58 protein-coding genes and 1 riboswitch (2 of these 59 cut by a window edge) are annotated in these 55328 nt (G+C 71.1%); of the genes, 20 read left to right on the plus strand and 38 right to left on the minus strand.

Annotated features, from left to right (window positions below):
- From ACPXB1_RS22105 to ppdK, 4 genes are all read right to left on the minus strand, one after another.
- Positions 1 to 1237 carry the 5' portion of a tachylectin-related carbohydrate-binding protein gene (locus tag ACPXB1_RS22105; protein WP_355596073.1) on the minus strand. The gene continues 101 nt to the left of window position 1, outside the view, so the window shows 1237 of its 1338 coding nt (coding positions 1-1237); the start codon lies at positions 1235 to 1237; the stop codon falls past the left edge of the window.
- Between the two features lie 167 nt (positions 1238 to 1404).
- Positions 1405 to 2628, minus strand: a complete 1224-nt coding sequence (locus ACPXB1_RS22110) for a deoxyguanosinetriphosphate triphosphohydrolase (RefSeq protein WP_355596071.1) — start codon at positions 2626 to 2628, stop codon at positions 1405 to 1407.
- Between the two features lie 7 nt (positions 2629 to 2635).
- Entirely contained in the window at positions 2636 to 2989 is a 354-nt protein-coding gene (locus ACPXB1_RS22115; RefSeq protein ID WP_355596069.1) for a VOC family protein, read from the minus strand.
- Positions 2990 to 3137: 148 nt separating this feature from the next.
- The gene (gene ppdK, locus ACPXB1_RS22120; protein WP_355596067.1) at positions 3138 to 5846 is read right to left on the minus strand and encodes a pyruvate, phosphate dikinase; all 2709 of its coding nucleotides are present in this window, start codon (positions 5844 to 5846) and stop codon (positions 3138 to 3140) included.
- A gap of 313 nt (positions 5847 to 6159) precedes the next feature.
- Here ppdK and ACPXB1_RS22125 point away from each other — a divergent pair, with 313 nt between their 5' ends.
- Entirely contained in the window at positions 6160 to 7917 is a 1758-nt protein-coding gene (locus ACPXB1_RS22125; protein WP_425735736.1) for a beta-N-acetylhexosaminidase, read from the plus strand.
- 826 nt (positions 7918 to 8743) lie between these two features.
- The gene (locus tag ACPXB1_RS22130; protein WP_425735737.1) at positions 8744 to 9394 is read left to right on the plus strand and encodes a C39 family peptidase; all 651 of its coding nucleotides are present in this window, start codon (positions 8744 to 8746) and stop codon (positions 9392 to 9394) included.
- 223 nt (positions 9395 to 9617) lie between these two features.
- On the opposite strand, the gene dusB is transcribed toward ACPXB1_RS22130, so the two are convergent.
- Positions 9618 to 10781, minus strand: coding sequence for a tRNA dihydrouridine synthase DusB (gene dusB / locus ACPXB1_RS22135; RefSeq protein ID WP_355632319.1), 1164 nt, complete (start codon positions 10779 to 10781; stop codon positions 9618 to 9620).
- Between the two features lie 187 nt (positions 10782 to 10968).
- On the opposite strand from dusB, the gene ACPXB1_RS22140 reads away from it, so the two are divergent.
- Positions 10969 to 11943 (plus strand): type IV toxin-antitoxin system AbiEi family antitoxin domain-containing protein, encoded by a 975-nt coding sequence (locus ACPXB1_RS22140; protein ID WP_425735738.1) that lies wholly within the window; start codon positions 10969 to 10971, stop codon positions 11941 to 11943.
- Between the two features lie 97 nt (positions 11944 to 12040).
- Here ACPXB1_RS22140 and ACPXB1_RS22145 read toward each other — a convergent pair whose 3' ends face one another.
- The 3 genes from ACPXB1_RS22145 to ACPXB1_RS22155 form a co-directional block, all read right to left on the minus strand.
- On the minus strand, positions 12041 to 13420 hold the full coding sequence (locus ACPXB1_RS22145; protein ID WP_053658681.1) for a glycine--tRNA ligase: 1380 nt from the start codon (positions 13418 to 13420) through the stop codon (positions 12041 to 12043).
- A gap of 115 nt (positions 13421 to 13535) precedes the next feature.
- Positions 13536 to 14015 carry a hypothetical protein gene (locus tag ACPXB1_RS22150; RefSeq protein WP_355596063.1) on the minus strand — a complete coding sequence of 160 codons (480 nt, stop codon included), beginning with the start codon at positions 14013 to 14015 and terminating at the stop codon, positions 13536 to 13538.
- A 24-nt stretch (positions 14016 to 14039) separates the two neighbouring features.
- Positions 14040 to 14381: an antibiotic biosynthesis monooxygenase family protein gene (locus tag ACPXB1_RS22155; protein ID WP_355596061.1), complete on the minus strand. Its 342-nt coding sequence runs from the start codon at positions 14379 to 14381 to the stop codon at positions 14040 to 14042.
- Between the two features lie 27 nt (positions 14382 to 14408).
- On the opposite strand from ACPXB1_RS22155, the gene ACPXB1_RS22160 reads away from it, so the two are divergent.
- The 7 genes from ACPXB1_RS22160 (at position 14409) to ACPXB1_RS22190 (ending at position 18695) form a co-directional block, all read left to right on the plus strand.
- Positions 14409 to 14666, plus strand: coding sequence for a hypothetical protein (locus tag ACPXB1_RS22160; protein WP_355596059.1), 258 nt, complete (start codon positions 14409 to 14411; stop codon positions 14664 to 14666).
- 53 nt (positions 14667 to 14719) lie between these two features.
- Complete coding sequence (locus ACPXB1_RS22165) at positions 14720 to 15673, plus strand: metal ABC transporter substrate-binding protein (protein ID WP_425735739.1); 954 nt, start codon at positions 14720 to 14722, stop codon at positions 15671 to 15673.
- Positions 15670 to 16431, plus strand: a complete 762-nt coding sequence (locus ACPXB1_RS22170; protein WP_355596055.1) for a metal ABC transporter ATP-binding protein — start codon at positions 15670 to 15672, stop codon at positions 16429 to 16431. Before ACPXB1_RS22165 ends, ACPXB1_RS22170 begins: the two co-directional genes overlap by 4 nt.
- A 2-nt stretch (positions 16432 to 16433) precedes the next feature.
- Positions 16434 to 17300: a metal ABC transporter permease gene (locus ACPXB1_RS22175; RefSeq protein WP_355596054.1), complete on the plus strand. Its 867-nt coding sequence runs from the start codon at positions 16434 to 16436 to the stop codon at positions 17298 to 17300.
- Between the two features lie 18 nt (positions 17301 to 17318).
- A complete protein-coding gene (locus ACPXB1_RS22180) occupies positions 17319 to 17618 on the plus strand; it encodes an ArsR/SmtB family transcription factor (protein ID WP_355596053.1) in 300 nt (99 codons plus the stop codon).
- Positions 17615 to 18013, plus strand: a complete 399-nt coding sequence (locus ACPXB1_RS22185) for a Fur family transcriptional regulator (RefSeq protein WP_355596052.1) — start codon at positions 17615 to 17617, stop codon at positions 18011 to 18013. The genes ACPXB1_RS22180 and ACPXB1_RS22185 overlap by 4 nt, the downstream gene beginning before the upstream one ends.
- 73 nt (positions 18014 to 18086) lie before the next feature.
- Positions 18087 to 18695: a hypothetical protein gene (locus ACPXB1_RS22190; protein ID WP_355596051.1), complete on the plus strand. Its 609-nt coding sequence runs from the start codon at positions 18087 to 18089 to the stop codon at positions 18693 to 18695.
- A gap of 17 nt (positions 18696 to 18712) precedes the next feature.
- Here the strand turns inward: ACPXB1_RS22190 and ACPXB1_RS22195 are convergent, their stop codons facing one another.
- The 5 genes from ACPXB1_RS22195 to ACPXB1_RS22215 form a co-directional block, all read right to left on the minus strand.
- On the minus strand, positions 18713 to 20725 hold the full coding sequence (locus ACPXB1_RS22195) for an acyl-CoA dehydrogenase family protein (RefSeq protein ID WP_425735740.1): 2013 nt from the start codon (positions 20723 to 20725) through the stop codon (positions 18713 to 18715).
- 108 nt (positions 20726 to 20833) lie between these two features.
- The gene (locus ACPXB1_RS22200) at positions 20834 to 21337 is read right to left on the minus strand and encodes a DUF6328 family protein (RefSeq protein ID WP_355596049.1); all 504 of its coding nucleotides are present in this window, start codon (positions 21335 to 21337) and stop codon (positions 20834 to 20836) included.
- A 157-nt stretch (positions 21338 to 21494) separates the two neighbouring features.
- Entirely contained in the window at positions 21495 to 22244 is a 750-nt protein-coding gene (locus tag ACPXB1_RS22205) for a sugar isomerase domain-containing protein (protein ID WP_425735741.1), read from the minus strand.
- Positions 22241 to 23047 (minus strand): aminoglycoside N(3)-acetyltransferase, encoded by an 807-nt coding sequence (locus ACPXB1_RS22210; RefSeq protein WP_355632313.1) that lies wholly within the window; start codon positions 23045 to 23047, stop codon positions 22241 to 22243. The genes ACPXB1_RS22205 and ACPXB1_RS22210 overlap by 4 nt, the downstream gene beginning before the upstream one ends.
- Positions 23048 to 23072: 25 nt before the next feature.
- Positions 23073 to 23903: an alpha/beta fold hydrolase gene (locus tag ACPXB1_RS22215; RefSeq protein WP_355632310.1), complete on the minus strand. Its 831-nt coding sequence runs from the start codon at positions 23901 to 23903 to the stop codon at positions 23073 to 23075.
- Positions 23904 to 24000: 97 nt separating this feature from the next.
- A riboswitch (TPP riboswitch) is annotated at positions 24001 to 24105 on the plus strand.
- 75 nt (positions 24106 to 24180) lie between these two features.
- Here ACPXB1_RS22215 and ACPXB1_RS22220 point away from each other — a divergent pair.
- The 3 genes from ACPXB1_RS22220 (at position 24181) to ACPXB1_RS22230 (ending at position 27308) form a co-directional block, all read left to right on the plus strand.
- Positions 24181 to 24768, plus strand: coding sequence for an ECF transporter S component (locus tag ACPXB1_RS22220; RefSeq protein ID WP_355596041.1), 588 nt, complete (start codon positions 24181 to 24183; stop codon positions 24766 to 24768).
- Between the two features lie 178 nt (positions 24769 to 24946).
- Positions 24947 to 26362, plus strand: coding sequence for an ABC transporter ATP-binding protein (locus ACPXB1_RS22225; RefSeq protein ID WP_355596039.1), 1416 nt, complete (start codon positions 24947 to 24949; stop codon positions 26360 to 26362).
- A 145-nt stretch (positions 26363 to 26507) separates the two neighbouring features.
- Positions 26508 to 27308 carry an energy-coupling factor transporter transmembrane component T family protein gene (locus ACPXB1_RS22230; protein ID WP_355632308.1) on the plus strand — a complete coding sequence of 267 codons (801 nt, stop codon included), beginning with the start codon at positions 26508 to 26510 and terminating at the stop codon, positions 27306 to 27308.
- Positions 27309 to 27538: 230 nt separating this feature from the next.
- Here ACPXB1_RS22230 and ACPXB1_RS22235 read toward each other — a convergent pair whose 3' ends face one another.
- Positions 27539 to 27931: a hypothetical protein gene (locus ACPXB1_RS22235; RefSeq protein ID WP_355633178.1), complete on the minus strand. Its 393-nt coding sequence runs from the start codon at positions 27929 to 27931 to the stop codon at positions 27539 to 27541.
- Positions 27932 to 28410: 479 nt separating this feature from the next.
- Here ACPXB1_RS22235 and gndA point away from each other — a divergent pair, with 479 nt between their 5' ends.
- On the plus strand, positions 28411 to 29853 hold the full coding sequence (gndA, locus tag ACPXB1_RS22240) for an NADP-dependent phosphogluconate dehydrogenase (RefSeq protein ID WP_355596034.1): 1443 nt from the start codon (positions 28411 to 28413) through the stop codon (positions 29851 to 29853).
- A gap of 101 nt (positions 29854 to 29954) precedes the next feature.
- On the opposite strand, the gene ACPXB1_RS22245 is transcribed toward gndA, so the two are convergent.
- The 5 genes from ACPXB1_RS22245 to recO all read right to left on the minus strand — a co-directional run bounded on the left by ACPXB1_RS22245 (position 29955) and on the right by recO (position 33193).
- Positions 29955 to 30716: a pirin family protein gene (locus ACPXB1_RS22245; RefSeq protein WP_355633175.1), complete on the minus strand. Its 762-nt coding sequence runs from the start codon at positions 30714 to 30716 to the stop codon at positions 29955 to 29957.
- Complete coding sequence (locus ACPXB1_RS22250) at positions 30713 to 30940, minus strand: thioredoxin reductase (protein WP_355596030.1); 228 nt, start codon at positions 30938 to 30940, stop codon at positions 30713 to 30715. The genes ACPXB1_RS22245 and ACPXB1_RS22250 overlap by 4 nt, the downstream gene beginning before the upstream one ends.
- Positions 30941 to 31254: 314 nt before the next feature.
- Positions 31255 to 31440 carry a hypothetical protein gene (locus tag ACPXB1_RS22255; protein WP_355596028.1) on the minus strand — a complete coding sequence of 62 codons (186 nt, stop codon included), beginning with the start codon at positions 31438 to 31440 and terminating at the stop codon, positions 31255 to 31257.
- Between the two features lie 65 nt (positions 31441 to 31505).
- The gene (locus ACPXB1_RS22260) at positions 31506 to 32318 is read right to left on the minus strand and encodes an isoprenyl transferase (protein ID WP_355596026.1); all 813 of its coding nucleotides are present in this window, start codon (positions 32316 to 32318) and stop codon (positions 31506 to 31508) included.
- Positions 32315 to 33193 (minus strand): DNA repair protein RecO, encoded by an 879-nt coding sequence (recO, locus tag ACPXB1_RS22265; RefSeq protein ID WP_355596024.1) that lies wholly within the window; start codon positions 33191 to 33193, stop codon positions 32315 to 32317. Before recO ends, ACPXB1_RS22260 begins: the two co-directional genes overlap by 4 nt.
- A gap of 102 nt (positions 33194 to 33295) precedes the next feature.
- Here recO and ACPXB1_RS22270 point away from each other — a divergent pair, with 102 nt between their 5' ends.
- Positions 33296 to 34102 (plus strand): DUF4097 family beta strand repeat-containing protein, encoded by an 807-nt coding sequence (locus ACPXB1_RS22270; RefSeq protein ID WP_355596022.1) that lies wholly within the window; start codon positions 33296 to 33298, stop codon positions 34100 to 34102.
- Here the strand turns inward: ACPXB1_RS22270 and ACPXB1_RS22275 are convergent.
- The 8 genes from ACPXB1_RS22275 to ACPXB1_RS22310 all read right to left on the minus strand — a co-directional run bounded on the left by ACPXB1_RS22275 (position 34089) and on the right by ACPXB1_RS22310 (position 41543).
- Positions 34089 to 35258, minus strand: coding sequence for an acyltransferase family protein (locus tag ACPXB1_RS22275; RefSeq protein WP_355596020.1), 1170 nt, complete (start codon positions 35256 to 35258; stop codon positions 34089 to 34091). The genes ACPXB1_RS22270 and ACPXB1_RS22275 overlap by 14 nt on opposite strands.
- A gap of 185 nt (positions 35259 to 35443) precedes the next feature.
- Complete coding sequence (era, locus tag ACPXB1_RS22280; protein ID WP_355596180.1) at positions 35444 to 36340, minus strand: GTPase Era; 897 nt, start codon at positions 36338 to 36340, stop codon at positions 35444 to 35446.
- A gap of 5 nt (positions 36341 to 36345) precedes the next feature.
- Positions 36346 to 36732, minus strand: coding sequence for a cytidine deaminase (locus ACPXB1_RS22285; RefSeq protein WP_355596018.1), 387 nt, complete (start codon positions 36730 to 36732; stop codon positions 36346 to 36348).
- On the minus strand, positions 36725 to 38146 hold the full coding sequence (locus tag ACPXB1_RS22290) for a hemolysin family protein (protein WP_355596178.1): 1422 nt from the start codon (positions 38144 to 38146) through the stop codon (positions 36725 to 36727). The genes ACPXB1_RS22285 and ACPXB1_RS22290 overlap by 8 nt, the downstream gene beginning before the upstream one ends.
- Positions 38122 to 38595, minus strand: coding sequence for an rRNA maturation RNase YbeY (gene ybeY, locus ACPXB1_RS22295; protein WP_355596016.1), 474 nt, complete (start codon positions 38593 to 38595; stop codon positions 38122 to 38124). The genes ACPXB1_RS22290 and ybeY overlap by 25 nt, the downstream gene beginning before the upstream one ends.
- A 15-nt stretch (positions 38596 to 38610) precedes the next feature.
- Complete coding sequence (locus ACPXB1_RS22300; protein ID WP_355596014.1) at positions 38611 to 39669, minus strand: PhoH family protein; 1059 nt, start codon at positions 39667 to 39669, stop codon at positions 38611 to 38613.
- A gap of 132 nt (positions 39670 to 39801) precedes the next feature.
- Positions 39802 to 41187, minus strand: coding sequence for a serine hydrolase domain-containing protein (locus ACPXB1_RS22305; RefSeq protein ID WP_355596012.1), 1386 nt, complete (start codon positions 41185 to 41187; stop codon positions 39802 to 39804).
- A complete protein-coding gene (locus ACPXB1_RS22310) occupies positions 41184 to 41543 on the minus strand; it encodes a histidine triad nucleotide-binding protein (protein ID WP_355596010.1) in 360 nt (119 codons plus the stop codon). The genes ACPXB1_RS22305 and ACPXB1_RS22310 overlap by 4 nt, the downstream gene beginning before the upstream one ends.
- A 62-nt stretch (positions 41544 to 41605) precedes the next feature.
- Here ACPXB1_RS22310 and ACPXB1_RS22315 point away from each other — a divergent pair, with 62 nt between their 5' ends.
- Positions 41606 to 42367: an SDR family NAD(P)-dependent oxidoreductase gene (locus tag ACPXB1_RS22315; protein ID WP_355596008.1), complete on the plus strand. Its 762-nt coding sequence runs from the start codon at positions 41606 to 41608 to the stop codon at positions 42365 to 42367.
- Between the two features lie 196 nt (positions 42368 to 42563).
- Here the strand turns inward: ACPXB1_RS22315 and ACPXB1_RS22320 are convergent, their stop codons facing one another.
- The 3 genes from ACPXB1_RS22320 to hrcA form a co-directional block, all read right to left on the minus strand.
- On the minus strand, positions 42564 to 43298 hold the full coding sequence (locus ACPXB1_RS22320; protein ID WP_355596006.1) for a 16S rRNA (uracil(1498)-N(3))-methyltransferase: 735 nt from the start codon (positions 43296 to 43298) through the stop codon (positions 42564 to 42566).
- 1 nt (position 43299) lies between these two features.
- A complete protein-coding gene (dnaJ, locus tag ACPXB1_RS22325; protein WP_197281542.1) occupies positions 43300 to 44445 on the minus strand; it encodes a molecular chaperone DnaJ in 1146 nt (381 codons plus the stop codon).
- A gap of 73 nt (positions 44446 to 44518) precedes the next feature.
- Positions 44519 to 45541 (minus strand): heat-inducible transcriptional repressor HrcA, encoded by a 1023-nt coding sequence (hrcA, locus tag ACPXB1_RS22330; RefSeq protein ID WP_355596004.1) that lies wholly within the window; start codon positions 45539 to 45541, stop codon positions 44519 to 44521.
- A 213-nt stretch (positions 45542 to 45754) separates the two neighbouring features.
- Between hrcA and ACPXB1_RS22335 the strand changes: the two genes are divergently transcribed.
- A complete protein-coding gene (locus ACPXB1_RS22335) occupies positions 45755 to 46429 on the plus strand; it encodes a DUF4870 domain-containing protein (RefSeq protein WP_355596002.1) in 675 nt (224 codons plus the stop codon).
- Between the two features lie 63 nt (positions 46430 to 46492).
- On the opposite strand, the gene hemW is transcribed toward ACPXB1_RS22335, so the two are convergent.
- Positions 46493 to 47716 carry a radical SAM family heme chaperone HemW gene (hemW, locus tag ACPXB1_RS22340; protein WP_355596176.1) on the minus strand — a complete coding sequence of 408 codons (1224 nt, stop codon included), beginning with the start codon at positions 47714 to 47716 and terminating at the stop codon, positions 46493 to 46495.
- A gap of 19 nt (positions 47717 to 47735) precedes the next feature.
- Between hemW and ACPXB1_RS22345 the strand changes: the two genes are divergently transcribed.
- The 3 genes from ACPXB1_RS22345 (at position 47736) to ACPXB1_RS22355 (ending at position 50631) form a co-directional block, all read left to right on the plus strand.
- Entirely contained in the window at positions 47736 to 48521 is a 786-nt protein-coding gene (locus ACPXB1_RS22345) for an enoyl-CoA hydratase family protein (RefSeq protein ID WP_355596000.1), read from the plus strand.
- A 131-nt stretch (positions 48522 to 48652) separates the two neighbouring features.
- Entirely contained in the window at positions 48653 to 49507 is an 855-nt protein-coding gene (locus tag ACPXB1_RS22350; RefSeq protein ID WP_355595998.1) for a hypothetical protein, read from the plus strand.
- A gap of 221 nt (positions 49508 to 49728) precedes the next feature.
- Complete coding sequence (locus tag ACPXB1_RS22355) at positions 49729 to 50631, plus strand: phytanoyl-CoA dioxygenase family protein (protein ID WP_053656093.1); 903 nt, start codon at positions 49729 to 49731, stop codon at positions 50629 to 50631.
- 140 nt (positions 50632 to 50771) lie between these two features.
- On the opposite strand, the gene ACPXB1_RS22360 is transcribed toward ACPXB1_RS22355, so the two are convergent.
- From ACPXB1_RS22360 to ACPXB1_RS22390, 7 genes are all read right to left on the minus strand, one after another.
- The gene (locus ACPXB1_RS22360) at positions 50772 to 51569 is read right to left on the minus strand and encodes an ABC transporter permease (RefSeq protein ID WP_425735742.1); all 798 of its coding nucleotides are present in this window, start codon (positions 51567 to 51569) and stop codon (positions 50772 to 50774) included.
- Positions 51569 to 52489 (minus strand): ABC transporter ATP-binding protein, encoded by a 921-nt coding sequence (locus tag ACPXB1_RS22365; RefSeq protein ID WP_355595994.1) that lies wholly within the window; start codon positions 52487 to 52489, stop codon positions 51569 to 51571. The genes ACPXB1_RS22360 and ACPXB1_RS22365 overlap by 1 nt, the downstream gene beginning before the upstream one ends.
- A complete protein-coding gene (locus ACPXB1_RS22370; protein WP_167943050.1) occupies positions 52486 to 52857 on the minus strand; it encodes a hypothetical protein in 372 nt (123 codons plus the stop codon). The genes ACPXB1_RS22365 and ACPXB1_RS22370 overlap by 4 nt, the downstream gene beginning before the upstream one ends.
- The gene (locus tag ACPXB1_RS22375) at positions 52857 to 53480 is read right to left on the minus strand and encodes a helix-turn-helix domain-containing protein (RefSeq protein ID WP_355596174.1); all 624 of its coding nucleotides are present in this window, start codon (positions 53478 to 53480) and stop codon (positions 52857 to 52859) included. Before ACPXB1_RS22375 ends, ACPXB1_RS22370 begins: the two co-directional genes overlap by 1 nt.
- Positions 53481 to 53573: 93 nt before the next feature.
- Positions 53574 to 54215, minus strand: coding sequence for an MOSC domain-containing protein (locus tag ACPXB1_RS22380; protein WP_355595992.1), 642 nt, complete (start codon positions 54213 to 54215; stop codon positions 53574 to 53576).
- Between the two features lie 47 nt (positions 54216 to 54262).
- Positions 54263 to 55093, minus strand: a complete 831-nt coding sequence (locus ACPXB1_RS22385; RefSeq protein ID WP_355595990.1) for a carbohydrate ABC transporter permease — start codon at positions 55091 to 55093, stop codon at positions 54263 to 54265.
- A protein-coding gene (locus tag ACPXB1_RS22390) for a carbohydrate ABC transporter permease (RefSeq protein ID WP_355595988.1) crosses the window boundary here: on the minus strand, positions 55090 to 55328 show its 3' end. The gene runs 748 nt beyond the window's last position; only the last 239 of its 987 coding nucleotides appear in the window; its start codon lies beyond the right edge, outside the window; it ends in the stop codon at positions 55090 to 55092. Before ACPXB1_RS22390 ends, ACPXB1_RS22385 begins: the two co-directional genes overlap by 4 nt.

Raw genomic sequence — 55328 nt, forward strand, 5'->3', positions numbered from 1 at the left:
CCTGGTCCTGGTAGCGGTGCAACGCGCCGTTGCTGGTACGCCCGTAGTAGATGCCGGCGCCGGGCGACAGCAGATGGGTGATGCCCTGCCAGGTGCTGTCCTTCAGCTCACCGGAGACCCAGGAGTTCGGACCGTTGATCTTGTAGGAGAGCAGCCGGCCGTCGGCGGTCGTGCCCAGGATCCAGTCCTTGCCGGTGGTGGTGAGCGTCTTGAGGGTGAACCCGCTGTCGATGGTCGTGCCGTTGACGATGTTGTTGCCGGTCGGCTTGGACGACGTCACGTCGTAGCGCAGCAACTGCCCCAGCGAGTTGATGCCGTACAGGTTGCCGTGACCGTCGTAGCTGAGCAGGGTGTGCGTCCACCCGCCGACCTTGATCTTCGACGGGGTCTCGAATGCCACACCCGTGTTGTTGGTGATGATGTTCACCCGGTACAGGTCACCGGAGGTCGACGTGACCAGGATCGTGTTGAAGTTCAGCGTGGCCAACGCCTTGGGCGTGAACCCCAGTGTCGCCTCCGACAGCACCGTCTTGGTGAGACGACCGGTGGCCGTGTCGATCGCCGAGTACGTCAACCGGCCGTCCGCAAGCGTCCCGTACACCGACGCGGTGGGCGGGGTCCACAGTGCGTCCACGATGATCTGCGCGTCGGACGCCTGCCCCTGGTAGCGGTCGGGGTACGCCGAGACCTGCACCCGCTGGCACACCTCGCCGATCGGCCTGCTCGCCCAGGAGTTGTTCGGGTAGAGGCTGATCATCTTGTTGAGGAAAGCGTTCGTCGCCCAGGTCGGGTCCAGTCGCTGCGCCCGGGAACCCCACGCGGCACGCTGCTGGAACAGACCAAGGCTGTCGTGGTCCACCTCCTCGGCCACGTTCTGGATCGTCGACTCGACGATCGTGGTGGTGACGGCGATGACCGCCGCCCGCTCGGGCAGCCCCCGCGCCTGCACCGCCTGCACCACCTTGCGGGCGCAGGACACCCGGTAGGCGGTCATGTAGCCGTCAAGCGTGCCGCCGAGCCGACTGTTGAGGGTTGTGGCAAGGGCGGCGTCGGCGCTGCTCGGTCCACTCGCGGAGCAGGGCGCCGTGTCGTACGCCGCCGTGATCGACGCGGCCGGGAACGCCTCGGCGTCGGCCGGTGTGGACGGGGCCGCCGCGGCGGGTTGCGCGGCGACGGACAGGACGGTGATCGCCAGGGCCAACGCGGCACCGACTCCGCCCAGTGTGAAACGTTTCATGCAGATCCCCAGATCGCTTGGGTGTTTGCGGTCGGGGAGGAGCATGCGGTCCGGCGTTGTACCGGCTCTGTTGTCGAACTGTCCGCACCGGTCCCGCAGCCGGCCCGTGGTGGCCGGAGCAGGGGTCAGCTCGCGACGAGCCGGGTGTGCCAGGCCACCGCCGCAGGTCAGCTCGCGACGAGCCGGGTGTGCCAGGCCACCGCCGCCGGGTCGGTGAGCGAGGCGACCTGGTCGATCACCACGCGCAGCCGGGCGGCGTCGTCGGGGGCGGCCCGCCACAGTGGGGCGAAGACCGGGTCGAGCCCGTCCGGCGCCCGCCGTACCAGTGCGGCCACCAGCTCCGCGAGCATCGTGCGCTGCCGCTCGTAGCGGCCCCGGGATCCGGTACGGCGCATCACGTAGCGCAGGGCGATGCCCTTGAGCAGCGCGCACTGTGCCCGTACCCGCCTCGGCACCACCAGGTCGGCGGCGTAGCGACGGTGCGGACCGCTGCCGAACCGCTCCTCGGTGGCGGTCACCGCCGCAGACACGAACCGGCCGGTCAGGCCGCTGGTGGTGGTCTTCAACGCGACCTGGGCACGGTGGCTGCCGTCGTACCCGGCCAGCGGGGCCAGCAGCGGGTCGGCAAGCAACTCGACAAGCACCTCGGCCAGGTCGGCCGAGGACTCCCCGGAGTAGGTGGTCGCCACGTCGGCGCAGAGCGCGGCCCGCTCGTCGGCGTCGGCGAGCAGCGGACGCAACGTGACGTACCCGCCGTGGATGCCGTCCTCCACGTCGTGCACCGAGTACGCGACGTCGTCGGCCCAGTCCATCACCTGCGCCTCAAGGCAGCGCCGGTCGCCTGGCGCGCCAGCACGGATCCAGTCGAAGACCGCCGTGTCGTCGGCGTACACACCGAACTTGCGCTGCCCGGGGCGGCGCGGCCAGGGGTACTTTCCGATCGCGTCCAGTGACGCGCGGGTCAGGTTCAGCCCGGCGGACGAGCCGTCCGGGGCGAGCACCTTCGCCTCGAGTCGGGTCAGCACCCGCAGGGTCTGCGCGTTGCCCTCGAAGCCTCCGCAGGGCGTGGCGAGCAGGTCCAGCGCGGCCTCGCCGTTGTGCCCGAACGGAGGGTGCCCGAGGTCGTGGGCCAGCCCGGCGACGTCCACCACGTCCGGATCGCAGCCCAGCCGGGCACCCATCTCCCGGGCGATCTGGGCCACCTCGAGGGAGTGCGTCAGTCGGGTACGCAGGAAGTCGTCAGTGCCGGCGGTGTGCACCTGGGTCTTGGTGGCCAGTCGACGGAACGCCGCCGAGTGCAGCACCCTTGCCCGGTCACGCTCGTACGGGGAACGGCGGTGCCCGGTGTCCTTGGGTGGCTCCTGCACCAGTCGGGACTGCGGGTCTGACAACCCCGGCTCACTCCTTGCGCTGACGGAGGACGCAGAACTCGTTGCCCTCCGGGTCGGCGAGGACCGTCCACTCGACGTCAACCTGACCGATGTCGACGTGCCGGGCGCCCATGTCGACAAGCCGTTCGACCTCGGCCTCCTGGTCGGCGGGGCGCAGGTCGAGGTGCAGTCGGTTCTTGCGCTCCTTGCCGTCGGTCGCCGGCACGAAGACCAGGCCGGGGAGACGGTCGGCGCCCTGCCGGATCTCCACCTCGTCCGGCTTCTCGCTGACGACCTGATAGCCGAGCGCCTCGGCCCACCAGCGGGCCAGCCGAGCCGGATCGTGGGCGTCGATGGTCAGGCTTTCCCAGACGCTGGTCATTCAGTCACCTTTCCCCGTCGACGGCGAACGCAATCAGCCGCATGTGAGGGAGCCAGATTACGCCTGCCGATGCGCCTCGGCGCGACCGCGATGGGGAGACATCCGGGGCGCAGGCGGCGGCTCGCCCCGAGCCGCCGCCTGCTCCTCGTCAACGGCTGTCGGAGCCGTCGGTCTCCACAACCGCCCGGCCGGCTTCCAGGCGCGCCACCGGCACCCGGAACGGTGAGCAGGACACGTAGTCCAGGCCGACGGAGTGGAAGAAGTGCACCGAGTCGGGGTCGCCGCCGTGTTCACCGCAGACGCCGAGCTTCAGCCCGGGTCGGGCGGCGCGGCCCTCTTCGGCGGCGATCCGCACCAGCCGGCCGACGCCATCGCGGTCGATGGACTCGAACGGTGAGATGCCGAAGATGCCCAACTCCAGGTAGCGCCAGAAGAACGCGCCCTCGACGTCGTCGCGGGAGAAGCCCCAGGCCATCTGGGTCAGGTCGTTGGTGCCGAACGAGAAGAACTCGGCGGCCTCGGCGATCTGGCCGGCGGTCAGCGCCGCCCGGGGCACCTCGATCATGGTGCCGATCAGCACCTCGACACCGCTGTCCCCGACCACCTCAGCGATGATCTTCTCGGCTTCGGCGCGGACCGTCTCCAGCTCCTGCACGGCCCCGACCAGCGGCACCATGATCTCCGGCTTGGCCACCCGGCCCTCCCGGGCGCAGCTGACTGCCGCCTCGGCGATGGCCCGCACCTGCATGGCGAACAGGCCGGGGATGACCAGGCCGAGGCGTACGCCCCGCAGCCCGAGCATCGGGTTCTCCTCGTGCATCCGCCGCACCGCGGCGAGCAGCGCCTCCTCCTTGGCGACGTCCTCACCGCGCTCCTGAGCGACAGCGACGTTGACGGCGAGCTGCTCCAGCGGAGGCAGGAACTCGTGCAGCGGCGGGTCGATCAGCCGGACGGTCACCGGCAGGCCGTCCATCTCGCGGAAGATCTCCTCGAAGTCGGCCTGCTGCAACGGCAGCAGCGCGGCAAGCGCCTCCTCACGCTCGCCCTCGGCGCGGGCCAGGATCAGCCGCTCGACCAGCTCCCGCCGGTCGCCGAGGAACATGTGCTCGGTGCGGCACAGCCCGATGCCCTCCGCGCCGAAGCGCCGGGCACGGGCGGCGTCCGCGCCGGTGTCGGCGTTCGTGCGGACCGCGAGCCGCCGCTTGCCGTCGGCGTGCGTCATGATCCGGTGTACGGCCCGGACCAGCGCGTTGTCGATGTGCTCGGGGTCGAGGCTGCCCTCGAAGTACTGCACCACCTCCGACGGCATTACCGGGACCTCACCCAGGTACACCTTGCCGGTGGTGCCGTCGATGGACACGACGTCGCCCTCGCTGACGGTCTGCCCGGCCACTGTGAACCGCTTCGCCGGCACGTTGACGTCGATCTCGTCGGCACCGGAGACGCAGGTCTTGCCCATCCCCCGGGCCACCACTGCGGCGTGGCTGGTCTTGCCGCCGCGCGAGGTGAGGATGCCCTTCGCGGCGATCATGCCGTTCAGGTCGTCCGGGTTGGTCTCCCGGCGTACCAGGATCACCGACTCGCCCTCGGCGGCCATCTCGACGGCGCGGGCGGAGGTGAAGACGACCTTGCCGGACGCCGCACCAGGCGACGCGCCGATGCCCTTCGCGACCGCCTCGAACTCGTGGTCGAGCTGGAAGCGGGGGAACATGAGCTGCGCGAGCTGCGCGCCGTTGACGCGGTGCAGCGCCTCGTCCAGGTCGATGAGGCCCTCGTCGACGAGTTGCCCGGCGATGACGAACGCGGCGGCGGCGGTGCGCTTGCCGACCCGGGTCTGCAACATCCACAGCTTGCCGCGCTCGATTGTGAACTCGATGTCGCAGAGGTCCTTGTAGTGCTCCTCCAGCCGCGCCATGATCCCGAGCAGCTCGTCGTAGGAGGCCTTGTCGAGCTGCTCCAGATCCTGAAGCGGCACTGTGTTGCGGATGCCTGCGACGACGTCCTCGCCCTGGGCGTTCGCCAGGTAGTCGCCGTAGATGCCCTGGGCGCCGCTGCCCGGGTCGCGGGTGAACGCCACGCCGGTGCCGGAGTCGGGGCCGAGGTTGCCGAAGACCATCGTCACCACGTTCACAGCGGTGCCGAGGTCGGCGGGGATGCGCTCCTGACGGCGGTAGAGCACCGCGCGCTCGGCGTTCCACGACTCGAAGACCGCCCGGATGGCGAGGTCGAGCTGTTCGCGCGGCTGCTGCGGGAACTCCCGCCCGGTGTGCTTCAGGAAGATCTTCTTGTACGCGTCAACCAGCCCGCGCAGGTCGTCGGCGTCCAGGTCCAGGTCGTTGTGGGTGCCCTTGACTGCCTTGGCGTCGTCGAGCGCCTGCTCGAACTCCTCGCCCGGCACCTCGCAGACGGTCTTGCCGAACATCTGGATGAGGCGTCGGTAGGAGTCCCAGGCGAACCTGTCGTTACCTCCCGCCTGGGCGGACAGGCCGACGACGCTCTCGTCGTTGAGGCCGACGTTCAGGACGGTCTCCATCATGCCGGGCATGGAGAACTTGGCGCCCGATCGGACCGACACCAGCAGCGGGTCCTGCGGGTCGCCGAGGCGCTTGCCCATGGCGCGCTCCAGCGACTCCAGGTGCTGCTCGATCTGACCGGCGAGGCCGTCCGGCTCCCGGCCGGTGGCGAGGTACGCCTGGCATGCCTCGGTCGTGATGGTGAAGCCGGGCGGCACGGGCAACCCGAGGTTCGTCATCTCGGCGAGGTTGGCGCCCTTACCACCGAGCAGGTCCTTGAGGTCCTTGTTGCCCTCGGAGAAGTCGTAGACGTATTTGTGATCGACGGTCTCTTGCGCTGCCACCAGAGCCTCCCACGCGCGCCGGAATGGACACTTAACGAAGGTTCAGTTTGCTGATACCCCGGGACGGACCTCCGGTAATCCGGGGTCGACGCCGATCGGTGCGCGAAGGTTAAGCGAACATCGAGCGGCCTGGGCCCGTTCGGTGACAATCGGCACAGCTATCACGACTTACCGCGTTCGTACGGGTTTTTGGGAACGCTTCCATGCGCACGATCACGCATTCCGGCCTGTCGCCGTACCCTTGACGACAACGCCAGCCAGTGAACCTCACTTTTGCCATAACCGACGCGAATACACCCCCGGAGCCGCCGCCGTGTCGACCAACCTCTCCCCCGGCCCCGCCAACTCCCCCGAGGCGGCCGGGCACGCCGGTCCGGTGCCGCTGCCGTCACACGAACCGGCAGCCGCCGCGCTGGCCCGGTCGCACGAACCGGCAGCCGCCGCGCTGGCCCGGTCGCACGAACCGGCAGCCGCCGCGCTGGCCCGGTCGGCCGAGCGGGCCGCAACCGACCTGCTCGCCGCGCCCGCCCCGATCGGGCTCGCCGACGTCGTGCCCGCTCCGCGACACGTGCAGCCGGACCCGACCCAGGCTTGGCAGCTTCCACCCGACGCGGTCATCGTGGCCAGCGCCGAACCCTCCGCGCTGGCCGCCGCCGCGTACCTCGCCGAGCAGCTGCGACCGGCCACCGGCTACCCGCTGCCGGTCACCGACGCCAGCACGCCGGAGGCCGTCGACGGGATCGCGCTGGTGCTGGACGAGAGCGCCGACCTCGGCGCGGAGGGCTACCGGCTCGACATCACCACCGCAGGTGTACGCCTCCGCGCGGTCACCGCCGCCGGCCTCTTCTACGGCGTGCAGACCCTGCGCCAACTGCTCCCACCGGCGATCGAGAACACAGCCCCGGCGACCGAGAGCTGGATCCTGCCCGGCGGGACCATCACCGACACACCTCGCTTCCCGTACCGCGGCGCGATGCTCGACGTGGCGCGGCACTTCTTCGCCGTCGGAGACGTCCTGCGGGTGATCGACCATCTGGCCCGCTACAAGCTCAACCACCTGCACCTGCACCTCACCGACGACCAAGGCTGGCGGATCGCCGTCGACTCCTGGCCGAAGTTGACAACCGTGAGCGGCGGGACCGAGGTCGGTGACGGCCCCGGCGGGCACTACACGAAGGCCGACTACGCGCGGATCGTCGCGTATGCCGCCGACCGTCACATCACCGTCGTTCCGGAGATCGACCTGCCGGGCCACACCAACGCGGCGCTCGTCGCGTACCCGGAACTGGCACCGGGCAAGGTCGCGCCTCCGCCGTACACCGGCACCGACGTCGGCTTCAGCTACGTCGACCCGGCCGACCAGCGGACGTACGACTTCGTCGCCGACGTGTTGGGCGAACTGGCCGCGATCACCCCCGGCCCGTTGCTGCACATCGGCGGCGACGAGGCGTTCAAGGTCAAGGGCGAGGTCTACACCGGTTTCGTCGAACGGGTCCAGCGCATCGTCGCCAGCCTCGGCAAGACCGTCGTCGGCTGGCACCAACTCGCACCGGCAGCCCACCTCGACGGGCGGGTCCTGCAGTGGTGGGGCACCAACGGCGACGACCCCACCACCGCCGACGCGGTCAGCCGGGGCGCACGACTCATCCTCTCCCCCGGCAACCACGCCTACCTGGACATGAAGTACGCGCCGGACACACCGATCGGGAACGACTGGGCAGGTCTGATCGACGTACGCAAGGCCTACGACTGGGATCCCGGCGCACACCTCACGGGCGTACCCGAGGAGGCCGTGCTCGGCGTTGAGGCGCCGCTCTGGACCGAATGGGTCACCTCACTGGCCGACATCGAACTGCTGCTGCTTCCCAGGCTCCCGGCCATCGCCGAACTGGGCTGGTCACCTCGCGAGACGCACGACTGGGCCGGGTTCCGGCGGCGCCTGGCCGGGCAGGGGCCGCGCTGGGCTACCGCCGGCATCACCTTCCACGCCGCACCGGAGATCCCCTGGCCGGCCGTCCCCGCCATCCCCCGTCAACACAGTGCAATCCAACCTGACCCGGCAGTCCCCTGACGGGTGGGGTATCCGGTTTTACCGTGTCCGCCGCAACCTCGGGCGGACTGCCCGGTTCAACCGTTCCCGCCGCTACCGATGAACGGGTCGTCCAGGTGCCGGGCTGACGTAGACGGTGCCCCGCTCGCACTTCGGCAAGCTGTCCGGTTTCGCCCTGGGCCGACGCACACTCGGCGGGCGCTCCGACAAACGCCCAGAGCGGGCATTTCGGGCGCGAAGGATGGTTGATCGACCCGAGTTCCTTGATACCGGGGTGTCCAGGTCGCGGGGATACCCCGGTTTCCGTGAAGCCGAGTCGATCACGCCTGTCTGGGCCGGCTGCCAGGGCGGCGGTGGGGTTTATGTCCGGTATCAGCCTCTGGTGTGACGTGGCCGGGGGCACTCTGGTGGCGGAATGATGGGCCGGGCCGGCTGGTTGTACAGGGGGTAACCGCAACGACCAGCGCCCCTGCGGGCTCGACGGTCGCGGAAGCCGGGAACATCCGCCCGGGGGCCCCGGTTACATCCCCCGAACCACCCGAGCAGCCTGCGGGCATCGGGCAGATCCCGCCAGCGCGGTGGAATGATCCGCCGGCCGGCACGGCTACATCCCCCTGGACCACCCGGTGCAGCGCCTCCCGAGGCCGTCGGACAAGGTCCCCGGAGCGCGGCGGAATGACTCGCCGCCCCGGACGGTTACATCCCCCCCGGACCCACCCCGTGCAGGCCCCCCAGGGTCGCCGGGTGAGATCCCCTCGAACTTCTTCCCCCCTTGTCTCGTGCGTGCACCGTCCCCCTATTGGTGTGTCGCCGGGATATCCCCCGAATTGCAGAGGAGCACGCCATCATGCGTACCGATCTGATTCGTAAGACCGCGCTCACCGCTGCCGGCCTGGCCTTCACCGGAGGCGCTATCGCCGGCCCCATCACCACCGCCTACGCCGCCGACGCCAAGCCCGCCAGCCAGACGAAGACGCAGGGCAAGGGTGAGCGTCACCTCGACGTGCGCTACGAGGCCCAGCCCAACTTCTACTACTGCGGCCCCGCCGCGGCCCGCAACGCCCTGTCCGTGCAGGGCAAGGACATCAGCGTCGACGCCATGGCCAAGGAAATGGGCACCACCGAAGCCGGCACCAACAGCATCAACGACATCACCCCCGTCCTGAACAAGGAAACCGGTAAGAACGACGCCTACCGCTCGGTGGAGATCAGCACCCCCACCGCCGACGACAAGCAGACCGACAAGCTCCGCCACGACATCGTCAAGACCGTCGACGACGGCCGCGCCGTCGTCGCCAACATCGCCGGCACCACCACCGACACCAACGGCAACACCCACTCCTTCGAAGGCGGGCACTACATCAGCGTCGTCGGCTACCGCGACAACGGCACCACCGTCACCATCGCCGACTCCGCCAACCCCAACACCGCCTCCTACGACATCACCATCGACCACCTCGCCGACTGGATCGCCACCCGCGGCTACGCCACCAGCTGACACACGCAAGCAACTGACCGACTGACGGAGGGCCGGACCCCACCACGGGGCCCGGCCCTCCGCCGTCATATACCCACCAGTCGGAAGCGAACCGCAGGCCCGACCACGGCCCGACCTGCGGGTTCAGGTCCGACGCAGCTTGGTCAGCCCGCGACGGGAGCCCTCAAGCCCGGCGGGGCACCGCAGCACAGCGTCCGCCACCTCAGCGCCGAGTCGGTGTGGTTCAGCCGCCGGAGTCGTCCATCTCGGCACCCTCGGGCACGGTGTCGTCGTCCCGGCTGGCCAGCCAGCCGTCCGGCAGGAAGACCTTGCCCGGGGAGTTCGTCCGGCCACGCGGCTGGCCGAGGGCGGTAAGCGGGAACGGCTCGGCCGGGTCGAGCTTGCCCAGCAGGTCGTCGAGCTGGGCCAGGCTTTCGATCATCGCCAGGGACCGGCGCAGTTCGCCGCCGACGGGGAAGCCCTTGAGGTACCAGGCGACGTGCTTGCGGAAGTCGGTGCAGCCGTCGCGCTCACCCCGGGCCGGGTTGCGGGCGCCTGCCACGAACTGGTCGACAAGCAGCTCCGCGTGCCGGCGCATGGTCACCGCCACCTCGCCGAGGCTGGGCAGCCGCCGCTCGGGGCGACCGTTGAAGGCGGCCTGCAGGTCGGCGAACAGCCACGGCCGGCCGAGGCAGCCGCGCCCGATCACCACGCCGTCGACGCCGGTGTGCGCGACCATCCGCAGCGCGTCGTCGGCCTCCCAGATGTCGCCGTTGCCGAGCACCGGCACGTCGAGGGCCTGCTTCAACGTGGCGATCGCGTCCCAGTCGGCGGTGCCCGAGTAGCGCTGCGCGGCCGTCCGCCCGTGCAGGGCGACCGCGGCCACCCCGGCGTCCTGGGCGGCGAGCCCCGCTTCGACGTACGTCAGGTGGTCGTCGTCGATGCCCTTGCGCATCTTCACCGTGACGGGCACGCCGGCCGGTGACGCGGCGTCCACCGCGGCCCGCACCAGCCGGGCGAAGAGCCGACGCCGCCACGGCAGGGCCGCACCGCCGCCGCGCCGCGTGACCTTGGGGACCGGGCAGCCGAAGTTCAGGTCGATGTGGTCGGCCAGGTTGCGCTCGACGACGATCCGTACGGCGGCGGCGGTGACCTCCGGGTCGGTGCCGTAGAGCTGGAGGCTGCGCGGCTGCTCGTCGTCGCCGAACGCGATCATGCGCAGCGTCTTCGGGTTGCGCTCGACAAGCGCCCGCGTCGTGATCATTTCGCAGACGTAGATGCCGCCGCCCTGCTCCCGGCAGAGCCGGCGGAAACCGACGTTGGTGATCCCGGCCATCGGCGCGAGCACCACCGGCGGCCACACCTGGTAGCGCCCGAGCGTCAGCGGGCCCAAAGCAGGCGCGGTCAAGGCAGTCACCGCCCAAGTGTAAGGAAGGGCCCCTGCTTAACGCCTAGTGCATAGGAAGGGCCCCTTCCTAACACGACGCATATCACACCGCGCGATGATCGACCGAGTTGTCCACAGCCGGCAGGAGTATCCACAGGTTGTACGACCGGGCGGGACACAGCCTGGTTCCGGCGGCCAGGCTGCGGTCATGCGTGAACATCCACCCGAGCTGGCGGCAACGGCCGAGCGTCAACAGCAGATCGCCACCCGGGCTCAGTTGCTCGCCGCCGGCTACGACGACATGTACCTGTACCGCCAGGCCCGGCGCGGCCAGTGGCAACGCGTCCTGCCAGCGACGTACGCCCTGTTCACGGGCGTACTGACCGATGAACAACGGCGGATCTCCGCAGCGCTCTACGCCGGGCCGCAGGCGCAGCTCACCAGCTTGGCCGCGCTCGCCTGGTACGGGTTCCGACACATTCCGCGTAACACCGACGTACACCTGGTGGTGCCGCACCACGCTCGGCGCCGGTCGGCGGGCTACGCCCTTGTGCGGCGGGCCCTGACACTGGACGCCCGGCCGCGGTCGAGCGCGCCCTACCCCGTCTGCTCGCCGGCGCGGGCGGTGGTGGACGCGGCGCGCGACCTTCGGCAGCTTCGCCCGGTGCGGGCCATCCTCGCCGAGTCCGTCCAGCGCGGTTTCACCGACCTCGCCAGGCTCGACGAGGAGATCCGCCGGGCGCGGCGCAGTCGCACCGCGCTGATCAGGATGGCGTACGCGGAGGTCCTGGCCGGCACCCGGTCGGCTCCCGAGGCGGAGCTGCGCGAGTGCCTCGCGGGCAGCCCGATTCTGCCGCACATTCGGTGGAATCCCCGCCTCCGTACGCTCGACGGGGCGGCGCTGCCGACGCCGGACGGCTACCTGACCGACTCGGCGGTGGCGCTGGAGGTCGATTCGCAGGAGTACCACTTCAGCCCGGCCGACTGGGCTCGGACGCTGGAGCGGCACAACGAGCTGAGTCGACACGGCGTCCTGGTCCTGCACGTCACGCCAGCACAGCTCCGGCACCACCCGGACCGCATCCGCCGGACTGTCGAGGACGCGTACGAGTCCCGGCAGGGGGTCGGCGTCACGCTCCGGGTCCGTGTCGATCCAGCCAGCCCGGAGGATGCGAGGGCCTGATCGAGTCCGGGCGCCCACGCCACTTCGCGCAGCAGCGGTGTTAAGAAGGGGCCCCTCCTATACCTGAGGCGTTAAGAAGGGGCCCTTCCTTACAACCTCAGCAGCCGGGGAGGCGCTCGATCAGGTAGCGCTCCACCTGGTCCAGGGAGACGCGCTCCTGGGTCATGGTGTCCCGGTTGCGGACCGTCACGGCGTTGTCGTCGAGCGTGTCGAAGTCGACGGTGACGCAGAACGGGGTGCCGATCTCGTCCTGGCGGCGGTAGCGGCGGCCGATGGCCTGCGAGTCGTCGAACTCCACGACCCACCGCTTGCGCAGCAGCGCCGCGAGGTCCTTGGCCTTGGGCGACAGCGCCTCGTTGCGGGACAGCGGCAGCACCGCCACCTTGACCGGGGCCAGCCGCGGGTCGAACCGCATCACGGTCCGCTTGTCCACGCCGCCCTTGGTGTTCGGCGCCTCGTCCTCGTCGTACGCCTCGAGCAGGAAGGCGAGCACCGCGCGCGTCAGACCGGCGGCCGGCTCGATGACGTACGGCATCCAGCGCTCACTCTTGGTCTGGTCGAAGTACGACAGGTCGACGCCGGAGTGCTTGCTGTGCGTGGAGAGGTCGAAGTCGGTGCGGTTGGCGACGCCCTCCAACTCGGCGAACTCGGTGCCGCCGAACTGGAAGCGGTACTCGATGTCGACGGTCCGCTTCGAGTAGTGGGAGAGCTTCTCCTTGGGGTGCTCGTAGAGGCGCAGGTTGTCCGCCGAGAGGCCCAGGTCGAGGTACCAGTTCCAGCGCTCCTGGAGCCAGTACTCGTGCCACTGCTCGTCGGTGCCCGGCTCGACGAAGAACTCCATCTCCATCTGCTCGAACTCGCGCGTACGGAAGATGAAGTTGCCCGGGGTGATCTCGTTGCGGAACGACTTGCCGGTCTGGGCGATACCGAACGGCGGCTTCTTGCGGGCGACCGTCTCGACGTTCTTGTAGTTGACGAAGATGCCCTGCGCGGTCTCCGGGCGCAGGTAGTGCATGCCTTCGTCGCTCTCCACCGGGCCCAGGTACGTCTTCATCAGGCCGTTGAACATCTTCGGCTCGGTGAAGGTGCCCTTGTTGCCGCAGTTGGGGCAGTTGACCTCGGCGAGCGAGGTGGGCGCGTGGCCGTGCTTGGCCTCGTACGCCTCCTCGATGTGGTCCGCCCGGAACCGCTTGTGGCAGAACTGGCACTCGGTGAGCGGGTCGACGAACTCGGCGATGTGGCCGGACGCCTCCCACACCTTGCGGGCCAGGATCACCGCGGAGTCGAGGCCGACCACGTCGTCGCGCTGCTGGACCATCGTCTTCCACCACTGCCGGCGGACGTTCTCCTTGAGCTCCACGCCGAGCGGACCGTAGTCCCACGCCGATCGGGTGCCTCCGTAGATCTCGCTGGAGGGGAAGACGAAGCCTCGGCGCTTGGCGAGGCTGACGACGGCGTCGATACGGTCTGCTGGCATGTTTCCTCCTACGCCGGCTGGCGGTCGGCGGGGGCGAGATGTGGATGGATCGGGCGGTTCGGGACAACGGTACGACCACCGTCACCCCGAGCGACAGCAGAATACCGGGGGCGGGTCAGCTCACCCCGCAGACCTCCATGCCACCGGTCTGACTGTCCTGACCCAGTGTGACCTGCTGCCGTTCCCGGTCGCCGCCGGAGAGCGTCACGTCGACGGGCACTGTCAGGTTTGTCGTGTCGACCTCGCCCACCCGGTAGGCGGTCACCTGCGGCTCGGCGGCGGCCCGGCGCTCGAACTCGGGGCGTGACTCGCGCCGCTGCGCGTCGTCGCAGAGCTGGTCGTACGCCCGCCCGTAGTTCCGATCGACGAGAGCCTGGTAGTAGTCGCCGGTGACCGTGCGCCCCTGCTCCCGGATCGCCTGCACTCCGCTGACGGCCAGGCCGATCACGGCCGCGCCTCCCCCGCCGCAGCAGAGCAGGATGGCGAGAGCGCCGACGCCGAGGCCGATCCAGAGCCGGGTCCGGCGACCCTCGGTGGGCGGCGCGGCGAACGGCGGAGCCACACCGGGACCGGGCGGCGGGGCGGGTGCGGTCATAGGAGCAGGGTAGTGCCCGACGGCTCAGCGGTAAGGACCAGCAGCCCGATCACTCTCGGCGACCACCACCGCTCCGCCGGGCGCGGCGTTGGCAAGCGCCTCGTACGCGGATGGTTCGTCGATCGATTCGGCGAGCAACGGCACGGCGCTGACCTTGACCTCGAAGGCGCCCAGGGCACGCCGGTAGGTGCCTACCGACTCCCACTCGGTGAGCAGTGTCCAGTGCCGGGGGTCGTCAAGCGCCCGCAGGAGTTGACCTCGCAGGTAGCCGGGGCGGGCGGCCAGCGCGGTGAGGGCCGCGTGCGCCCGTTCGGTGAAGCCGTCGGCGACATCGACGTCGACCACGAACCGGTTGGTCACCAGCACCGGGCGCCTCCTCGTAGAGTCTGTGGGATGCAGCGTACGCAGCGCCCTCTGCTGGCCCGGTTGGCCGGGGCCAACCCGACATCGGTGTTTCTGCTCACCCTGGTGGTGGTGCTTGTCGCGTTCTTCACGCCGGGGGTGGTCGGTGGGCTGTTGACGCTGGCGCTCGCCGCTGCCCTGATCGCCCTTTTGGTGACCACCTGGGCGGTTCAGGCGCCGCAGACCCGGCTGATCCGACTGTTGATGCTGACCCTGCTGGTGACGGTGGGCTTCGCGAAGCTGCTCTGACATGCAGCTATGCGTTTTTGACAATCATTGTCGTTGCCACGGACAGTTGGGGCATGAGCAACCGCACCACATCCCGTGTCCTGGCCGCCGCGACCACCCTGCTCGCCCTGGGCGCGGGGGCTGGCTGCTCCAACGGCGGTCCGGCCGGCGCCGATCCGCAACGGGTCGACGTGGTGGCCGCGTTCTATCCCCTCCAGTTCCTGGCCGAACGGATCGGCGGTGACGCGGTCCGGGTGACCAACCTGGCCCGGCCCGGTGCCGAGCCGCACGACCTGGAGCTCAGCCCGAAGCAGGTCGGTCAGGTAAGCGACGCTGAGTTGATCGTCTACCTCAAGGGTTTCCAGCCGGCGGTCGACGAGGCGATCGCGCAGAGCGGCGGCGACCGGGTGTTCGACGTGGCGAGCGTGCAGCCGCTGCGCGACGTGAGCGCCGGCGGCCACGACCACGAGCACGAGGGCGAAGACGGGGACGAGCAGGAGCACGGCGGCGGCAAGGACCCGCACGTCTGGCTCGACCCGACCCGGCTGGCCGGCATCGGCGACCAGCTCGCCAAGCGCCTCGGCGAGGCCGACCCGGCACACGCCGCCGACTACACCACCCGCGCCGCCGCGCTGCGCGCCGACCTGACGAAGCTGGACGGCGAGTTCACCGAGGGCCTGCGGACCTGCCAGCGGCGGGAGATCGTCACCAGCCACACCGCGTTCGGCTACCTGGCCGACCGCTACCAGCTCGAACAGATCGGCATCACCGGGCTGAGCCCGGACGTCGAGCCCTCGCCGCAGCGGCTCGCGCAGGTCATCGAGGAGGCCAAGGAGCACCAGGCCACCACGATCTTCTTCGAGACGCTTGTCAGCCCGAAGGTGGCCGAGACCATCGCCGGTCAGGTCGGCGCCAAGACCGCGGTGCTCGACCCGCTCGAAGGACTCGCTGCCGGCAGTGACGCCGACTACCTTTCGGTGATGCGTACCAACCTGGAGACCCTGCGGACGGCGTTGAGCTGCTCGTGAGCGCGCCCGTGATCAACGTCGAGCACGCGGCGGTTGGCTACGACGGCCGCCCGGTGCTGCGGGATGTCTCGCTAAGCGTGACCGCCGGTGAGGTGGTCGCGGTGCTCGGCGCCAACGGCTCCGGCAAGTCCACGCTGATCCGCGCCGTGCTCGGGCTGGTGCCGCTGAGCACCGGCTCGATCACCCTCTTCGACCAGCCGCTGCGCCGGTTCCGGCAGTGGCAGCGCATCGGGTACGTCCCGCAGCGCCTCGGCGCGGGCGGCGGCGTACCGGCGACGGTCCGTGAGGTGGTGGGCTCCGGCCGGCTGGCCCGTCGAGGGTTGCTCCGCCCGCCGGGCGCTGCCGATCGGGCCGCCGTCGACGCCGCGCTGCGCGCTGTCGGGCTCGCCGACCGGGCCGCCGACCCGGTGGCCACCCTCTCCGGCGGCCAGCAGCAGCGCACGCTTATCGCCCGTGCGCTGGCCGGCCGACCCGAGCTGCTGATCCTCGACGAGCCCACCGCCGGGGTGGACGCGGCAAGCCAGGAGGCGTTCGCCGGCGCGCTGCGCGACTTCGTCGGCGACGGCGGGACGGTGTTGCTGGTGGCCCACGAGTTGGGCCCCCTGCGGCCGGTGATCAGCCGGGCTGTCGTCGTACACGAGGGTGGTATCTGTCACGACGGCCCGGTGCCGGACCCGGCCGGCCACCACGCGGAGCCCGACCACGACCACGTGCACCCGCACGGTCCCGACGAGCCCGCCGGGCTGTGGAGCAGCTGAGCATGGAACTTTTCCAGTACCCCTACATGCAGCGCGCCCTGATCGCCGCGCTGGTGATCGGCTTGGCCGCGCCGGCGCTCGGCATCTATCTGGTGCAGCGCCGGTTGACGCTCATCGGCGACGGCATCGGGCACGTGGCATTGACGGGTGTCGGCGCGGGCCTGCTGCTCAACCGTTCGCCGGTGCTGGTGGCGGTGATCGTGGCCACCGCCGGTGCGGTCGCCATCGAGCTGGTCCGCGCCCGTGGGCGTACGTCCGGCGACCTGGCCCTGGCCCTGTTGTTCTACGGCGGCATCGCCGGCGGTGTGCTGCTGGTCGGGCTGTCCGATGCGACGAGCGCGAATCTCAACGCCTACCTGTTCGGCTCGCTGACCACCATCTCGGCCACCGACCTGACCACCATCGTGGTCCTCGGCGGGGCGATCCTCGTCGCCATGATCGCGCTGCGGCCGGCGCTCTTCGCGGTGAGCCACGACGAGGAGTACGCCCGGGTCTCCGGCCTGCCGGTGCGTACCCTCAATCTGCTGATCGCGGTCACCACGGCGATCACCGTGACCATCGCGATGCGGGCCGTCGGAGTGCTGCTGATCAGCGCGCTGATGGTGGTCCCGGTGGCCACCGCACAGCAGGTCACCCGGGGCTTCCGCAGCACGATGACCGCCGCGATGGCGCTCGGTCTCTTCGCCGCCGGCACCGGTGTCTGGGTGGCGGCGACCGCGGACACCGCGCCGGGCGCCTCGGTGGTGCTCGTGGCGATCGCCTCCTTCCTCGTGGTGGCCGTGGGCGCGGCAATCTGGCGGGCGCTGCGTCGCCGGGCCACACCGGCCCCCGTGGCGCCGGCAGAGCCGCACGAGGTGGTGCTCCGCTGAATTGGTTACCGTTGCAGGATGACCACCGCTACGGGTTACGAGGGCTTCGACGGGGCGAGCGAACTGCTCCGCGCCCTCTCCGCACCCATCCGGCTGGCCATCGTCAGCGAGCTCGCCGACGGCGAGCGGTGTGTGCACGAGCTGGTGGAGAAGCTCGGCGCCGCGCAACCGCTGGTCTCCCAGCACCTGCGGGTGCTGCGCGGCGCGGGAGTGGTGCGGGGGTCCCGCCGGGGCAGGGAAATCGCCTACAGCCTGGTCGACGAGCACGTGGCGCACATTGTGGCGGACGCGGTGAGCCACGCCGGGGAGGGATCATGAACGAGAGCGGCGCCGCGGTGCGCAACACCCGGCAGCGCTCGGCGGTGAGCGCCCTGCTGGGCGAGATGGAGGGCTTCCACAGCGCGCAGGACCTGCACGCCATGCTCCGGCAGCGCGGTGAGCGGGTCGGCCTGACCACCGTCTACCGGACGTTGCAGGGGCTGGCCGACGCGGGCGAGATCGACGTGATGCGCCCGCCGGGCGGCGAGCACCTCTACCGTCGGTGCAGCGAGGGGCATCACCACCACCTGGTCTGCCGGGTGTGCGGGCGTACCGTCGAGGTGGCCGGGCCCGCTGTGGAGAGCTGGGCCGACCGGGTCGCCGCAGAGCACGGCTACGCAGAGGTCAGCCACACACTGGAGATCTTCGGCACCTGCCCGACCTGCGTGCGCTGACCGCCGCGCATGATCTTGCTGGGCTGACCTCCACCACTGCACGGATCGGGGCGTTCGTGGCACGCTGTCCGGCGTGAAGATCTACGCCGATCGCTTTCCGACCGCCGCCCGCCAGTTGCTCACCGACCTCCTCGTCGTCGCCTGGGTGTACGTCGCGATCCGCGGCGCGCTCTGGCTGCACGACCTGGTGCAGAAGCTTGCCGTACCCGGGCAGAAGCTGGAGGGCGCAGGCGGTGGCCTCGCCGACAACCTCGCCGACGCCGGAGGCAAGGTTCGGCGGGTTCCGCTTGTCGGCGACGAGCTGACAGCCCCCTTCCAGCGCGCCGCCGACGCGGCCCGGGGGCTCGCCGACGCCGGCCGTGACCAGCAGCACCTGGTCGACCAGCTCGCCTTGGCGCTCGCCGTCGCGGTGCTCATCTTCCCGCTCGGCATCGTGCTGTTCGGTTGGCTGCCGCTGCGGCTGCGGTGGATGCGCCGCGCCGGGTCGGCCGCGAAACTGGCCGCCGGACCGGCCGGCAGGGACCTGCTCGCCCTGCGCGCGCTGGCCACCCAGCCGCTGGGCCGGCTCACAGCGATCGCGCCGGACGTTGCCGAGGCGTGGCGGCGTGGTGACGACGACACAGTGGACGCCCTGGCCGCGCTGGAGCTGCGCCAACTCGGCCTACGCGGCCGAGCCCGCTGAGCCTGGGCCGGCGCGGGTCAGGGCTTCGGCGGGATGCGGCGGCGGACGTCCTCGGACGTGGACGGGCCGGGCGTCCAGCGGGCCACCCAGGGCAACTCGTCGGACGGCGTGATGACCCCCTCCTCCAGGCTGGCGTAGCGGCCGGCGAGGATCCGTTTCGCGGCGGTGGTGTCGACCGCGTCGGTGTTGTCCCACAGGGCGGCGAACAGCGCGTCCACCCGGACCCGGGCCTGCCGGCAGAACAGGTCTGCCAACTCGACGTTCTCTGGTCGGCTGCCGCGCTCGGCCGTCGCCCGGACGCAGACCGCCGACATCGCGAACAGCTCCGCGCCGATGTCGACGATGCGGCCGAGGAACGCCTGCTTGCGTTCCATCTTTCCCTGCCAGCGGGACATCGCGTAGAACGTCGACCGGGCCAGCTTGCGCGACGAACGCTCCACCTGGCGCAGGTGTGCGGCAAGTGGCCCGAACTCGGCGTACGCCGATGGGCTCTGCCCCCGGCCGACCGCAAGGGTGGGCAGCCACCGCGCGTAGAAGGCGCTCGCCCGGGCGCCGGCGCGGGCCTTGCGGCCGAGCCCCGCATCCGGGTCGATGATGTCGCCGGCCACCGACAGGTGGGCGTCGACCGCCTCCCTGGCGATCAGCAGGTGCATGATCTCGGTCGAGCCCTCGAAGATCCGGTTGATCCGCAGGTCACGCATCATCTGCTCGACGGCTGCCGCGCGCTCGCCACGGGCTGCAAGCGAGTCGGCCGTCTCGTAGCCACGCCCGCCCCGGATCTGGATCAGCTCGTCGGCGATCTTCCAGGCCATCTCGCTGGCGTACAGCTTGACGAGCGCCGCCTCGATCCGGATGTCGTTGCGGTCGTCGTCGGCGAGCAGGCAGCACAGGTCGAGCATGGTCTCCATGCCGTACGTGGTGGCCGCGATGAAGGAGAGCTTCTGGGCGACGGCCTCGTGCTCCCCCACCGGCCGACCCCACTGGACGCGGTCGGCGGCCCACCCCCGGGCCACGTTCAACGCCCACTTTCCCGCGCCCACGCACATCGCCGGCAGGGAGAGCCGACCGGTGTTCAACGTGGTCAGGGCGATCTTGAGGCCCTTGCCCTCGCCGCCGATGACGTTCTCGGCCGGCACGAACACGTCGTGGAACCGGGTCAGGCTGTTCTCCAGGCCGCGCAGACCGACGAACTCGTTGCGCCGCTCCACTGTGATGCCAGCGCTGTCGCCGTCCACGACGAACGCGGTGATCCCACCGCGCCGACCCTCGCTGGCCGGCACCCGGGCCATCACCACAAGCAGGGTGGCCACGATGCCGTTGGTCGCCCACAGCTTCACCCCGTTGAGCCGGTAGCCGGTGCCGTCCTCCGTCGGCTCGGCCGTGGTGGCGAGCCGGGCCGGGTCGGAGCCGACGTCCGGTTCGGTGAGCAGGAACGCGGAGACCTCACCGGCGGCGAGCCGGGGCAGGAAGCGTTGCTTCTGCTCGGCCGTGCCGAACATCTTCAGCGGCTGCGGCACCCCGATCGACTGGTGCGCGGAGAGCAGCGCGCCGATCGCGGGGCTCACCGAACCGGCGAGCATCAGCGCCCGGCAGTAGTGCAGGTTGCTCAGGCCCAGGCCGCCGTACTTCCGGTCGATCTTCATGCCGAACGCGCCGAGGTCGGCAAGGCCGTGGAACACCGAGTCCGGGATGGATGCCTCCCGCTCGATGGCCGCTCCGTCCACGTCGGAGGCGAGGAAGTCGCGGAACCGGCCGAGGAAGTCCTCGGCGCGGGCCTCGTCGTCCGGATCGGAGCGCGGCCACGGGTCGATGAGGTCGAGGCGGAAACGCCCCAGGAACAACTCCTTGCCGAAACTGGGCCGGTCCCAGGTGGACTCCCGGGCCGCCTCGGCGACCTGCCGGGCTTCCTTCTCGGAGACCTGCCCGGCCTCCGTCGGCAGCGGCGCGGCCGCACCAGCGGTGCTCGCGTCAACTGCGGCGTTGGAGTCGGGACCGTCCGGTGCCGGTCGGCCGTTCTGCGTCGTGGTCACGGCTGCCCCCTCGAACCTCGGTGCGGCTGCGTCGACGTGCGCGACTACCGCCACGCTACCCCCGCTTGTTACCAAGGGGTAGCGCTGCGTGCGTCCCGATCGCCGCCCTCAACGACCGCTGAGCGTCTCCGGGTCGTCATCCTCGTCGTCGATGTCGTCCTCGCCCCAGCTACGCCGGGAGAACGGCAGGACCGCCCAGAACGTGAGGAACCACAGCCCGGTCAAGCCGCTGAGGATGAAGGCGATCGGCCGGTCCAGCACGAAGTCGGTGATCAGCAGAACCGCGCTGACCATGGAGATCAGCATGAAGGCGAGCCCGCCGCTGGCCATCCGGTGCGCGAAGCGGACCAGCTCCGGCTTGCGCCCCTGCCGGAACAGCGCCCTGTGGAACGCCACCGGCGAAATGATCATCGCGGTGGCGGCGGCAGCGGCGAGCAGGGCGACGATGTAGACGTCCCGCTGGAACTCGCTGGTCCGGGTGAATCCGTTACTGAATGGCAGGGTCAGCAGGAAGGCGAACAGGATCTGCACGCCCGTCTGGGCGACCCGCAACTCCTGTAGCAGATCGGCGAAGTTGCGCTGCCAACGCTGCTTCTCGGTCTCCGTCGACACGCGCTACCTCCGGTGAAACGCTACTGCCGGCGGCCCTGCCCGCCGGCAGCAACGCCAATGCCCCACACGACTGAGCGCGAAACAGGTTCACGACATCTGCCGGCCACCGCCAGGTCACGCCACTGGCCAGCTCGACGAGGGCCACCCACATTGGCGTCTAGGAGCCGCGGCGGATCCGGCCCGCGTAGCGGGCTTCAAGCTCGGTGTTGTGCGCGTCGCCGTCCGGGATGTTCGCCGACAGGTAGACCGGGGGCCGCTCCCCCGCCGCCAGCAACCGGGCAACCACCTCCACGGTGACCTGCTGGGCCAGCAGCGCCGCCGTGATCGAGGAGACCGCGCCCACAGCGCCCCCGCCGGGCAGCGGCAGTGTCGCATCGTCGTACGGCGCGCCGTTGTCGAGAACCACGTCGGCCAGGTCGGCCAGCTTGCGACCCGACGGGTGGCGGGAGGTCATCCGGCCGGAGTGCTGCACGGAGGTGATCGCCACGAGCCCGTGCCCCCGCTGCTTGACAAGCGTGGCGAACTCGACCATGGCGCCGTTGACCCCGGAGTTCGAGGCGAGTACGAAGACGTCGGCGGGGCGTACCGGGGCCAGCTCGTAGAGCCGGTGCGCCACCGCCGGGTCGCGTTCCAGCAGCGGGCCGAGCCGCTCGACCGGCTCGCCACCGATAAGCACCAGGTCGCGCAGCGCGATCCGGTTGGTCGGCACCAGGCCACCCGCCCGGCCGGCGATCTCCATGGCGAGGGCCTCCGAGTGGCCCGTTCCGAAGGCGTGCACCACCCCGTCGGCGCGTACGGCGTCGGCGATCAGGTCGGCGGCCCGCCCCACCGCCTCCCGCTGGCTGGCGGCCACCCGGCCGATCGTCTCGGTCACCACTGCCAGAAAGTCGTCGGCGCTCACGCTCATGTGTCCTCCGTCGTCCGGTTGCGGGCCATCCACTGCACCGCGAAGTCGACAGCCGCCCGCTGGCGTACCAACTTCGCAGTCCCGGCGCCCACCGGGCCCACGCGGGCCACGCCGGTGGCCTCCAGGGCCTGGCCCAGCGTGCCGAAGTCGCTCGCGTCGAGCCTGACGTCCTGCCACCACACCCACTCGCGGCCACCGTCAGGTATCCGCACCGCCGCGCCCAGCCGCTCGCGGGCCGGCACGGGAAGGCGGTACTCGGCAAGGTGCAGCGACGTGTTCACGCTGTGGTCCACCCCGAGCAGCAGCACGTCGGCGTCCAGGTCGTAGAGCCGGGCCAGCGGAGACTGTGCGCCGAGCATGTCGGCCAGGCCGTGCCCGGCGACGACCTGCTCGGCGGCCGGGCCGAGCGCCGCGAACGACACCTGGGGATGCGCGCTGCGCAACGCGCCGGGCCAGCCGCGAACCGTCTCGGCGAACACGCCCATGTAGCGGCTGGGGGTGACCGCCGGGTCGAACCCCGGCATCTCGGCCCGGATCAGCGGCCACCAGTCCACCGGAACCGGCGGGTTGCGCCACTGCGCGGGGTCGCTGTTGTCGGGCGTGTGGGTCGGCACCACCATCGTGCCGTCCGGGCCGAGCGCGTCGCGCAGGGCGAGCACCACCGCGTGCGGTCCACCGCAGACGAAACCCAACGGGCGCAGGCCCGCGTGCACAAGCACTGTCGAGCCGGGACGTACGCCCAGCAGGCGCAGCTGCGCGGCGACCGAACGGCGGGTGCCCGGCCCGCCGGGGTACGTCGTCACGGCGTTCCCTCGATCGGCACGGCGCTCAGGCCGTCCCCGCGACCCGGGCCAGGATCGCCTCGGCGAGAGGGCCGGGTGCGGCGTCCGGGATCCAGTGGGTCACCCCGGGCAGCGGTACGAATCGGTAGTCACCCGTGACGTTGGCGGCGCACGCCTCGGCGGCGGTCCGGCCGATGGCGATGTCCCGGTCACTCCACACGTAGGTGGTGGGCACCGCGACCGGGCCGACGGCGGCCAGGTCGGCCCGGGACATGGCCCGGTACCAGTTCAGCGCGGCGGTCAGGGCACCCGGCTCGCGCATCGGGTCGGCGTAGCGGTCCACCCGGGGCGCGTCACCGACCCCGCCGAGCATCTTGCGCAGCGCCGTCGCGTTGAACGCCAACAGCACCTTCTCGGCCTTGCCGGGCTGGCGGAACAGCGCGATGTACGACGAGCGGGCCTTCTGCTCGGTGTCGTTGCCGAGGGCGTGCGCCATGGCCGCCGGATGCGGCACTGACACGGCGGTGAGCGTACGGACCCGCTCGGGGTGCTCGGCCGCCAGCGCCCAGGCCACGACCGCGCCCCAGTCGTGCCCGACCAGGTGCACGGCGTCCAGCCCGAGCGCGTCGAGCACCGCCACCGCGTCGGCGACCAGTTCGGGGATCCGGTAGTCGGCCACCGCCTCCGGTCGCGCGCCAGGCGAGTAGCCGCGCTGGTCCAGCGCGTACGTGCGCAGCCCGGCGGTGTGCAGCACCGGGGCGACCTCGTCCCACTCGCCGCTGTGCTGCGGGAAGCCGTGCAGCAGCAGGACGGGCGCGCCGTCCGGTGGGCCACCGGTGCGTACCTCGAAAGTGAGACCTCGCGCGTCGACCTGCATGATCGTGAGCCTACCCAGCCGGCGGCGGGCCGGCCGGCGCCGGAACTCCCTGCTGGGCCGTAACCCCTGGTCGGTGCTAGCGTCAGCGAGACAACTTCACATCCGACAGGGGAGCGCACAGCGCTGAGAGTGCGGGCATGCCCGCAGACCCTCGAACCTGATCTGGGTAATGCCAGCGCAGGGAGTTCGGTCGACCTCCAGCCGCGCCGCCGTCCGGTGCCACCGGACGCGCGGCGTGCGTCTTCTCCTGGTTCGTACCACTGAACTGGGAGCAACCATGGACAACACCACAAACCGTTGGCGCACCATCGACATCGTGGTCGCCTCGGTGATCGCTGTCGCCTTCGGCGTCATCTTCTGGGCCTGGGGCCTGGTCTGGAGTGCCACCGAGGGCGCGTTCGCCTTCTTCCCGCCGGCGCAGACGCTGATCTACGGCGTCTGGCTGATGCCGGCCGTCGTCGGCGGCCTGGTCATCCGCAAGCCCGGCGCGGCGCTCTACTGCGAGACGGTGGCGGCTGTCGTCTCCGCGCTGCTGGGCAGCCAGTGGGCCGGCACTGTGATCCCCCAGGGGATCGTGCAGGGCATCGGCGCCGAGTTGGCCTTCGCCGCCTTCCGCTACCGGTCGTTCCGGCTGCCGACGGCGGCGCTGGCCGGCGCGTTGACAGGTCTCAGCGCCGCGCTGTTCGACTTCTTCGTCTGGAACGTCGAGACCGAACTTGTCAGCTACCGCATCCCGTACGCGCTGCTCACCATCGTCAGCGCCACGGTGATCGCCGGCATCGGCGGCTGGCTGCTCACCCGGGCCCTTGCCAACACCGGCGTCCTGGACCGCTTCCCAGCAGGCCGCAACCGAGCCCTCGTCTAGCCCTCCGGCCCTGACCCGCTCCCCTCCCGCTTTCTCGCGTTGATCATGAGGTTGACGGGCGGATGGATCTCCCAAGCCCCCGTCAACCTCATGATCACCGGGCAGGTGGAAGGGGTGGCGGGAGGGCGGCGGGGAGGGTTGGGCGGGTCGGTGCGGGCAGGTTGGTTGGGGGTGGGTGGTGAGCGCGGTTGTGTTGCGGGGGTTCGGGTGGCGGCATGCTGGGCGGCGCGCCTGGGCCGTGCGCGGGGTTGACCTGCGTGTGGAGGCTGGGGAGCGGGTGCTGCTCCTCGGGCCGTCGGGGGCCGGCAAGAGCACGCTGCTCAGCGCCCTGGCCGGGCTGCTGCCCGAGGACTCCGGCGAGCAGGAGGGCACCGTCGAAATCGACGGGCTCGACCCACGCAAGGGCCGGGAACGCGTCGGCATCGTCTTCCAGGACCCGCAGACCCAGTTGGTCATGGCCCGCTGCGGCGACGACGTCGCGTTCGGCCTGGAGAACCGGGGCGTACCGACTGCCGAGATCTGGCCCCGGGTCGACGAGGCGCTGCGTCGCGTCGGCTTCCCGTACTCCCGGGACCGCAACACGGCCGCACTCTCCGGCGGCGAGCAGCAACGCCTCGCCCTGGCCGGCGCCCTGGCCCTGCGCCCCGGCCTGCTGCTGCTCGACGAACCGACCGCCAACCTCGACCCGGCCGGCGCCGACCTGATCCGACAGGCGGTGGCCGGCGCCCTCGACGCGGACACCACGCTGATCCTGGTCGAGCACCGGGTCGCCGAAGCGCTGCCACTTGTCGACCGGGTAGTCGTCCTGGAACCCGGCGGCGGAGTCCGCGCGGACGGCCCACCCGAGGAGGTCTTCGCCGCGCACGGCGCCGCCCTCGCCGCCGAAGGCGTCTGGGTGCCGGGTCACCCCATCGCGCCACGGCCGGCCACCGCCGGCCCGGGGGATCTGTTGCTCACCGTCGACCGGCTCGGCCTGCCTCCCCGGCTGGGCCCCACCACCCTTGGGGTACGCGCCGGCGAAGCACTCGCCGTACGCGGACCGAACGGCGCCGGCAAGTCGACCCTGGCGCTGCTGCTCGGCGGTCTACTCAAGCCGGGCACCGGCCGGGTAACCGCGTCCGCCGAGTTGGCCGGGCCGGACCACCGCACTCCCCCGCACCGCTGGCGGGCACCCGCGCTGGCCCGGCGGATCGGGTCGGTCTTCCAGGACCCGGAGCACCAGTTCGTCACGAGCACCGTCTTCGACGAGCTGGCGCTGGGTCCACGCCGAACCGGTCAACAGGAGTCGGCCGTCAAGGAGACGGTGACAGAGCTGCTGGAACGGCTGCGGCTGACCCGGCTCGCCGCTGCCAACCCGTACACCCTCTCGGGTGGGGAGGCGCGGCGGCTGAGCGTCGCGACGGCCCTGGCGACCGCGCCACGCCTGGTGATCTGCGATGAGCCGACCTTCGGTCAGGACCGGCGGACCTGGCGGGAACTTGTCGACCTCTTCGCCGACCTGCGCGACGCAGGGCACGGCATCGTCACTGTCACCCACGACGCGGACTTCGTCGCCGCGCTCGCCGACCGCACCGTCACCCTGGAGCGACAGTGACCACCCGGGGCGCCAACCTCGGCGGCGGCTCTGCCCGACCGCACCGCGCTCGAGGAGCGACCGCGACCACGTGGGGCACCAACCTCGGCGGCGCTGCCCGACCGGGCGACCCAGGAGCGACAGCTACCAAGCGGGGTGACATCCGATGATCAGCATCGAGCCGGTCGCCGCACCCGGCGCGCCGCTGGCCCGGCGCAACCCGGTGGCGAAGGTCGCCGCCGCTCTGGTCTTCTCGTTCACCCTGCTGGCCACCCTGGACCCGGTGGCCCCGGCCATCGCCATCGCTGTGGAACTCGCCGTGCTGCCGCTGTTCGGCATCCGCTACCGGGTGCTTGCCCGGCGGGCCCTGCCTCTGCTGCTCAGCGCCGTCGGCATCCTCGTCACCCTTGTGCTGTTCGCCGCCGACAGATCCGGCCGGGTCCTGCTGGACGTAGGGCCGGTGCTGGTGACCACCGGCGTCCTGCTCACCGCGCTCGGGCTCATCCTGCGGGTGTTCGCGGTGGCCCTGCCCGGCGTGATCGTGTTCGCCACCACCGACCCCACCGACCTCGCCGACTCGTTGATCCAGAACGCGAAGGCGCCGCCCCGGTTCGCCATCGGGGCGCTGGCCGCGTTCCGGCTGGTGCCGCTGCTCGGCCAGGAGTGGCAGATGATCAGCATGGCCCGGCGGGCACGCGGCGTGGATGCCGGGCGCAACCCGGTGGCGAAGCTGCGACTGTTCGCCTCCACCGCGTTCGCGCTGCTGGTCGGTGCGATCCGCCGGGGCACCCGGCTGGCCGTCGCGATGGACGCGCGCGGGTTCGACGCCGACACACCACGTACCGTCGCCCGCCGCCAGCGCTTCGGCCCCGCCGACGTACTCCTCATCGCTGGGGCGGTCGTCCTGGCCGGCGGCGCCCTGACCGTCAGCATCCTGCTCGGCACCTTCCGCCCGCTGATCGGCTGAGCGCGCCGCGCGCCGCTACGCCGCGCTCCAAGATCCGCACAACATCAGGGATGTAGTGCCCTCGCTGCCAGACGAGGCCACTACATCCCTGATGTTGTCGTCACCGTCCGCCGGGCGGCGTCCGCGTCCGCGGGCGACGCGCGGCGGGCGGCGTCCCCGGCACGCGGCACGCGACGCACGGCACGCAGTGGGCGGCCCACGCCGGACAGCGCGCGGCGGGGCGGGATCGGTCAGCTGCGGCGGAAGGCGTAGCGGCGCGGCTGGCCGGCCTGCTGGCTCTTGCCGCCGGAGCGGCCTCCGCCGCCATGCGGCGGTCCGGCCGTCGGCGCCGCAGGTCGCCACGCCGCCTTCGGCAGGTCGGCCACCGTCGGCGCGTCGACCGCGGCCGGCACGTCGACCGGCGGCACAAGCTCACCCAGCGACACCGCCGGCTCGACCAGCGCTGCCGGTTCGATCGACACCGCCGGGTCCACCAGCGCTGCCGGCTCGACAAGCGCCGGCTCGACCGCGAGGCCGAGGTCGGCGCGGGTTGGCTGGAGCGGGCCGTGCTTGGCCGCCGGGTCGGCGCCGAGCGGCGTTGCTCTGGGGGTACGGAACTTCTTCGGGTTGCGCCTGGCAGGCATCCGGGCCTCCTTCGGTGCCGACCGTCACGGCCGGTCCCGCGCTCCGGCGGTCGGTCGGATCGGCTGGTGACCGTCGCAGCTCGACGGTCGAGATAGGGAAGAGACAGCTCACCGGGACCGCCAAGCACCACCGAATGCAGATGGCGAGTACGCGGACGCCCGGGAGCGCACGGACCGCGGCGCGGGGCGGCGGGCCGGCTCGGAAACTGGGCGTCAGTAGCGCATGACCGCACACTATCCGGTGCCGGACTCCGGCACGACCGGTTTTCCCTGGCGCGATCGTGGCGGATGCTCCTGGCGCGATCGGTGGGAGGCCGCGACGCTGGGGAGTGAGTGTCGCGCGGTCGAGCGCCAGGTTGGACATCGGCGGGAGCTGACCGGTACCAGTCAGTGACCGCCTGTCGACCAGCGTTCCCGCGCTGCGCGCAGCGCGATACGGTCGCAGCAGGACCACACGACGGCGAGAGGTGGCAGCACGGATGGCTCAGCAGGCGACAGCGCAGATCGGCGTGACCGGGTTGGCGGTGATGGGTCGCAACCTGGCCCGCAACCTGGCCCGCAACGGTTTCACCGTGGCGGTGCACAACCGTTCACCCGAGCGCACCCGTAGCCTCGTCGCCGAGCACGGTGACGAGGGCACCTTCGTTCCCGGCGAGTCGATGGCCGACTTCGTGGCGTCGCTGGAACGGCCCCGCGCGGTGATCGTGATGGTCAAGGCGGGCGCGCCCACCGACGCGGTGATCGACGAGTTGGTACCGCTGCTGGACGAGGGCGACATCATCGTCGACTGCGGCAACGCCCACTTCGCCGACACCCGCCGCCGCGAGGAGGCGCTGCGCGCGAAGGGGCTGCACTTCAGCGGCACCGGTGTTTCCGGCGGCGAGGAGGGCGCGCTGCTCGGGCCGAGCATCATGCCGGGCGGCTCCGACGAGTCGTACGCCAAGCTCGGGCCGATGTTCGAAAAGATCGCCGCCCAGGTGGAAGGTGTGCCGTGCTGCGCGCACGTCGGGCCGGACGGCGCCGGGCACTTCGTCAAGATGGTGCACAACGGCATCGAGTACGCCGACATGCAGCTCATCGCCGAGGCGTACGACCTGCTCCGGGCCGGTCTGGACGCGAAGCCGGCGGAGATCGCGCAGATCTTCCGCGACTGGAACGCTGGCGAGTTGGGCTCGTTCCTCATCGAGATCACCGCCGATGTGCTCGCGCACACCGACGCGGCCACCGGCCGCCCCTTCGTGGACGTCGTGCAGGACCGCGCGGAGCAGAAGGGCACCGGGCGGTGGACCGTCCAGAGCGCCCTGGACCTGGGCATCCCGATCACCGGGATCGCCGAGGCGACGTTCGCCCGCTCGCTGTCCGGGCACGTCGACCAGCGCGAGGCGGCCCGCCGGGCGTTCCCGGACACCGGTGACCAGTGGCAGGTGACCGACCGGGACGCGTTCGTCGAGGACGTCCGCCGGGCGCTGCTCGCTTCCAAGATCGTTGCGTACGCGCAGGGCTTCGACCACATCCGCGCCGGCAGCCAGGAGTACGACTGGAACATCGACCTCGGCGGCACGGCGACGATCTGGCGGGGCGGCTGCATCATCCGCGCCCGTTTCCTCGACCGGATCCGTGAGGCGTACGACGAGCAGCCTGACCTGCCGACGCTGCTTGTGGCGCCGTACTTCGCCGAGGCGGTCGGTGCCGGCGTGCCGAGCTGGCGGCGGGTGGTGGCCGACGCGACCCGGGCCGGGGTGCCGACGCCGGCGTTCTCGTCGTCGCTTGCGTACTTCGACGCGCTGCGCGCCGAGCGGCTGCCCGCCGCGCTGATCCAGGGCCTGCGGGACAACTTCGGGGCACACACGTACCAGCGCGTCGACCGCGAAGGCTCGTTCCACACCCTCTGGGCAGGCGACCACACAGAGTCCCCGGCCTAACCCCCGCCGCCCTCTCCCCGCGATCTTGCACTTTCGGACCCCGGAATGCGGTCTACGTACCGTTATGACGGGGCAGAAAGTGCAAGATCGCGGGAGCGGGGTCAGGCAAGGGTTGCGTGCATTTCCCAGACCAGGATCTCGGCCGGTTCGTCGGCGGTTACCCGCCGGCCGCCGGTCATGGCTAGTCGGGCCGCGTCGCCGGTGCCTAGCGGGCCACTGCCCTCCAGGGTCACCGTGCCGTTGGGCACGTACAGGTGCACGAAAGGCGCGTCCGGGAGGGTGACCTCGTCGCCCGGGGTGAGCCGGGCGGCGTGCAGGGTGGCGTACCGGTTGCGGATCCTGATGGCGGACGCGCCGTCGTAGCGGTCCATGCCGGAGGCGACAGGCACCAGGCCGCCCCGCAGCAACTCGTCCTCGATCTCCAGCTGCTCGTAGCCGGGATCGACGCTCTGCTCGTCGGGGAGCACCCACATCTGCACGAAGTGCACGGGGTCGCTGTGCGGCTCCTGGTTGTTGAGCCGCCAGGCGTCGTTCTTCTCCGAGTGCAGGATGCCCGTACCGGCGCTCATGCGCTGCGCCAGCCCCGGATAGATCACTCCCGAGTGGCCTGTGGAGTCCTGGTGCACCAGGGAGCCGCGCAGCACCCAGGTGACGATCTCCATGTCCTGGTGCGGGTGCGTCTCGAAGCCGGCGCCGGGGCGGACCACGTCGTCGTTGTTGACAAGCAGCAGACCGTGGTGGGTGTTGGCCGGGTCGTAGTGCCGGGAGAACGAGAAGGAATGCTTGGAATCCAGCCAGGAGATCCGGGTGGCGAAGCGGTCTTCGGCGCGGCGCAGGTCGACCGCAGGTGCGGGCGCGGTCACCAGGCCCGCTGACCGGCGTCCGGGGTCGACGGTGCCCAGGTCAGCGCCGGCTCGCCGGTGGCCAGCTCGGCGATCTCGCCGGTACGCACCTGTGGCGTGTGGCCGAACTCCGCGCAGTGCTGCTCGGCGATCTCGGCGCAGATCTCGGCCACCTGTTCGCAGAGCGGATCACCCAGGTCAGCAGCATTCAACGCCATGATCATCTTGTACCGGAGATCCCGCATCTCCACCCCCGCACGACGGCGTACGTCTCCGCCCGACCCTACCCCCGCCCCACCGCCCCCCACCTCGAAAACAACCCGACCCCCCTGACCCTGACGCCAAAAGCAAACCCGCCCCGACCCGCGCCCCAAGCCCGCACGGCGTCGATCATGGAGTTGTGGTGCCTCACAAAAGCCCTTTATAGCCTTGAATCAGGCACCACAACTCCATGATCGACCGTGCGTGGTGGGGCAGGGCGGACGAGCGGACACGCGGCGTGGGTGGATATGGTGCGGCGCCGCCTCCGCGATGCGGGGGCGGCGCCGGGGGTAACAGGTCACCAGAGGCGGCGGCGCTTCGCCTTCTGCGGGCGGACCATGTCGGCGCCCTTGGTGAGCATCCGGGTCAGGCCGGAGGAACCGCGCCGGGCCTCCAAGGTGTGGCTGAGGCGGCGGGCACCGGCCGCGGCCACTGGCACCGCGATCGCCATCACCGCCCACTGTGCAATGCGCTTCTGGATCATGTGGGTTCACCTCCGTCAGTGGCTCGTGACGTCCTGGTACCCACTGTGACGTGCCGGTAAGCCTCTCAGCCGACCGGGGCGACAGGGTTGGGCAGCGCTCCGCCGAAGCGGCGGTCCCGCTGGGCGTACAGCTCGCACGCGTACCAGAGGTGTCGGCGGTCGAAGTCCGGCCAGAGCGTGTCCAGGAAGACCAGTTCGGCGTACGCGGTCTGCCAGAGCAGGAAGTTGGAGATCCGTTCCTCCCCGGAGGGGCGCAGGAACAGGTCCACCTCCGGGATCTCCGGGTGGTACAGGTATTTCGCCACTGTCTTCTCGGTGACCTTCGCCGGGTCGAGCCGGCCGGTGGCCACGTCCCGGGCGATCGCGGCGACGGCATCGCCGATCTCGGCCTGCCCGCCGTAGTTGACGCAGAACTGGAGGGTCAGCGTCGAGTTGCCCCGGGACATCTCCTCGGCGGTCTGCAACTCGGAGATGACGCTCTTCCACAACCGGCCGGGCCGGCCCGACCAGACCACCCGGACGCCGAGGTCGACCAACTGGTCGCGGCGGCGGCGGATGACGTCCCGGTTGAACCCCATCAGGAACCGGACCTCGTCCGGCGAGCGCCGCCAGTTCTCGGTGGAGAACGCGTACGCCGACAGGTAGGGGATGCCCATCTCGATGGCGCCTTCAATGGTGTCGAAGAGGCTGTGCTCCCCCGCCTCGTGCCCCTTGGTGCGAGGCAGCCCGCGTTCCTTGGCCCACCGGCCGTTGCCGTCCATCACCACTGCCACGTGCTTCGGCACCGCCTCGGCGGGCAGCGCCGGTGGCCGGGCACCCGACGGGTGCGGTGTCGGTGGCGTCGGCTCGCGCCGGCCGGCCCTCGTCGATCGGATCACTCGGCTCTCTCCCTGTTCGCACCGTCCACCCCGACCGCACCGTCACCGCGTGGCCGAGGCGCCACGGCCCCGGCCGCGTCGTCCGGCAGCGGGGCCGAGCCGGCCGCCGAGGGACCCCGATCGACCAGCGGCAGCGAGCGTAGCGCGCGTTCCAGGTGCCACTGCAGGTGCGCTGCGACAAGGCCGCTGCACTCCCGGCGTACACCGGTCTCGGTGGCGTCGGCGACCACCCAGTCGCCGGTGGCCAACGCGGACATCAGGTCGATGGTGGCCGGCGCGGGGTGGGCCGCGCCGGGTGGCCGGCAGTCCGGGCAGACCGCGCCGCCGGCCGGCACGGAGAACGCGCGGTGCCGCCCGGGGGTGCCGCAGACCGCGCAGGCGACAAGCGCGGGCGCCCAGCCCGCAAGGGCCATACCCCGCAGCAGGTACGCGTCGAGCACCAGGGTGGTGGCGTGCTCGCCCCGGGACAGCGCCTTCAGGGCGCCCACTGTGAGCTGGAACAGGCGCAGCGAGGGTTCCCGCTCGACAGGTGTCAGTCGCTCGGCGGTCTCGGCGATCGCGCTTGCCGCCGTGTAGCGGGGATAGTCGCCGAGGAACCGCTTGCCGTACAGGTCGATGCCCTCGACCTGGCTGACGGTGTGCAGCGAACTGCCGTGGTTGCCCTTGGGGTCACCGGCGAGTTGGAGGTCGACGTGGCCGAACGGCTCCAGCCGGGCGCCGAACTTGCTTGTGGTACGCCGGACGCCCCGGGCCACGGCGCGCAGCCTGCCGTGCCTGCGGGTGAGCAGTGTGATGATCCGGTCGGACTCGCCGAGTTTCTGCACACGCAGCACCACCGCGTCGTCGCGGTAGAGCTGTCGGCGATACCCGGCCATCGGGCCATTCTCCCTCGGGGTGCGAAATCAGGGTTGGTTCGGGGTGGACGCGCGGACGAACCCCGATGCGGAGGGCGGGTCACCGGCCGTAGCGTCCTCGCCATGGCACCGCAACGGATCATCGCAGCCCCTCGCCACCGCACCACCACGGCCGTCTCATTGGGGTTGGCCACCATCCTCATCCTGCTCGCCGGGTGCGACAACCTGGCCTTCCGGCGGCTCGACTTCGACGACACCGAAGCCGCGAAGATCACCAACATCCAGGTCCGAGGTGGGTCCGGTGACGTGGTGGTCCGGGGCACCGGCTCGGACACCGAGGTACGGATCAAGCGGGTGGTGCGGTACCAGGGCGGCGAGCCCAAGGCACGGTACGAAATCAAGGACAGCGAACTGATCCTCGACAGCGACTGCGGCAACCGGTGCAGCGTCTCCTACGAGGTGACAGCTCCGCCGGGCGTGATCGTGGAGGGTGAGGGAGGCTCCGGCAACGTCGAGTTGAGCCAGGTCGGGGCGGTGAAGCTGCGGTGGGGCTCAGGTGAGATACGGGTGGCCGGGGCCTCCGGGGCGGTCGACGTGGAGACCGGCTCCGGCAACATCGAGCTCAGCGAGGCCAGCACGTCGGTACGACTGCGTGCCGGGTCCGGCAACGTCAACGCCCGCCGGGTCAGCGGTGCCACGGACGCCGAGGCCGGCTCGGGCAACGTCACCATCGAGTTGGAGACGCAGGTCTCGGCCCGGGTGCGCACCTCCAGCGGAAACGCCACGCTGCTGGTGCCCTCCGGCAGCTACCGGGTCCGCACCAGCACCGGTTCCGGCGAGTCGGAGGTCACCGTCGTCAACGACCCGAACTCGCCTGTGGTGCTGGACGGGTCCACCGGCAGCGGCAACGTCACGATCAGCCAGCGTTGATCTCGGTGCCGGAGCGTGGTCGCGGGACAGGCGACCGACCTTCCGGCTCGGCGGTCGCCGGGCTCGACGGGCCTGCGGGCGCCGGGCTCGACGGACCCGCAGTCGGCGGGCTCGTCGAGCCAGCGGTGGGCCGACTCGACGGCTCGATCGGGCTCGACGGGCCTGCGGGGATCAACTCCGGGCGGCGACGGGCGGCGACGTCCTCGACCCAGCCGACGGCCAGAGTGACGAGCCCGACCAGCGCGAAGACGAGCAACACCCGGATGGCGAGCCCCAACGGGTCCTGGTGGGACCAGCCGACGACGTCGACCAGCGGGGTGAGGGCAACCACGAACGGCATGTGCCAGAGGTAGATGGTGAGCGCCCGCCGGTTGACCACCGTCACCGCCCTGTCGGCCAGGCGGCTGCGCTCCAACCAGGCCATCCCCGCCGGCCCGCGACCCAGGGCGATCAGGATGAACGCCGCCGACCAGAGGGCGTTACCGAGGTGGTTGTCGTTGAGGTCGTACCCCCGGGGGCCTGGATGCGCGGCGAGCCAGGCCCCGCCGGCCAGCGCGAGAACCGACGCCAGCGGGTAGAGGATGCGGCCGGCGAGCCGGCGCAGCATGCCGGCCTGGTGGGCGAAACCGAGCATCCAGGCGCCGAAGTACAACCCGAACTCGCGCAGTACCGGCGGGGGCGCCTGGTAGATGCCGGCCTCGATCGCCAGCAGCAGCAGGTACGGGGCGAGCAGTGTGGGCAGCGGGGCCTTGCGGAACAGCCAGAACGCGATCGGCGAGGCGAACACGAACCACAGGTAGTCGCGCAGGTACCAGATGACGCTGAGCGCGAGGGCACCCCAGTTGTTTGCCGGTGGGTCCGCGATCGGGAACAGCCACAGCAGCACCCGGGGTGACAGCGACAGGCCGGTGAACAGCATGGCCGGGACGAAGACCACCGCCACGACCCACAGCGACGGCAGCAGCCGGCGCAGCCGACGACCGACCGCGGCCGGGCCGGAACGGGCGAGCGAGGCCGCCATCAACGACCCTGCCAGCGCGAACATCACCGACATGGCAGGGAAGACGAGGGTGAGGGACGCCCACCCGGTGACGTGGTAGACGACAACACGGACGATGGCCAGGAAACGGAGCAGATCGAGATACCGGTTGCGCATCAGCCTGCATCTGGGTCGGGGAAGCGGGGGGTTGTACTCCCCTACCCTTCGCGGTGTCGCCGCCAAACGGTACCGGCCCCGCCCAAACGTGAATCATCCCATACGCCCGACCGATAACGACTTTGTCCGGTGGCGCACCCATCGCCCGGTCAGCCCTGGCTCGGCCAGGGCTGACCGAACGGTCGTCAGAACCCCAGTTTGCGCAGCTGCTTCGGGTCGCGCTGCCAGTCCTTCGCAACGCGGACGTGCAGGTCCAGATAGACGCGCGTGCCCAGCAACTCCTCGATCTGCCGGCGGGCGGTGGTGCCGACCTCCTTGAGCCGGCTCGCCTTGTGACCGAGCACGATCGCCTTCTGGCTGGGCCGCTCCACATACAGGTCGGCGTAGATCTTCGTGAGCCGGCCCTCGGGGATCATCTCCTCCACCACAACGGCGATGGAGTGCGGCAGTTCGTCACGGACCCCTTCCAGGGCCGCCTCCCGGATCAGCTCCGCGACAAGCACCTGCTCCGGGTCGTCGGTGAGCATGTCGTCGGGGTAGAGCTGCGGCGACGGTGGCAGGTAGTTCGTCATCACGTCGACGAGCGTGTCCACCTGGTGCCCGGAGACGGCGCTCACCGGCACGATCTCGGCGAACTCCCCCATCTCGCTTACCGCGAGCAACTGCTCGGCCAGCCGGCGCTTGTCGACCAGGTCGGTCTTGGTGACCACCGCCAGCACTGTCGCCTTCAACTCGGCCAGCTCACCGCTGATGAACCGGTCACCGCGACCCACCGGCTCGTCGGCCGGGATGCACAGACCGATCACGTCGACCTCCGTCCACGTGGAGCGGACCAGGTCGTTGAGACGCTCACCCAGCAACGTCCGGGGGCGGTGCAGACCCGGCGTGTCGACGAGCACCAGCTGCGACTCCGGCCGGTGCAGCACCGCCCGGATGACGTGGCGGGTGGTCTGCGGCTTGTTCGAGGTGATCGCGATCTTGGTGCCGACGATGGCGTTCGTCAGCGTGGACTTGCCGGCGTTGGGCCGGCCCACGAAACATCCGAACCCTGCCCGGTACGGGCGCGGCTCGGGATCCCGCACGGCACTCACTCGGTCACCGTGCCCAACACGGTGCCGTCCGGCGCGGCCACGTGGATCGGCGCGTCCACGGCGAGATCACGCACGGCGGCGTGCCCGGCGCCGTCAAGCGTCGACGCCTCGGTCACCACCGCAGCCGCCTCCAGCCGGCTCGCCCCGGCCGCCACAGCCGACGCCACAGCCAACTGGAGCGCGGTGAGGGTCAGCGACGGCAACGCGACACTTGCCGCCGCGTACGTCCGGCCGTCCTGGTCCCGGACCGCGGCGCCTTCCACGGCACCGACCCGCGCACGGGCTCCCCGGGCCAGGACGACGAGCTTGCCGTCCTCGGCACTCAGCGGCTCCGCTGCGGCGGGGGTGGGCCGGGCGGCGGGCGCGGCGGGTGTGTCAGGCATCGGCGGGTTGCCTCTCCTCGTCTCGATAATGGTCCGGGTCGTCCCCAGGGCCGGCCTGCTCGCCGCGCCCCGCGGTGTCCTGCTCGTCGCCCGACTCCACCCTGCTTACCAGGACGGTGTCGATCCGGTTGCGTCGGCCCGTGGTGCCCTCGGCGACCAGCCGGAGGCCGGCCACCTCGGCCTGCGCTCCGGGGATCGGCACCCGCCCCAGCGACTGGGCGAGCAGACCACCGACCGTCTCCACCTCGTCGGTGGGCAGGTCGGTGTCGAACATCTCGCCAAGGTTCTCCACCGGCAGGCGGGCCGTGACCCGCACCGAGGATTCCCCGAGGCGTTCGACCGGCGGGCGTTCGACATCGTACTCGTCGGTGATCTCACCGACGATCTCCTCGAGGATGTCCTCGATGGTGACCAGACCGCCGGTGCCGCCGTACTCGTCGACAACGATGACCAGGTGGTTGCGGGCCGCCTGCATCTCGGAGAGAAGGTCGTCGACCGGCTTGGACTCCGGCACGAAGGTCGCCGGGCGCATCAGCTCGGCCACCGGCAACTGCTCGGCGTCCGGGTCGCCACCCCGGGACCGACGGATCAGGTCCTTGAGGTAGAGCACGCCCAGCACGTCGTCGACACTCTCACCGATCACCGGGATGCGGGAGAACCCGGACCGCAGGAAGAGCGCCAGCGCCTGCGCGAGGGTCTTGCCCTCCTCGATCCACACCATCTCGGTACGCGGAACCATCACCTCCCGGGCGATGGTGTCGCCGAGCGCGAAGACCGAGTGGATCATCTGGCGTTCGCCGTGCTCGACGACGCCGCGCTGCTCGGCGAGGTCGACAAGCTCACGCAGCTCCACCTGACTGGCGAACGGCCCCTCGGGGAACCCGCGCCCCGGGGTGACCGCGTTGCCGATCAGGATCAGCAGTGACGCCAGCGGGTTGAGCGCACGGCCCAGCCAGCGGACCAGCGGCGCCGCCGCGCGCCCCACGGCGTACGCGTGCTGCCGGCCGATTGTGCGCGGGGCGACACCGACCACCACGAAGCTGACCACTGCCATCGCGCCGGCGGTGACAAGCGCGGCACGCCAGCCGGCGCCGAAGCTGTCCACCGCGACAAGCGCCACAAGCGTCGTCGCGGTCAGCTCGGCGAGAAGCCGCAGCAGCAGGAGCAGGTTGAGGTGCCGGACGACGTCGCCGGCCACGACCTGGAGGGTGCGGGCGCCGCGTACGCCGTCACGTGCCAGCTCGGCTGCCCGCGCCGGGGAGACAGCGGCGAGCGCCGCCTCGGTCATCGCGATCACACCGGCCAGCACCACGAGGCCGGCCGCGAAGAAGATCAGTTGCAGGTCGGGAAGGCCGGCGGCAGGGCCGACCGCAAGGAACGGAGTGGACATCACTGGTTGCGGGTCGACCGCCAGCTCGCCAGCAGTCGGGCCTGGAGCGCGAACATCTCCCGCTCCTCCTCCGGCTCGGCGTGGTCGTAGCCGAGCAGGTGCAGCACCCCGTGCACGGTGAGCAGGTGCAACTCGTCGGCCGGAGCGTGCCCGGCGGTCGCCGCCTGCTTGGCCGCGACCTCCGGGCAGAGCACGATGTCACCGAGCAGCGCCGGCTCGCCGCCGGCAGGGGCGGTCTCGCCCGGGCCGTGGTCGACGCTTCCCTCGTCCATCGGGAAGGCGAGCACGTCGGTCGGGCCGTCGCCACCCATCCAGCGGTGGTTCAGCTCGGTCATGTAGTCGATGTCGACAAGCAGCACCGACAACTCGGCGAGGGGGTTGACCCCCATCTCGTCGAGGGCGTGCCTGGCGACAGCGAGCACGGCGTCGGTGTCGACCTCGGCACCGGACTCGTTGGCGATCTCGATGGACAACTGCTTTCCTCTGCTTTAGCGGCGGCGGCCGGCACGGCCGCCCTGGGCAGGTCGCCCGGGTACGGCATGGACGCCCTGCGCCTGCTGGGTTTCCCGCTCGGCATCCCAGCGGGCGTACGCGTCGACGATCTCCCCGACCAGCCGGTGGCGGACCACGTCGGAGCTGGACAACTGGGAGAAGTGCACGTCCTCGACGTTCTCCAGGATCTCCCGAACCACCCGCAGGCCGCTGCTCGTCCCGCCGGGAAGGTCCACCTGGGTGATGTCACCCGTCACGACGATCTTGGAGTTGAAGCCGAGCCGGGTGAGGAACATCTTCATCTGCTCGGGCGTCGTGTTCTGCGCCTCGTCCAGGATGATGAACGCGTCATTGAGCGTGCGGCCCCGCATGTACGCCAGCGGGGCGACCTCGATCGTGCCGGCGGCCATCAGCTTCGGGATCGACTCGGGGTCGAGCATGTCGTGCAGCGCGTCGTACAGCGGCCGCAGGTACGGGTCGATCTTCTCGTTGAGGGTGCCGGGCAGGAAGCCAAGCCGCTCCCCCGCCTCGACCGCCGGGCGGGTCAGAATGATCCGGTTGACCTGCTTGGCCTGCAACGCCTGGACGGCCTTCGCCATCGCCAGGTAGGTCTTGCCGGTGCCGGCCGGGCCGATACCGAAGACGATGGTGTGCGAGTCGATCGCGTCGACGTAGCGCTTCTGCCCGAGCGTCTTGGGACGGATGGTGCGGCCGCGACGGGAGAGGATGTCGAGGGTCAGGACCTCGGCGGGCCGCTCGGCGCTGCCCTGCTCGAGCATGCCGACGGTACGCCGGACGGCGTCAGTGGTCAGGGTCTCGCCTTTCTCGATGAGTTCGAGCAGCTCACTGAAGACCCGCTCGGCAAGGGCGTTGTCGGCGGGAGCGCCGGTGATGGTGATCTCGTTGCCCCGCACGTGCACGTCACTCGTGACCGAACGCTCGACGAGTCGCAGGATCTCGTCGCCCGCGCCGAGCAGATTGACCATGATCTTGGGGTCGGGCACGGTGATCCTGGTCTGCACCCGGGGAACGCCGGGAGGTGGGGTGCCGGTCATAAGTTGGGCCGAAGGGCCCTGCGCACCTGCTCTCGATCTCGGGCGCCGGCCCTGCTGGCACGGCGTGCGGACGTTGCAGCCATCGTATCCGTTCAACGCGGGACGCATCGCGCCCATTTCCGCTGGCCGCGATCAACCGCCGGCCCGGAAGTCGTACCTGTCGAAGGTCTCCTGGTGGCGGGTGAACCGGTAGGTCGCCCAGTGCATCCGGACCACCGTTCCGGCGTCGTCCCGGGTCAGCCTCAACAGCTCGCCCACCTCCCGGCCGGACACGGTCCGGAACACGTCCGGCCGGTCCGGCAGCGGGGCGAAGACCGCAGGTGGGCGCCCGGCTGGATCGCCTGCCCCGCGTGCCCGCAGTGTGCCGTCATGCCAGGAGAAGACGTACTCGAAGCCCTCGCCCCACCAGCGACCGAGCACACCCCGCAGGGCTGCCGGGGCGGGTGCGCCGGGCCGCCAGGGCTCGATCTCGGCCGGGTCGTGCTCGACGGCCTCGGCGAGCAGCCGGTGCGGCAGGTCGAGCAGGTCCGTCGCCGTTCCGGAGGAGCCGACCACCGCGGCGCCCATCGCGCCTGGCGTGCCGTCGCCGCCCCGGCGGCCGTACACGGCTGCCAGGAAACCGGGCATCGCGCCGTCGTGCCCCACGTGCACCACCCGCTCGCCCTGGGGGACGAGGATCAGTCCGAGCCCGAAGCCGGCGCCCCAGAGCGTCTCGTCGGTGGTGGTCAGCGGCCAGCGCATCTCGTCGAGGGTGCCCGGGGCGAGCACCGCGCCGGACGGGTCGATCGCCGCCGGGTCGGCGAGGAACGCCGCCCAGCGGGCCATGTCGGTCGCCGTGCTCCAGAGCTGGGCGGCCGGGCCGACCGCGCCGAAGTCGGTCGGCGGCTCGGGGTGGGCCTCGTCGGAGTACGCGTCGACAAGGAACCCTGTCGCAGCCGTCGGCAGGGGCGTCACTGTGGTGTCGGTCAGCCCGAGCGGCGTCGACACCCGCTCGGCGAGCACCTCCGCCCAACTGCCGCCGCGCAGCCGGGCCACAAGCAGGCCGAGTACGGCCATCCCGAGGTTGGAGTAGTGGAACCGGCGGCCCGACGGCAGGACCCGCTCGGCCCGGTCCAGCTCGGCCACCAGCCGCTCCGCATCGGGTGCGGCCAGGGTGTCCCAGACGTCGCCGAACGGCTCACGTTGCAGACCACCGGTGTGCGACAGCAGCCGCCGTACGGTCAGCTCACCGTGCGCCGGCAGGTCCAGGTACCGGCCGACCGGATCATCCAGGTCGAGCAGTCCGTCGTCGCGGCACTGAAGGGTGAGCACCGCCGTGAAGGTCTTGGTGACCGAGCCGATCCGGAACTGGGTGCGCGGCCCCAGCGCGCTGTCGGTGCCGGTGTCGCCGACGGTGCAGGTCCACAGCGGCCGGTCGGCCCTGTGCAGCGCCGCCGACACAGCAGGCACCCTGGCGTCGGCCTGCACCCGCCGGACCAGCCGGTCCAACCGGTCGTGCGCGCCGGGGCCTGATGTCACGCCACGCTCCGCGCGAGCATCGGGCCGAGCGGCGCACCGCCGAGCAGGTGCGCGTGCACGTGGAACACCTCCTGGCCGCCGTACCTCCCGGTGTTGAACATCAGCCGGAATCCGTCGCCGAGCAGGCCCTCGTCCTCGGCCACCGCGGCGGCCGTGGCCAGCACCTCACCGGCCAGCCCGGGGTCGCCCTGCCCGAGGGTGGCGACATCGGCGTAGTGCTCCTTCGGAATGACGAGTACGTGCACCGGCGCCTTCGGGTCGATGTCACGGAAGGCGAGCGTCGTGGCGGTCTCCCGGACCACTGTGGCCGGGATCTCCCCGGCGACGATGCGGCAGAACAGGCAGTCGGATCCCATCGGGGCAGTGTAAGGAAGGGGCCGCTCGGAGCACACGCGGCTCCTGGGGCAGGATGGCCGCCATGACGGCTCGGGCGGTACTGGTGACCGGTTCTTCGCGCGGCATCGGCAGGGCGGTGGCGACGGCGTTCGCGGCCGGCGGCGACCGGGTCGCGATCCACCACCGCGACTCCGCCGCCGCGGCCGAGGAACTACTCGCGCAACTTCCGGGTACGGGGCACGTGGTGGTCCGCGCCGACCTCACCGACCCGGACGCCGTCCGGGCCATGGTCGACGATGCCGCCGAGCAGCTCGGCGGGCTGGACGTCCTTGTCAACAACGCCGGGATGTACGGCGACCGGGACGACCCACACCCGATCTTCGGCACCTCCTACGAGGAGTGGCAACGGCGCTGGCGGCAGGTGCTGGAGACCAACCTGACCGGCGCCGGCAACGTCACCTGGTGTGCCGCACAGCACATGCGCGAGCGCGGCGGCCGGATCGTCAACGTGTCGTCGCGGGGCGCGTTCCGGGGCGAGCCGCACCAGCCGGCGTACGGCGCCAGCAAGGCGGGGCTGAACGCGCTGGGCCAGTCCCTCGCCGTGGCGCTAGCGCCGTACGGCATCGCTGTCGCCACTGTCGCGCCGGGCTTCGTGGCGACCGACATGACCACCGAGCACCTTCGCGGCGAGGGCGGCGCGGCGATCCGGGCGCAGAGCCCGTTCGACCGGGTGGCCCGGCCGGAGGAGATCGCCGCAGCCGTGCACTGGCTGGCGTCCCCGGAAGCGGAGTGGGCCTCGGGCACCATCGTCGACCTCAACGGCGCGTCCTACCTGCGCAGCTGACCGCCGCCAGCGCACTCCGCCACACACTCAAGGGCCGAAACTGTTGCGTCAGTTGAAGCAGAGCAAAGGACACTGACCGCACCTGGTCGGGCGACCGCCGGGAACAGGAACAGGGACAAGTGGGCGGGGCCGGGGTCGGGGCGAGAGCCGAGGCCGGGTCGAGGTCGGGGTCGGCCCACTGCGGCGGGAGGTGGGGCTACCAGCGGCCGAGGCGGGTGGCGAGCACGCTGAGCGCTGCCACGCCTGCGGTGGAGGTGCGCAGGACCTCGACACCGAGCCGTACCGGTCGGCCGCCGGCTGCCCGGAACGCTGTCAGCTCGGCCGAATCGATGCCGCCCTCCGGGCCGACGACAAGCACGATCTCCCCGATGCTTGGCAGGTCGGCGGTCGAGAGCCGTTCCTCGGCCTCCTCGTGCAGGACGAACCCGGCGGCGGCACCGGCGATCCGGCGGGCCACCGTCGCTGTGGACTCGTCCGGCGCCCCGGCCACGACCGGCAGCCAGGGTCGGCGTGCCTGCTTGGCAGCCTCCCGCGCGGTGGCCACCCACTTCTCCCGGGCGCGTACGCCTCGGTCGCCGCGCCACTGGGTCACCGAGCGGGACGCCGCCCAGGGCACGATCTCGTCCACACCGACCTCGGTCATCGCCTGCACGGCCAGCTCACCTCGGTCGCCCTTGGCGATGCCCTGCACTGTCACCAGCCGGGGTACGGGCGCGTCCGCGTACCCCCGGGAGGTGATGGTGACCTCCAGGGCGCCCCTGCCGACGGCGGTGACCACGGCGGCGGCCGTGCCGCCCCGGCCGTCGGCGAGCAGCAACTCCTCGCCGACGCGCAGCCGCTGCACCGTGGCGGCGTGGTGCCCCTCCGGGCCGTCCAGGATCAACGCGTCGCCGGTGGGCAGCGCCTCGACCAGGAACAGCGGCGCGGACACCTCAGGCGTGCCCGTTGAACGCGTCGCGCATCCGGGAGAAGAAGCCGCCCTGCTTGGTCAGCTCGGCGACCTCCTCGCCACGGGTCTTGGCGAAGTCGCGAAGCATCCGCTCCTGGTCCGGGTCGAGCTTGGTCGGCGTCCGGACGTCGAGGTGCACGTACAGGTCGCCCCTGCCGGTGCCGCGCAGGTGCGGCACACCTCGGGCGCGCAGCCGCAGCGTGCTGGCCGGCTGGGTGCCGGCCTTGACGTCGACGGTCTCCTCGCTGTCGAGGGTCTTGATGGTGAGGCGGGTGCCCAGCGCCGCGGCGGTCATCGGCACGGTGACCCGGCAGTGCAGGTCGTCACCCTTGCGCGAGTAGACGTCGTGGGGCCTCTCGTGGATCTCGACGTAGAGGTCGCCGGCGGTGCCGCCACCCGGGCCGACCTCCCCCTGCTGGGCGAGGCGGATCCGCATGCCGTCCTCGACGCCGGCCGGGATCTTGACGGTCAGCGAGCGTCGGGTACGCACCCGGCCGTCGCCGGCGCAGGTGGGGCAGGGGTGCGGGATCGTGGTGCCGTAGCCCTGGCAGACGGTGCACGGGCGGGCCGACACCACCTGGCCGAGGAAGGTGCGCTGCACCGACTGCACCTCGCCCCGACCGGCGCACGCCTCACAGGTGGCCAGGTGGGTGCCGGCTGCCGTGCCGGCGCCCGAGCAGGTGGTGCAGAGCACAGCCGTGTCGACGGTGATCGGGGCCTCGACGCCGAACGCCGTCTCGTGCAGGTCCAGTTCGAGTCGCAGGATCGCGTCGGAGCCCGGACGGGTCCGTGGGCGGGGGCCACGGGCGCCGCCCGCCGCGCCGCCGAAGAACGCGTCCATGATGTCCTGGAATCCGACGAACGGGCCGGCCCCGCCCGGGCCGCCCGGACCGCCGGCGCCACCGCCGCCCGGGGCGAGCGGGTCGCCGCCCAGGTCGACGATCTGCCGCTTGCGGTCGTCCGAGAGGACCTCGTACGCGGCGTTGATGTCCTTGAACTTCTCCTGAGCCTCCGGGTCCGGATTGACGTCCGGGTGGAACTGGCGCGCCAACTTGCGGTAGGCGCGCTTGATCTCATCATCGGAGGCTTCCCGGCTGACACCGAGGATGCCGTAGTAGTCCCTGGCCACTGCGTTCCGTGTCCTCATGTTCGTCTCGCGTTGCGCCGACCGGCGGCCGCAGCCGGCCGTCGGCCCTGACTTGTCAGTTCTGGGCCAGCAGCTCGCCCACGTAGCGTGCCACGGCGCGCACCGTGGCGATGGTGCCGGGGTAGTCCATCCGGGTCGGCCCCAGCACCCCGAGGCCGCCGACAATTGTGCTGCCCGGGCCGTATCCGGTGCTCACCACCGAGGCGGCGCGCAGGTTGTCGAACTCGTTCTCGTCGCCGATCAGCACCCGGGTCGTGCTCGGCTCGGTCTCGCCGATGAGCTTGAGCAGCACGACCTCCTCTTCCAGGGCTTCGAGGATCGGCCTCAGTGAGCCCTGGAAGTCGAGCAGGCCGCCCCGGGTGAGGTTTGCGGTGCCGGCCAGCGCGATGCGTTCCTCGTGCCGTTCGACGAGCGTCTCCAGCAGGACGGAGGCGAGTGTGGTCATGGCCGGGCGCAGCGTGGCCGGCACCTCCTCGACCAGCGCCTGCACCAGCGGCGGGGTGTCGGACAGCCGCTCGCCGGCGAGCTTCTCGTTGATCATGCGGCGCAGGTCGGTGACGTCGTCGGCGGGCACCGGGCCGGGCAGCTCCACCAGCCGCTGCTCGACACGGCCGGTGTCGGCGATCATGACAAGCATGAGTCGGGTGGTGGAGATCGGCACCAGTTCCAGGTGCCGCACCGAGGAGCGGGCCAGGCTCGGGTACTGCACGACGGCCACCTGGCGGGTCAGCTGGGCGAGCAGCCGGACTGTGCGGTGCACCACGTCGTCGAGGTCGACAGCACCCACCAGGAACCGCTCGATGGCCCTGCGCTCGGCCGGGCTGAGCGGCTTGACGCGGGACAGCCTGTCGACGAAGAGCCGGTAGCCGCGGTCGGTGGGCACCCGGCCGGCGCTTGTGTGCGGCTGCCGGATGTAGCCCTCTTCCTCCAGCACGGCCATGTCGTTGCGGACCGTGGCCGGGGAGACACCGAGCTGGTGACGCTCGACAAGCGCCTTGCTGCCGACCGGCTCCTGGGTGGAGACGTAGTCCTCGACGATGGCGCGGAGCACGGCGAGCTTCCGGTCGTCCAGACCCATCCTCCGCACCTCCTGTCGCGCGTCGGCCACCGACCCGAACGGGGCCGGCGGGCCGCTTGGCACTCGACTGTAACGAGTGCCAGTCTACGTCGGCGCGCCCGCCGACGCGATGATCAAGGTCGCCGCTGTTCGTTCCTCGTTGCCCGTTCAGCCGGGTCGGGCTCGGCGGTGTCGCTCTGGTGTGGCGTTGCCAACCACCCCTACCGTGACACCATGACTGAACCACCTCGCCCACCCGGTGCGGGAGACCCTGGCGGCTACCCGCCGGAGCCGACCTCACCGGCAGGCTCGCCCTACTCGGCCGAGCCACCCACCGCACCACTGTCCGGGGCACCTGGCTCGGGCGGCTATCCCCCGGCCGGCGGGTATCCGCCGCCCACCGGTGACCAACCGCCGTCAGGTGGCTACCCTCCGCCTGGTGGATATCCCCCGCCGGGCGACTACCCCCCAGGTGGCGGCTATCCCCCGCCCGGTGGCTACCCGCCGGGTGGCCCCACTGGCGGCTATCCGACGGGCGGCGCCTACGGCGGCCCCGGCGGCGGCTACGCCAACAACGAGGACAAGACCTGGGCGCTTGTCGCGCACTTCGGCGGCGCCGCCGGCGCGCTGATCAGCTTCGGTCCGCTGGGCTTCGTGGCCCCGCTCATCGCCTACCTGGTCCGCGGCAACCAGTCGCCGACCGTGCGGGCGCAGGCCCTGGCCGCGCTCAACTTCCAGATCCTCTGGTCGATCATCGCGTTCGTGCTGCTCTTCGTGAGCTGGTGCCTGCTCTTCCTGCCCAGCGTCGCGGTAGTGGTGATCCAGATCCTGTTCGGAATCATCGCCGGCATGAAGGCCAACGAGGGCGCGTCCTACCGCTACCCGATGTCGGCCACCTTCATCAAGTGACCCGGGCCGGCCGCTCCCCCGGCCGGTCCGGCGCACGTCGCCGGTCGGGGGCGGCGCGTCGGTTCAGGGCAGCAGGTCGCGGACCACGGCGTCGGCGAGCAGCCGGCCGCGCAGGGTGAGCACCGCCCGCCCGGCCGCGTAGTCGTCGGCGGCCAGCAGGCCGTCGGCGAGCGCCCGATCGGCGCCGGCCCGGCCGGCGACGTCGAGCACCGCCAGCGGCAGGCCGCTTGCCAGCCGCAGCCGCAGCATCACGTCCTCCATGTGCGCCTCGTCGGCGGTGAGCACCTCACGGGCCAGGCCCGGTGACGCGCCTGCGGCCAGCCGCTGGGCGTACGTCGTGGGGTGCTTCACGTTCCACCAACGCACCCCGCCGACGTGGCTGTGCGCTCCGGGCCCGAGCCCCCACCAGTCCGCGCCGGTCCAGTACAGCAGGTTGTGCCGGCACCGGGCGTCGTCGGTGCGGGCCCAGTTGGACACCTCGTACCAGGACAGGCCGGCCGCGTCGAGGGCTGCCTCCGCTGCCAGGTAGCGGTCCGCGGCCACGTCGTCACTGGGGTACGCCAGCTCGCCGCGTCGCATCCGGGCGGCCAGTCGGGTGCCGTCCTCCACGATCAGGGCGTACGCGCTGACGTGGTCCACCCCGGCGGCCACGACCTGTTCCAGCGAGGCGGCGAAGTCCTCGGCCCGCTCCCCCGGCGTGCCGTAGATCAGGTCCAGGTTGACGTGCTCGAAACCGGCGTCGCGCGCTTCCAGGGCGGCGGCGGTCGCCCGGCCGGCGCTGTGTTTGCGGTCCAGGATCGCCAGCACGCCCGGGGAGGCGGACTGCATGCCCAGCGAGATCCGGGTGTAGCCGGCGTTGCGCAGCAGCTTCAACGATTCCGGGGTGACCGATTCGGGGTTGGCCTCGGTGGTCACCTCGGCGTCGGCGGCCAGCCCCCAGGTGCTGTCGATGCCGTCCAGGATGCGGGCCAGGTCGTCGGCGGGCAGCAGGGTTGGCGTGCCGCCGCCGACGAAGACCGTGTCGACGCGGGGCGGCGGGCTGTCGCCGAGCACCCGGGCGGCGAGCGCCAACTCGGCGAGCACAGTGTCGGCGTACCCCTCACGGCTGGCCCCTCCGCCCAACTCGGCGGCCGTGTACGTGTTGAAGTCGCAGTAGCCGCAGCGACTGGCGCAGAACGGGACGTGCACGTACACGCCGAAACCGCGCGCGCCGACAGCGCTGGTGGCGGTGGCGGGCAGCGATCCGTCGACGGGGACGGTCTCACCATCTGGAAGGACGCCGGGCATGGCCACTAGTGTGCCCGGCATGACCTCTCCCGACGTCCTCGTGCGGGTCGCCACGGCCCATGGGGTGACCACCCTCACCCTCGACAGTCCGCACAACCGCAACGCGCTCTCCACGGCCCTGATGACCCAGTTGCTGACCGGCCTCGCCGACGCGGTCGCCGACGACACGGTTCGGGTGATCGTGCTCGACCACACCGGCCCGGTCTTCTGCTCCGGAGCGGATCTCAAGGAGACCGCCATGGCGTACGCCAGCGGGACGGTGCCTGCGGCGATGCTCGGCGATGTGCTCACCGCCCTGTGGGAGTGCCCGAAGCCGGTGCTGGCTAAGGTCGCCGGGCCGGCCCGGGCGGGCGGGCTGGGTCTGATCGCGGCCGCCGACCTTGCGGTGTGCGCCGAGGAGGCGACGTTCGCCTTCACCGAGGTGCGGATCGGCGTGATCCCTGCGGTGATCTCGGCAACCGTGCTGCCCCGGCTGCACCCGCGTGCCGCCGCCGAGCTGTACCTGACCGGCGACACCTTCGACGGCCGGCGGGCCGCCGAGATCGGTCTGGTCACGGCCGCCGTGCCGGCCGACGGTCTCGACGCGTCGGTGGCCCGCTACTGCGACTCGCTCGTGCGCGGCGCGCCCCGGGCGCTGGCCGGGGCGAAGGATCTGCTGCGCCGGCCGGGCACCGCCGAGCTGCGCGACGAACTGGCCCGCCTCTCCGCCCTGTCGACAGGCTTCTTCCTCTCCGACGAGGGACGCGAGGGGATCATGGCCTTCCGGGAGAAGCGGGACGCCGCCTGGGTGCCGGCCGCCGAGTAGCGGTTTGTCCTGGTGAAAGCGGGGAACGTCACTTCGACCTTCCCCGCTTTTCGGGGCGGGAACCGGTCGGACGACCCGGACGGCGTCAACGGGGACGTACGCTTGTCGGACTGTCGAATCTGGGGGTGTGAGTGCGGACTCGGGCAGCCGTGTCGGGTGGTGTGGTGCTCATCCTCGTCGCCGTGATCGCGATCTGGGTCGTGGTCCGGCAGGCCGGGGATCGGCTCCGGCTGCCGCTGGCGGGCCGGACCTGCACGGTCCAGGCCGACGGCCGGGTCGTGCTTGATGCCGACCAGATGGCCAACGCGGCGACGATCGCGGCGATCGGCGCCCAGCGCGGTATGCCCGAGCGGGCCGTGGTGGTCGCGCTGGCAACCGCGTACCAGGAGTCGGGGTTGCGCAACCTCGCCGACGGTGACCGCGACTCGGTGGGCCTGTTCCAGCAGCGCCCGAGTCAGGGCTGGGGCACTCCGGCACAGATCCGGGACCAGCGTTACGCGGCGAACCGCTTCTACGCGGCGCTGAAGAAGGTGCGCGGCTGGGAGGAGATGCGGGTCACCGACGCCGCCCAGCGGGTGCAGCGCTCGGCGTTTCCCGAGGCGTACCAGAAGTGGGCCGACGAGTCCGAGGTGCTCAGCAAGGCGCTGCTCGGCGACGCCACGAGCGCTGTGGCCTGCACTGTGGGGCGTACCCCGGTGATGTTCGGCGCGGCGGCGGCCGCGCAGCTGACCCGCAACCTGGTGCTGGACTGGGGGTTGAAGGGGATCGACCCGACCGACCCGACCGGGCTGGCGGTGACGGCGGGCGACCAGCGTGACGGCTGGCGGTACGCGCACTGGCTGGTGTCGCACGCCCAGGACCACGGCGTGAAGCGGGTCCGTTTCGGCGACCAGGAGTGGACGGCCCGAAACGGCACCTGGGGTCAGGTGTCCGGTGAGCAGGGCCCTACCGGTCAGGTAGTGGCCGAGGTGTTCACCGAGGGGTGAGTTCCCGGATCTCTTTACCGGCAGTGACCGCACAATCGGGCAAATACTTGCAAACCCCGTTGCCGACGACACGAATGTGACTCTCGGCACGCACCTCGCTGCATGCCGTCCGGGCACCGGGCCACTTCCCACCGCTCGCCCTCCCACCGCCGGGACGCCCGCGTTACGATCGGCGGCCTGTGCCAGAAACAGATTCACCTCATGGGGAGGGGTACGACGCGGTGTTCGATTACGGCGACCGGACCGGCTACGAACCGATCAGCGACACTGACCGCAAGGAGTTCCATGAGCAGGGGTTTCTCCTGCTGCGCAACGTCCTGACGGAGGACCACCGGGCGGCGCTGGAGGCGGCTGTCGACCGCGTCTACGCGGAGGAGCAGGCAAAGGGCACCACCAAGAAGGACGGCACCCTGCACCTGCTGGGCTTCCTGGAGCGCGACGAGCTGTTCGGTGAGCTGCTCACCCACCCGATCGCCTTCCCGTACATGTGGGGACTGGCCGGCTGGAACATCTACACCCACCACAACCACCTGGACGTCACCCCGCCGGCCGCCGAGCCGGAGAAGCCGTACTGGGGTTGGCACCAGGACGGGTACCGCCAGAACTCCGACCCGGAGACGATGGACCCGAACCTGCCCCGGCCGATGTTCTCGCTCAAGGTCGCGTACGTGCTGTCCGACCTCTCCGAGACCGGTCGCGGCGCCACCAAGGTCATCCCGGGTAGCCACCTGTGGAACTCGCTGGACCGGCCCAAGGACCTCAGCGTGCACAACCCCGACCCGGAGGGCACGGTGGAGATCACCGCCAACCCGGGCGACGCCTTCATCTTCGACCGCCGGCAGTGGCACTCGCGGTCGACGAACCTGTCGACGATCACCCGCAAGATGCTGTTCGTCGGCTACACCTACCGGTGGATCCGTCCGCTTGACGAGCTGCACCCCGACGTGAACGGCGAGTGGTACCAGAACCGCACCCCCGTGCAGCGCCAGCTGATCGGCGAGGGCACCCACACCGCCAACTACTGGGGCATCAACTGGGACGGATACGTCGACGACGAGATCCCGCTGCGCAAGGAGCTCAAGGAGCGCGGCCTGCTCGACCGCAGCGTCCCCTGGCTCCGCTGACGATGTAAGGAAGGGCCCCCTGTTATCGCTTTTTGCATAACAGGGGGCCCTTCCTAACAACTGCGGCTGAGAACGGCCTCCGGGAGACCAGGGGTCCACCCCGTCATCCTGTTCTCATCGGCGTGTCGTCCCGGGGACGGTCAGCTGACGTCCCGGCGCAGCGGGAGCAGCACGGCGATCGCCGCGGCGAGCACCGCGTACGCGGTGAGCAGGAGAGCGCCCGCCGTCGGTGGGAGCAGGTGGACGGCGCCGCTGCCGAGTTCCGCGGAGATGGCGTCGGCGACGTATGTGAAGTCGGTGAGCGCGGCGGTGGCTCCGCCGGGCAGGACCGGGTACAGCGTGTTGATGCCCGGGATCATCATCAGCACCGGCTCCCCCACGTACAGATAGCCGACCACGACGCACAGCGCCGCGATCTGGTGGTGGACGAGGGCGCCCACCCCAGCCCCGAGGAGCAGGTAGACCACCATCGCGACGGCGATGCGGCCGAGCAGCGCCAGCACGGTGGTGACCGGCAGACCGAGTGGGACGCCGCGGGCGGCGGCGACGGCGAACAGCGCCACCGCGGCGGTGCCCGCGAGGACGAGCCCATAGGCGAGACCGACGACCGCGTACGTGGCGAGTTTGGCGGCGAGCACCCGCCCACGGCGCGGAGCGAACAGGAAGGTGACAGCGGCGGTGCGGTGTCGGTACTCGGAGGTGGCCGCAAGGGCCCCGGCCGCGGCCGGCACGAAGGCGGTGTAGCCGAGGATGCCGAGAATCGCGCGGAGACCGGCCTCGGTGTCCAGACCGGGCATCGGCGGGTCGAAGTTCTCCGGCCCCACCAGCGCCATGGCCCCGAACATGCCGCCGCCCAGCGCAGCGGCGGCGAGCAGCAGGCCACCCCACATCCGGGTGGCCAGAAGCCTGCGGAACTCCGCTCTGATCAGGAGATTCATCAGATGGCCGCCTTGTCCCTGGTGAGATCGAGGAAGAGTTCTTCGAGACCGGTGGTCTCGACGACCAGCTCGTGCACCCGAACATGATGGGCCGCGGCGAGGTCGGCGACGCCCGGCGCGTCCAGCCCGCGTACCCGCAGCCGGTCGGGCCCGACGGCTTCGACATGCGGTGCCGTGCCGCCGTTGGGCGGGTGGGCCGCCAGAACGGCGACGAGCGCGTCCGCGTCGGGTGAGGTGATCAGCACCGCTGGCGGACCGGCGAGCCGGGAACAGGGCCCGGCGGCGACGAGTTCGCCGCGCCGGATCACCACCACGTCATCCACGAGCTGCTGGATCTCGCCGAGCGCATGGCTGGAGATCAGGACGGTGCGGCCCTGGTCGGCGAACTGGCGCAGGAAGCCGCGCAGCCACGACACGCCTGCCGGGTCCAGGCCGTTGCCGGGCTCGTCCAGCAGCAGGACGCGGGGGTCGCCGAGCAACGCCGTGGCGAGGTTGAGCCGCTGCCGCATGCCCGTGGAGAATCCCCGGGTACGACGGTGCGCAGCCTCGGCGAGGCCGAGCAGGTCGAGCAGGTCGGTGACGCGGCTGTCCGGGTATCCGCCCATCGCGGCGTAGACGCGCAGGTGGTCGCGGGCGGTGTGTCCAGGGTGGAACGCGTTGCCGTCGAACACCGCGCCCACCGTGCGCGACGGCCGGGCCAGTTGACCGTACGGCTGCCCGCCGATCGTGGCGGTGCCACTGCTCGGCGACACCAGCCCGGTCATCATGCGCATCGTGGTGGTCTTGCCGGCGCCGTTCGGGCCGAGGAAGCCGGTGATCACGCCGGGTCGCACGGTGAAGCTCAGATCATTGACAGCAGTGACGTCACCGTATCGCTTCGTCAGGCACGACACCTCGATCGCGAGGTGGTCGCCGGTCACGCGCGGGCCGCCATGGCACGCGTGATCGTCTCCACGAGGCCCGGCGCGGCCGGCCCGGAGAGCACGACCTCGTCGAACTCGCCGCCGGCCGCCGCCCGGTCCAGGACGAGGTGCAGCCCTGGTTCCGCCCGTCGGGCCGCCACGAGCTGTCGGGGACCGCCGTACAGGCCCCACACTCCGATCTTGGCGAAGCCGGACACCACATATCCCCGGCGGGCGCCACGGGCCAGACGCAGAGGGTTGTCCGCCAGGGCGACCTTCCGCACCGCGGTGAGGGGCAGCGCGAACCACTCCCGCCCGACCCAGACCCGCTCCCATCCGGTGAACCGAATGTCGATCACATCGTTGGTCACCATTACCGATGCCATCAGTCATCCCCTGTCGTCGTGTCGGAGTCGTCCGTCGGCGCCGGTGCGCGCCTTTCGTCCGTCGGCGCCGCTGCGCGCCTGTCGGCCGTCGGCGGATCGGTGGGCAGCAGAACGGTCGCCAACAGTCGCGGTATTCGTTCGCCGCCGGGCTGGTGGGCGAGCAACGGACCCACCAGAGCGTTGAGACCGGCGGCGAACTCGCCCAGTTCGGCGTCGGTCAGGTGCAGCACGAGTTGCTGGTAGCCCACACCGTCGGCGTTGAAGTCGATCCGCTCCCGGCTGAGATAGCGGGAGAACTCCGACAGCAGACTCGACATGAACGCCGTGAAGTAACGCGCGTGGTCCTCCCGCGTAGCCGTGGCGAGGGCCGCGGGGTCGAGCGTCGCGCCGCGCGCGGGCAACGCGTACACCCGCTCGACGGCACCGCGCACCCTGCGTTCATCGATCACCTCGACCAGCCCGGCCTTGACCAGGATCGCCAGGTGCCGGTACATCGTGGCCTGCGGGACATCGGGCAGCAGCTCAAGCAGGCCCTGTGTGGTCAGACGTGTGCCCGCGACCGCGCGCAGGATCCGGATTCGCACGGGGTGCAGTGCCAGGTCCGCCCAGCGTTCTCTCGCCATCTCCACGGCCACACGTTATCACTACTGATAATGATAATGAAGGAGCGTCATCGTCCAAATGGCCTCCGAACAGCGGCCGGCTCCGGCGGGACGTCAGCTGCGGGTGGCGAGACGGCGGCGGACCTTGTCCAGGATCGACTCCGGCAGGTCGTCCGCGTCGAGCAGGCGGGGCAGCAGCTCCGGCTCCAGGCTTGTCGCCCGGAACACCTCGCCGATCGTCACGCCGTGCGCGGGCCGCTCCACCACCTCGACCGGGTCGCCGGCGCCCACCTCACCGTCGCGCAGCACCCGCAGGTACGCCCCCGGGCTGGCCCGGACGGTGAAGCGCCGGATCAGATCCGGTACGCCCCAGAATCCGGCGAAGGTGGTGCAGGGCGTCCGAGGCTTGGTGACCTGAAGCAGGGCGGAGCCGATCTGCCACTTCTCGCCGATCACGGCACCTGTCACGTCGACCGCGTACGTGGACAGGTTCTCACCGAAGCCACCCGGCCCGATGGCACGGCCCAGCTCCGCCGCCCACCACGCGGCGTCCTCCTCGGCGTAGGCGTAGACCGCCTGGTCGGGGCCACCGTGATGGGCCCGCTCGGCGATGAAGTCGCCGGCCACCCCGTCGACGCTTATCAACACCGGCCCGTCGACCGGCCGCTTGTCGATGCCGCTGCGACCGCTCGCGTCGCCGGCCCACTTCGCCTCGGTCACGATGCCGAGGTTCACCGCTGCCACCCTGCCCGTCATGGCCGCCAGCCTAGTGGCGGCCAGCCGCGGCCGACTTCCGCGCGGGGTCAGCCCTTGACGGCCCCGGCCACCAGGCCGGAGACCATCCGCCGCTGCACCAGCAGGAAGAAGATGATGACCGGCAGGGTGAACAGGGTGGAGGCGGCCATGACCGGACCCCAGTTCGTGTCGTCCCGACCGAAGAAGAACGTCATCGCCACCGGCAGCGTGTAGCGGCTCTGGTCGTTGATGAACGTCAACGCGAAGATCAGCTCGTTCCACGCGGTGATGAACGAGAAGATGCTGGTGGCCACCAGGCCGGGCGCGACGAGCGGAAACAGCACAAGGCGGAACGTCTGTGCCCGGCTGGCCCCGTCGATGGCCGCCGCCTCCTCCAACTCCTTGGGCACCGCCGCCACGAACCCGCGCAGCATCCAGACCGCGAACGGCAGTGAGAAGCCCAGGTACGTGAGGATCAGGCTGGGCAGCGTGTTGTAGAGCCCGAGCCGCTGAATCATCAGGAAGAGCGGGATGACGAGCGCCTCCAGCGGGATCATCTGCACCACCAGCAGCATGATCAGGAAGCTGGTCCGCAGCTTGAACCGGAAGCGGGCCACCGCCGTCGCGGCGAGCAGGGCGACCAGACCGCTGAGCACCACGGTCGCGACGGCCACAAGCGCGCTGTTGAGGAAGAAGTCGAGGAAGCTCACGCCGGGGATGAGGTTGCCGGTGAGGATCTCCCGGTAGTGCGCAAGCGTCGGATGAGCCGGCACCGGCTGCGGGGTGGACGAGAAGATCTCGCTGCTCGGCTTGAGCGATGTGGAGATCATCCAGTAGACCGGGAAGGCCGCGAAGAGCGCGACAAGCAACCCGGCGCCGTTCAGGGCGATCTTCTTCACGACTCGTCCTCCTGCCTGAGCACCATCCGTACGTAGAAGCCGGTGACGACGAGCAGGATCAGCGTGAGGATCACCGCGATGGCCGCGCCGAGGCCGTACTTCGGCGGCGGCGAGAACGCCTCGGCGTACGAGTAGATGGAGAGCATGAACGTCGGCCGGTCCTGGGTGCCGCCGGCCAACACGAACTGCTGGGTGAAGACCTTGAAGTCCCAGATGGTGGAGAGCACGATCAGGA

It is taken from the genome of Micromonospora sp. DT68, assembly GCF_049847245.1.
Lineage (GTDB): Bacteria > Actinomycetota > Actinomycetes > Mycobacteriales > Micromonosporaceae > Micromonospora > Micromonospora profundi.

What these genes read in the sequence shown, in the direction of transcription:
- ACPXB1_RS22115 (WP_355596069.1), bottom strand. Translation starts at nt 2,989, where the DNA reads ATGACCAGCGTCTGGGAAAGCCTGACCATCGACGCCCACGATCCGGCT.
- ACPXB1_RS22130 (WP_425735737.1), top strand. Translation starts at nt 8,744, where the DNA reads ATGCGTACCGATCTGATTCGTAAGACCGCGCTCACCGCTGCCGGCCTG.
- ACPXB1_RS22140 (WP_425735738.1), top strand. Translation starts at nt 10,969, where the DNA reads ATGCGTGAACATCCACCCGAGCTGGCGGCAACGGCCGAGCGTCAACAG.
- ACPXB1_RS22145 (WP_053658681.1), bottom strand. Translation starts at nt 13,420, where the DNA reads ATGCCAGCAGACCGTATCGACGCCGTCGTCAGCCTCGCCAAGCGCCGA.
- ACPXB1_RS22150 (WP_355596063.1), bottom strand. Translation starts at nt 14,015, where the DNA reads ATGACCGCACCCGCCCCGCCGCCCGGTCCCGGTGTGGCTCCGCCGTTC.
- ACPXB1_RS22160 (WP_355596059.1), top strand. Translation starts at nt 14,409, where the DNA reads ATGCAGCGTACGCAGCGCCCTCTGCTGGCCCGGTTGGCCGGGGCCAAC.
- ACPXB1_RS22165 (WP_425735739.1), top strand. Translation starts at nt 14,720, where the DNA reads ATGAGCAACCGCACCACATCCCGTGTCCTGGCCGCCGCGACCACCCTG.
- ACPXB1_RS22175 (WP_355596054.1), top strand. Translation starts at nt 16,434, where the DNA reads ATGGAACTTTTCCAGTACCCCTACATGCAGCGCGCCCTGATCGCCGCG.
- ACPXB1_RS22180 (WP_355596053.1), top strand. Translation starts at nt 17,319, where the DNA reads ATGACCACCGCTACGGGTTACGAGGGCTTCGACGGGGCGAGCGAACTG.
- ACPXB1_RS22185 (WP_355596052.1), top strand. Translation starts at nt 17,615, where the DNA reads ATGAACGAGAGCGGCGCCGCGGTGCGCAACACCCGGCAGCGCTCGGCG.
- ACPXB1_RS22205 (WP_425735741.1), bottom strand. Translation starts at nt 22,244, where the DNA reads ATGAGCGTGAGCGCCGACGACTTTCTGGCAGTGGTGACCGAGACGATC.
- ACPXB1_RS22215 (WP_355632310.1), bottom strand. Translation starts at nt 23,903, where the DNA reads ATGCAGGTCGACGCGCGAGGTCTCACTTTCGAGGTACGCACCGGTGGC.
- ACPXB1_RS22220 (WP_355596041.1), top strand. Translation starts at nt 24,181, where the DNA reads ATGGACAACACCACAAACCGTTGGCGCACCATCGACATCGTGGTCGCC.
- ACPXB1_RS22230 (WP_355632308.1), top strand. Translation starts at nt 26,508, where the DNA reads ATGATCAGCATCGAGCCGGTCGCCGCACCCGGCGCGCCGCTGGCCCGG.
- ACPXB1_RS22235 (WP_355633178.1), bottom strand. Translation starts at nt 27,931, where the DNA reads ATGCCTGCCAGGCGCAACCCGAAGAAGTTCCGTACCCCCAGAGCAACG.
- gndA (WP_355596034.1), top strand. Translation starts at nt 28,411, where the DNA reads ATGGCTCAGCAGGCGACAGCGCAGATCGGCGTGACCGGGTTGGCGGTG.
- ACPXB1_RS22250 (WP_355596030.1), bottom strand. Translation starts at nt 30,940, where the DNA reads ATGCGGGATCTCCGGTACAAGATGATCATGGCGTTGAATGCTGCTGAC.
- ACPXB1_RS22255 (WP_355596028.1), bottom strand. Translation starts at nt 31,440, where the DNA reads ATGATCCAGAAGCGCATTGCACAGTGGGCGGTGATGGCGATCGCGGTG.
- recO (WP_355596024.1), bottom strand. Translation starts at nt 33,193, where the DNA reads ATGGCCGGGTATCGCCGACAGCTCTACCGCGACGACGCGGTGGTGCTG.
- ACPXB1_RS22270 (WP_355596022.1), top strand. Translation starts at nt 33,296, where the DNA reads ATGGCACCGCAACGGATCATCGCAGCCCCTCGCCACCGCACCACCACG.
- ACPXB1_RS22275 (WP_355596020.1), bottom strand. Translation starts at nt 35,258, where the DNA reads ATGCGCAACCGGTATCTCGATCTGCTCCGTTTCCTGGCCATCGTCCGT.
- ACPXB1_RS22285 (WP_355596018.1), bottom strand. Translation starts at nt 36,732, where the DNA reads ATGCCTGACACACCCGCCGCGCCCGCCGCCCGGCCCACCCCCGCCGCA.
- ACPXB1_RS22300 (WP_355596014.1), bottom strand. Translation starts at nt 39,669, where the DNA reads ATGACCGGCACCCCACCTCCCGGCGTTCCCCGGGTGCAGACCAGGATC.
- ACPXB1_RS22310 (WP_355596010.1), bottom strand. Translation starts at nt 41,543, where the DNA reads ATGGGATCCGACTGCCTGTTCTGCCGCATCGTCGCCGGGGAGATCCCG.
- ACPXB1_RS22315 (WP_355596008.1), top strand. Translation starts at nt 41,606, where the DNA reads ATGACGGCTCGGGCGGTACTGGTGACCGGTTCTTCGCGCGGCATCGGC.
- hrcA (WP_355596004.1), bottom strand. Translation starts at nt 45,541, where the DNA reads ATGGGTCTGGACGACCGGAAGCTCGCCGTGCTCCGCGCCATCGTCGAG.
- ACPXB1_RS22335 (WP_355596002.1), top strand. Translation starts at nt 45,755, where the DNA reads ATGACTGAACCACCTCGCCCACCCGGTGCGGGAGACCCTGGCGGCTAC.
- hemW (WP_355596176.1), bottom strand. Translation starts at nt 47,716, where the DNA reads ATGCCCGGCGTCCTTCCAGATGGTGAGACCGTCCCCGTCGACGGATCG.
- ACPXB1_RS22345 (WP_355596000.1), top strand. Translation starts at nt 47,736, where the DNA reads ATGACCTCTCCCGACGTCCTCGTGCGGGTCGCCACGGCCCATGGGGTG.
- ACPXB1_RS22360 (WP_425735742.1), bottom strand. Translation starts at nt 51,569, where the DNA reads ATGAATCTCCTGATCAGAGCGGAGTTCCGCAGGCTTCTGGCCACCCGG.
- ACPXB1_RS22370 (WP_167943050.1), bottom strand. Translation starts at nt 52,857, where the DNA reads ATGGCATCGGTAATGGTGACCAACGATGTGATCGACATTCGGTTCACC.
- ACPXB1_RS22375 (WP_355596174.1), bottom strand. Translation starts at nt 53,480, where the DNA reads ATGGCGAGAGAACGCTGGGCGGACCTGGCACTGCACCCCGTGCGAATC.
- ACPXB1_RS22380 (WP_355595992.1), bottom strand. Translation starts at nt 54,215, where the DNA reads ATGACGGGCAGGGTGGCAGCGGTGAACCTCGGCATCGTGACCGAGGCG.